This is a genomic window from Sinomonas humi (assembly GCF_000802235.1).
GTDB lineage: Bacteria > Actinomycetota > Actinomycetes > Actinomycetales > Micrococcaceae > Sinomonas > Sinomonas humi.
The window spans coordinates 170,792-219,375 of sequence record NZ_JTDL01000141.1 but is presented as its reverse complement, the minus strand read 5'-3'; the positions used below and the strand labels follow the sequence as shown (position 1 = coordinate 219,375).

The window sequence follows — 48,584 nt, the reverse complement described above, 5'->3', positions numbered from 1 at the left end:
GCAAAGGAGGGGGTGGCCACCCCCTCCTAACCGGCCAACCGGCGTATCTGCGTTCCCAGCCCCGCCCGCCCCGCCCGCCCCGCCAGCCCCGCCCGCCCGTTAGGCTGAGGCCCATGAGCCGCTTCGCTCCGCGCACCGCGCCAGCCCTCGAGCCCGCCGACGCCGCAGCTCTCGCGCGCTCGCTCGACGCCGGCGACGTCACGGTCTTCGCCGACGGCACCGCGTATCGGCTCCCGGACACTGCACGGGACGCGGTCCTAGACCTCCTCGCCAGGCTCGGACGCGGGGAATCCGTAACGGTCAGCAGCGGCGAGGAGGTCCTGACCGTCGCTCAGGCGGCCGAGCTCGCGGGAATCAGCCACAGCTACGTCCGCAAGCTCACGGATCAGGGGGTATGGCCGGTCGAGTACCGCGGGACGCACCGGCGCATCCGGCGCGAGGACGTCCTCGCGTGGGTCGCCGCACAGAAGGGCGCAGCCGACTAGGCAAGGCCGCTAGATCCTGGGCCGGCCAGCCCATCGACGTGCCTTGAGGGCGAGATGCAGCTCCTGCCGGACGCGCCCGCCCAAGGGGTCGGCCCCGAGGAGCTTCCGGACCCGGGCCACGCGGTGGTAGACCGTCGAACGGTGGATGTGGAGCCGGTCCGCCACGATCTGGACGGCACCATCGCTGTCATAGAGCTGCTCGAGAACGGGCAGCAGCTCCCCGTCGCGGTCCTCCTCGGCGAGCAGGTCGGTGAACACGCTAGACGGCTCCGACGCCACCGAGCCCATGAGCTGGTAGACCCCCACGGAGCGGACGTCGACCAGCTCGCCGAGCGCTGGATCGATGGCGGCGGCCTGGGCGGCGACCTTGGCCTGCCCATACGCGTCCGGAAGCCCTCGCAGGCTCGTGAACGGCTCGCTGATCCCTACAAGCACGCGCCCGGCGGGCCTCCCCGAACGCTTCGCCAGCTCGCGTTCGTAGTGGGTCAGGACGGCGGCGTGGTTCGCGCGCCCGGTCGAGTGGGCAAAGAGGACGACGGCGTGCGTCTCGGTCCCAGCGGTGAAGAGGGCTGGGTCGATGCCCGCGGTGGCGAGCATCGCGGCAGTACTCGTGGCGACGACGGCGGCCTGCGGGTCCTCGGGATCCACACCCTCTGGGTCGAGCAGCGTGACGACCTGCCAGGGAGCGTGCCCGTGCACCTCGCGCCAGCCCGCGATCTCGGCTTGCGCGGACTTCTCGCCCGACGCCGCGGCGAGGAATCGCGACTCGCGCTGCCGGCGGTGAGCGGAGGCCGCCGTATTCGAGTCAAGCAGGAGCGCCGCGATGAGCTCGATCTCAAGCCGGACGCTCGGCAGAGCTGCGAGGATCGCCCCCGCGCCCTCCTCCTCCGGCTCCTGCTGGACCCAGAGGTAGCCAACCCGGAATCCACGGACCAAAAGCGGCACGCACACCCGCCCGTACATGCCGAGGCCCGGGTTGGGGGGCACCGTGACTGGCCGGACTGCCGTCGCGATCCCGTGTGAGAGCTGCCACGCACTCACGTCCGCAGGCACGCGCTTGCTGAGGAGGAAGTTCACTCGCACGGGGTCCGCGTGGGCTTGATTGGAGGAGTAGGCAACGAGCAGCCCGTCGAGGTCCTCCACGGAGAGCCCCCGCCCAAGTGTCTTGGCGGCCTTTTCGACGAGTTCCTCGACCCCTTCACGCATGCCTTCCAGCATACGTGGAACACCACACATGCGGCGACAATTGCCGCCCTGCTGTGCGACAAGTGTTGAACGAACGACGGCGGGATCGCCGGAATTCCGCGGAAGTCACCTTCCCGCATGCCTTCCATTCCATGTTGCCCAGCTCACACTGGACCTACGCTGGAAACACCGCGGAAGAAACTCGCACACGGCCACCGCAAGGCCCCGAAGTATGGAGACGAAAGTGATCATCGGAGTCCCGAAGGAGATCAAGAATAACGAGTTCCGGGTGGCCATCACGGCCGCCGGGGTCCACGAGTTCGCAGCACACGGGCACACCGTCCTCGTCGAAGCCGGTGCAGGGCTCGGTTCCGGCATCGCCGACGACGAGTACCGCGTAGCCGGGGCCGAGATCGTCGCGGATGCAGCCGACGTCTGGGCGCGGGCAAACATGGTCATGAAGGTCAAGGAGCCGATCGCCTCCGAGTACCGCTTCTTCCGCCAGGGCCTCATCCTCTTCACCTACCTCCACCTCGCTGCGGAACCCGCTCTCACGCGCGCGCTCATCGACTCCGGCGTCACGGCCATCGCCTACGAGACCGTCCAAGAAGGCCGGGCCCTCCCGCTCCTCGCGCCCATGTCCGAGGTGGCCGGGCGCCTTTCGGTTCAGGTCGGTGCCCAGTCGCTCCTTGCCCCGAATGGCGGCAAGGGAGTGCTCCTCGGGGGAGTCCCCGGCGTGCGCCCGGCGAAGGTCGTGGTGCTCGGCGCCGGAGTCGCCGGGACGAACGCGGCCGTGGTCGCAATGGGCTTGGGCGCGGACGTCACGATCCTCGACATCAACATCGCACGGCTCCAGGAGATCGACGCGCTCTACGCCGGGCGGATCAAGACCGTGGCCTCGAACAAATACGAGATCGAGAAGTCGCTCGTCGAGGCGGACCTCGTGATCGGCTCGGTGCTCATCCCGGGCGCGAAGGCCCCCAAGCTCGTCTCGAACGAGCTCGTCTCCCGCATGAAGCCGGGTTCGGTACTGGTCGACATCGCGATCGACCAGGGCGGCTGCTTCGAGGACTCGCGTCCGACGACGCATCAGGACCCGACCTTCAAGGTCCACCACTCGATCTTCTACTGCGTCGCGAACATGCCGGGCGCGGTTCCCAACACGTCGACGTACGCTCTCACGAACGTCACCCTGCGGTACGCCGTCCTGTTGGCCGATCTCGGCGTCGAGAAGGCCTTCGAGAAGAACGCCGCACTTGCTGCAGGCCTCAACGTCGCGGGCGGCTGCGTGACGAACCGCTCCGTCTCGGAGGCGCACGGCCTTCCGCTCGCCGCGGACTGGCACGGCCTCGTCTCGGCCTGACCAGATAACGGCAGACGGGCGTCTAACGGCCGCCGCGCGTGTCGCGGCCAGCCGCGCGATGGGCCCCGGTACATCCGGGGCCCATCGCCCTAGGCCTCGAACTTCGTCGCCACGTCCCCGCCTCCGACCTTTCGGGCGAGTTCACGTGCGATGTCCTGGAGCTTCTCGTTCCTCGCGTTCGACGCGCGGCGCAGCACCTCGAACGCCTCGTCCGCCGTGCAGCGGTTCTGCCCCATGATGATGCCGATGGCGATATCGATCACCGTTCGGCTCTCCATGGCCTTTGCCCGATTTTCCGCAAGCTCCCGCTGCTCCTGATACCTCGCGGCGAGGTGGAGCGACCAATTGAGCTGATTGCGCGCACCGCCCGCGAGGCCGATGAGGCGCCTGCTCGGCCCCCGCGGAAGGCGCCCCATAAGCGCCATGGCGCCGCGGCCGGCGTCGTCCGCGTTGACATTCATGACGATGAGCGACATCGGGCGCACGAAGCCCGGCCAAGGGATCCGCCCGCTCTCGGCGCGTTCGACGACGGTCCGCCCGTCCACGAGGGCACTGTAGAGAGCCTCGTTGCGCGACTCAACCCAATAGGTCAGCAGGCGCCTGGCCTCGTCGGTGCTCCCCGAGACGACGGTCTTGTGCTTCGGGCGTTCGACGACGATCCCGCACTGGAGGTCCGGTGCGTGCTTCGAGAGCCAGCGGGCCGTCAAAGGCGCTAGCTCGTCCAGGACTTCTTGGAGATCGTCATGCTCCACGAGGACGTTCTTGAGCTCATTTCCCAGCGGGCCGCTTGAGGGCGACTCCTCGATCGTCATGCGGGGGCCTCCTCACCACCTGTCCTGCTCCTCAGGCTGTACTTCAAAGGGCTGGCCGTCAAGACGGGGTTCCTTGCCGAGACGTTCCCGGAGGCGCTGCAGGACCTTCCGGAGCAGCCGCGAGACCTGCATCTGGCTCACGCCAAGCTCGCCTGCGATCTCCTTCTGGCTCATCTCGCGGACGAATCGCAGGTGGAGCAGTTGCCGTTCCCGGGCAGAGACGTCCTCAAGCATGCCCTCGACCATGACGCGAAGCTCGGCCTCGCGGAAGCCGGGGTCCAGGACGCCCATCTCGGATCCGCCGTCGTCCTCGTCGCCGCCCATGAGAGGGTGCGGCACGAGCGCCGCGTCCGCGACCACCGCCTCGGCGACCTCGGCGAGTGTGAGCCCAAGCTGCTCGGCGATTTCAGTCATCGTGGGCTCGCGGCCCAGGGACTGCTCAAGGTCCACCCGCGCCCCATTGACCCGCAGTCGAAGCTCTTGAATGCTGCGAGGCGGCCTGACCACCCACGAATAGTCCCGAACGTAATGCCGGATCTCGCCGAGGATCGTCGGCACCGCGAAGCTCACGAACTCACCCTCCCCGGCGTCATAGCGGCTAGCCGCGCTGAGGAGCCCAAGCCGCGCCACCTGGATGAGATCGGCCAAGTCGTGGCCCCGGACGGCATGCCGGCGGGCCAGGGAATCGGCTAGGCCGAGGTACCGGAGGACGAGCTCGGCTCGGTCGGCATCTGTCAGATCGGGCGCACATTCGGGCCCCGGGCCGTCCCCGGCTCGGGTTGAGGGCATAGCGGCATTACTCCGTTAGAAGAGAGGGGTGCCGCTGCTCGACTCTGCTCAGAGTAGGCAGAGCGAGTTGGCTGTTCAACTCGGGGGCATTCCTGGCGCCATGTTTGGACCAATCCAGGGTTGGGGAACAGAGAGGCACATCCGCGAAGGCGGAAGCTGTCAGACCGACAACTCCCGACGGAAGGAGCAGTAATGGGTGCCGATGACAAGATCGAGAACAAGGCCGAAGAGCTCAAGGGCAAGGCCAAGGAAGCGACCGGCAAGGTGACCGGCAACGACAGCCTCGAGGCCGAGGGCCACGGCGATCAGGCCAAGGCGGGCCTCAAGCAGGCTGGCGAACACGTGAAGGACTCCTTCAAGGGCAAGGACGACTGAGCCCTGAAGCAAGGACCGCCGCCGGCACCCCAAAGGTGCTGGCGGCGGTTTTTTCGTGCCCTGGATTCCTGTGAAGGCTGGCCGGATTCCTGTGGCAACAGCCCCCGCCGCACCATGGCCCCGGCCGCTGGACGCGCCTACGCTGGATGAGGTGGGGGAACAGCGATAGAGACAGAATCGAGGCAACGCGAGATGTCACGCATCGAAGGCGACGAAGACCGCATCCACACCGAGGCTCCGGCAGAGGGCGACGACGAGTTGGACGCTACGGAAATCCGCGCCCATTCGGAGGATCCGGCAGAGGGCGCAGACGACGAGTAGGCGCACCAGAGCCGCGACCGGCCCGGGCGGGGCCGTGGCCAGCTAGCGCGGCGCGGCGACCTGCGAGAGGCGCGCGAGGCCTTTCTCGAAGTCCTTCCCGACCATCTTGTCCATGTTCATGAACGGGGCGAACAGCTTCGCCGCGCCCCTGACTTCCCCCGCGAGGGACCAGGTCACACGCGTCCCGCCTGATTGGGGCTCGAAGGTGAAGCCCGTGGGGCTGAGCGACCGGAACGGCTTGAGGAACTCGAGCCGGATCCGGATGCTCCGGGGCTCCACCGACTCCACAATCTCCATCCGGCCCGATCCGGCCTTGCGATTTCCCATCCACGCGTACTGCGCCCCGCGCCCTTCCTCGGGCCCCGTATAGACGCGCTCCATCTGCGGGTCGAGGTCCTCCCAAGGGGACCACGTGGTCCACCTGCGGAAGCTGTCCACGTGCTGGAAGACCTGATCGGGCGGGGCGGGGATGAAGGCGCCGCGCGTGACGGTGTAGGCAGACATACCAGCATGGTAGGCACGGGAGTGTGACCTGCGCCGCATCTGGGGCACTTCAGACGTTCGGAGGGCCTAATGCGACGAACAGCCCCAAAACAACAAAGGGTGCATATTCGGAAACCTCGCGTTACCCTATGTGGGTGACATCACAGGACACCACCGTGGAACTGACCGCCGAAACGCAGACCGCACTCGAGCGTGCCGAGGCGAGCCATCGCCATGAAGCGCTCTTCTCCGAGCGCGCGCACAACATCAAGCAGTCGGCCGTCCGCGACGTCTTCGATATCTCCATACGCCCGGGCCTCGTCTCCCTCGCGGGCGGCTCACCGAGCCTTGCCAAACTGCCCCTGGACCTCGTCGCCGAGACGGCGTCCCGCGTCATCCGCGAGCACGGGATGACGGCGCTGCACTACGGGGGCGGCAAGGGCACCGAAGAGCTCCGCGAGCTGATCTGCGAAATCATGGCCGAGGAGGGGATCCTCGGCGCCTCGCCTGAGGACGTCGTGGTCACCACCGGCTCGCAGTCCGCTCAGGACATCGCCGCGAAGGTCTTCTGCAACCCCGGGGACGTCGTCCTCGTCGAAGATCCCACATACGTGGGAGCGCTCAACACCTTCGAGGCGTATCAGGTGCAGGTCGAGCCGGTCTTCATGGACGAGAACGGCCTGATCCCAGAGCATCTCGAGAGCCGGATCGCCGCCCTCGAGGCCGAGGGCAAACGGATCAAGCTCCTCTACACGATCCCGAGCTTCAACAACCCCTCGGGCATCACCCTTGCCGCCGAACGTCGCCAGCGCGTCGTGGACATCTGCCGCGATCACAACATCCTCGTCCTCGAGGACAACCCCTACGGCATGCTCCGCTTCGACGGCCAGCCCCTCACCCCCCTGCGCGCCGGCAACCCGGACGACGTCATCTACTGCGGATCGTTCTCCAAGATCTTCTCCCCCGGCGTACGCCTCGGCTGGGCCCTCGTTCCCAAGCACCTCTACCGCCGCTTCTACCTCGCTGCGGAGGCGGTCGTCCTCTGCCCCTCGACTCTCTCGCAGCTCATCGTCACCGAATTCTTCCGGGTCTTCGACTGGCGCTCCTACCTCGCCGAATCCCGTGGGGACTACGCGGAACGCTGCGACGCAATGCTCGAGGCCCTCGCCGAGCACTTCCCGGCAGAGGCCACGTGGACGACGCCGGAGGGCGGCTTCTTCGTCTGGGTCACCCTTCCGGAGGGGATCGACACGTATCCCCTCCTCTATCAGGCGATCGACGCAGGCGTCGTCTTCATCCCGGGAGCCGCTTTCACGCCGTCGGACGAGCCGAGCAGCAAGCTTCGGCTCGCCTTCAGCGGGGTTGCGCCCGAGCAGATCCACGAGGGCGTTCGTCGCCTCGCTCCCGTGATCCGGGCCGCGGTGGAAGCCAACACGGCCCCGCCCGTCTGATGGTCACCTCCCGACGGTACGGGCCAACGCCAACCGTCGCTACGTGACCATTGGACGGTTAGACGCGGCGCTCGTAGGCCCACGGAAGCGCGCCTATCTGCAGCCGATGGCGAGCGGGGCCAAGGGCAGCCTCGTTGCCGTATTGTGCATCGCCAGCCCAGAGGACGGCCTCGATCCGGCCGTCCTCGGCATAGAGCTGCAGGCTTTCGAAGAGCTCGGGCGCGCGTGACGCGGCGTCTGCGATCGCGAGGGCCGACGCCTCGGCCCCGAGGAGACCATGGAGCGTCACCCACGTGGGCGGGAACAGGGTCATCTCCCCGGCCGCGTGCCGGGCGAGGGCGACGGCCGGCGAGATCCACACGTACGCCACGTGCTCGCCGACGTTGAGCACCACGTCGCCTCCTGGATCCGCCGCGAGGAAGAACCACGTCCGCAGCCGCTTCTTCGCCTCCTGGGGCGGAACCCAGCAAGAGAGGTCGACGACGGCGTCCTCCTGAAGTTCGAGGCCCGTCTCCTCAAACGTCTCGCGGACTGCCGCCCGGCGGGCGGCGAGGGGCGCGAGCTGCGGCGAGCCGCCGCCGTCGTCCGCGCCGCCGCCGTCGTCCGCTGCGCCAGCGCCGTCCGCTGCGCCAGCGCCGCCCTCCGAGAACGGCTTGGGGTCGTCGGGGAGCGTGTCTTCGGGATCAACCCGACCTCCCGGAAACGCCCACGCGCCAGCGAACGAGCCGCGTCCTGGACGCTCAAGCAGCAGGACCTCCACGCTCGTTTCCCCACCGGGTCCTGAGGCGTCGCGGAGAATGACAACGGTCGCGGCATCGCCCACGATGTTCTGAGGCATGCCTCCCAGTATCCCGCGCTTATAGGATCGATTCATGGAGTTCGTTGTCCTGTATGACATCCGACCGGGCGCCGACGTCTCACGTCTGCCCGAGGTCTTCCCGCGGCACAAGGCGTATTACGAGGCGTTCCACGCGGCCGGCGGAGGTGTGAAGGCGCTAGGGACATTCGAGAACCCAGTGGTCAACGGCTCGATGGGCCTGTTCACCTCGCGCGAGGACGCCGAGCGTTTTGTCACGAGCGATCCGTTTGTCACCGAGGGCCTCGCGTCGCCGCGCATCCTCGCGTGGGACCCGGTCCGATTCGACTGACTCGTCCACTTTCCCCAAACCCGCTACAACACGTACCCGATAAGGAGCAACATGCCCGTCGTCGTCACCGCCATCTTCCACCCGGTCGAAGGCAAGAAGGATCAGCTCATCGAAGCACTCCAGGAGACCATGCCTGCCGTCCATGAGGAGGAGGGCTGCCTTCTCTACGCCATCCACGATGCCCAGGACGGCACCGTCACGATGATCGAGAAGTGGAGCTCCGCTGAGGCCCTCGACGCCCACTCGAAGGGCTCCGCCGTCGAGGCGCTCGGGAAGGCTGTCGGCCCCTTCATCTCGCAGCCCACCACAGTCACAACGATGACGCCGATCGCTGCCGGGCACGCCGAGCGCGGCCTGCTCTAGCCCGAGTCCGGGGAGCAGGAGGCCCGGGGGCTACGACTTCTCGGGGGTGGTCGCGGCGGAGTTGGCACCGTTAGGGGCGAGGACCCTGTCCATGCTGGTCCTCGTCAGGACGGCGCCGACTCCTTCGCTGATCTGACCGAGGCGCAGATCGCCGCCGGCCTCACGAGCCGCCTTGAGGCAGCCGACGATTGCGCCGAGCCCTGAGGAATCCATGAACTCCGTCTCGCGCATGTTGAGGACGAGGAGACGGTGCCCTTGGGCGATCGCATCCGCGACTGCGCTCTTGAGATGCCCCACGCCGGTCATGGTCAGACGACCCTTGACCACGATCTCGGAGTAACCCTCATGTTCTTCGACCGAGACCGCAATCATTTCGGTTCCTCCCAGCTAGCCCCCATCGGCATCGCTTTCCAGTATGCACCGCACCCCGCGCCGCTGCGCCGGCCTCCTCAAAGGGCGTAGATCCTCCACCTTTCCGTGTGCTCGGCGCCGGGTTCGAGGCGGATGACGTCGGTGCCCGAGTTGAACGCGTCCGGCGGGCACGTCATCGGCTCGACCGCGAGGCCGAGGCGATTCGGCGCGGGCGGCTTCTTGTCTGCGGTATGGATCTGGAGCCAAGCACAGCTGCGGTCCCATGCCATCCCAACACCGGTGGCCCGCGCGGGGTCCCGCACTGCCACCCGTGCGGTCCCGTCCGGCCCGAAATCGATCGCAGTGAATGCATGATCGATCTCGGTGGCGCCGATCGGTCGCGGCTTCCGGAAGTCGAACTCATGCCCCTCCACGCCCCGCTCTCCAACCGGCAGGAGGCGGTCCGGGGTGACTTCGAGGAACCGCTCGGCGGGGACCTCGAGCTCCCAGGTGTCGAGAGGCGACTCCCCTGCAACGAGATAGGGGTGAGGGCAAACGCCGTAGGGGGCCGCGGCGTCGCCGGTATTCACCGCCCTCACCGCCCAGGTGAGCCCGTTTTCGCCATCCAATGAATACGTCGCCTCGATCCGAAGGGACGAGGGGTAACCGTCCCCGCCCGGGATTTCAGCGGCGAGCGCCACGGAGTGAGCGTCCTCCGCGACGAGATCCCAGTCGAGAGGGAACGCAAGTCCGTGCAGTGCGCAGGCCCGCTCCGTCTCGTTTGCCTCCGTGCGGTAGGCCACGCCGTCGAACGTGTAACGGCCGTCCGCGATGCGGTTGGGCCACGGTGCCGCGACGATCCCGCGATAGTCCGGGATGGGACCAGCCTCGGGGAAAGGAACCACGAGGTCTCGCCCCTTGAATGTCAGCTTTCGCAGGGCGGCGGCGCGAGCGCTGACGATGGCGGTGTAGCCGCCCGAGCGGATGGTGTACTCCGTCATCAGTAACCCGCCGCCGAGTCCACGATTCCCTCGAGCGGAAGCCCCATCGCGAGATGCCGCACGTTGATCTCTACCCGCTCGCCAAGGAGAGGACGGATCATCTCGATGGTGTCGGCCGTGTGCGGGGTGATGATCGCGCGAGGCTCGTCCCATAGCGGGTGGCCGTCAGGCAACGGTTCGGGATCCGTCACGTCAAGCCCCGCGCCGAGGAGTCGCCCCTCAGCAAGCTCGGCGACGAGGGCATCCGTGTCGATGAGGCCGCCGCGCGCGATGTTGACGAGCACGGAGCCCGGCTTCATCGCGGCGAGCTCCGCCGCTCCGATGAGCTTCGACGTCCCCGGCGTGAGTGCTGCGGCCACGACCACGACGTCCGCCTCCGGGAGCAGCTCGGCGAGGTGGTCCGCCGTCGTCGTCCGCCGCGCGCCGGGCACGGGCGCCTCGGTGCGCCGCACGATGTCGACCTCCATGTCGAACGCGGTGAAGAGCCGCAGGAGCTCAAGCCCGATCCCGCCCGCACCGATGACTACGGCGGTGAGGCCGTGCAACGACGTGCCGGCTGCCTTGCCCCAGCTCCTCGCGCTGATGCGCTCGGGCAGGTGCCGGAACAGCGCGAGCGTGAGGGCGAGAGCGTGCTCGGCGACAGGCTTCGCGTAGGCACCCTTCGCGCTCGTCCAGATCTTGTCCGGATGCGTGGCGAGCGAATGCGCGTACGATTCGATGCCCGCCGAGGGCAGCTGAACCCAACGGATCGACGGGGTCGAGTCGAGGATGCCTTGGAGGGCACGCTTGTCATTGCCGTGATCGAGGACCAGCCCCTCCGGCTGCTCGTGGAGCCCGACGACGGCGCCCCCTCCCCCCGCGATGGCGTCGGTCAGGAAAGGCAGTTGCTCGCCGTGGATCGCGATGCGGGGTGTCGTGGTCATATTGCTCAGCCTACCGACCACCTCCGACGTTCGAACCGTAGGATCGGGAGGTGCACCGCTTCGCCGTCGTCCTTCCCCTGGCCCCGATGCAGGTCGGCGAGCGGTACGCGGTGCGCAACTGGCCGTTGCATATAACGGTGGCCCCCGTCTTCTCGACGGACGCGACGGCGGCGATGCTCGCCGCCCGGATGGCCGAGGTCGCTTCGGCACACGGGGCGATCCACGTCGTCGTCGGCGAGAGCGAGCTGTTCGGACCTCGGCATGACACTCCGGCATCCGTCGTCGACTCACCCGCGGTCCGCGTCCTGCACGACGCCCTCCTCGATGCGCTCGCCCCGCTCGGTGCCTCTTTCGATTCGCCGCACTACGCCGGGGAGGGCTTCCGCCCCCACATCACGACGACGACGCGCGGCGCCGCCGAGGAGGGCGCACGGCTGCGCCTCACCCAGCTCGCGCTCGTCGACATGGAACCTGGCCCCGGCCCGGGGCGGCCGCAGGTTGTCGCGGTGGCGCCACTGCTCTAGGCGCTCCTCTACGCGCCTGCGGCCCTCCGAACCTCGTCGCTCGAGCGGTATGGCTCGGACGGTGCGACCTACAATCGCGCCATGACGGTCTCGGTCAGCCTACAGACTGTTCATTGCCGCAAGCTTGCCGCCGTCCGGCGAGAGATTGCGCCCGATGAGATCGGCGCGGCATGGGGCCCCGCTTTGGACAAGGTCTGGGACTTCATTCGCAGCGAGCCGGGCCTGTGGGCGGACGGACACAACATCTTCGTCTACCGCTCAAATGAACCGGGCGGAACGGTTCTGTGCGAGTTCGGCGTCGAAGTAACGCGGTCGTTCGAAGGGGCAGGCGAGGTGTACCCGAGCGAAACGCCTGAGGGCGAGGCAGCTGTTGCAGTCCACCGTGGGCCCTACGAGCGGCTGAATGAGGCGTACGACGCGATCGACGCTTGGATCGCGGCGAATCGACGGGAGCCCACCGGGCACTCCTGGGAAATCTATGGAGATCCGGCGCCTGATTCTGCCCTCACCGAAACGACCGTTGTGCGCCTCCTTAGGCCAGCGCTTCCTTAGCTATCCGCCTTCTTATTTTGTCGGACCCCCTCCGTAGGCTCGGATCAGAGCTTCAGAGGACGATTCCTTCAAGGGACGGGGTGATGGGATGGGCGCCGAGCCGCACGCCACGGGCCAGAGCGCGCCGGTCGAGGACAGCGGGGATTCGTCCCCCTTGGACTACCCGCCGGACGATGGCTGGCGGGAGACCGGAGGCTGGACCGACACCGCCGAGCCCGACGCCGCCGCGGCCGGGGCCTGCGCCGAGGTGTGGGATCCCGTGGTGGTCTTCGGCGACCGGCCCGACTCGCCCCTGTTCGGCTCCCTGGCCCTGCCCGCGACCGAGGCGCTCTCCGCCGAGGCCGCCCTGGCCGTCGCTGAGTGCGCCGAGCGAGTGGTCGGCTGGGCCACCGCGATCAGGCTCCGGGCCCTGGCTCGCCTCGAGCACGCGCTCGCGCAGGAGCCCGTCCCGCGCAGGGACTGCCAGCCCGTGCGCCTGGGCGGGGACGAGGCCCATGTCCTGGCCGTGGCCGAGGCCGCCGCCTCCGCCGCGGTCTCCGAGGCCGCCGCAGCCCGGCTCCTGCACGACGCCGCCGACCTCACCGGCCACGGCGCGCAAGTCCTGGAGGCGCTCCAGGACGGGCAGATCTCCTTCCAGCACGCCAGGGTGATCCTCGATCAGGCCCGCACCCTCCCACCGGAACAGGCTGCCGGATTCGCCCGCGAGGCCCTCGACCGGGCCGTGACCCGCACCGGGCGGCGGCGGACACCGGCGGAGCTGCGCTCGAATCTGCGCGCGTTCAGGGAGCGCTCGCACCCGGAGAGCGTCCAGGCCCGGAAGAAGGCCGCCTCCCGAGAACGCGGGGTCTGGTTCGCCCCCGAGCCCGACGGAATGTGCACCCTCTCCGCCGTCCTGCCCGCCGAGGCCGGCCTCGCCCTCTACAACGGCCTCGACGCTGACGCCCGCGCAGCCCGCAACGCAGCCGCCGCGGGGGCGGAAGCTGAGCTGTACGGAGCGGCCGGTCTGCCCGCGGAGGAGCGGACCCTGTCCCAGCTGCGCGCCGACGCGCTCCTGCACCGGCTTTTGGGCGTCCCGGACGAGGCCTTCCCCGGACCCTTCCGCCCCCACATCACCCTCACCGTCCCCGTCCGCGCAGTCATGCCCGTCCAGAGCCCCACCACTCGGAACCCCGCGGGCGAGAACCGTGCGGCGGAGGGCCATTCTCCTGACGATCCCCCTGCAGGGTCGGGGTTCGCCGAGCTCGAGGGCTACGGGCCGATCGACCCCGCGACGGCCCGACGCCTTGCCTCCCTCGCCCCGAACTGGGACCGGCTCTACACCGACTGGGACACCGGGGCCGCCCTGGGGGTCGGGCGCACGGCCTACCGCCCGCCCAAGGCCCTGCGCCGCTACCTCGCCCACCGCGACGGCGGCTGCACCTTCCCCGGCTGCACCCGCCGGCCCGGGGCCTGCGAGCCTGACCACACCATCGAATGGCAGGACGGCGGACGAACAGATCCCGAGAACCTCGCCCTCCTGTGCCCAAGACACCACGCCATCAAATCCATCGGCGCCTGGACCTACCACCACACCAAAGCCAAGGAACCGAGGGGAACGCTGCAGCCCAGGCTGCTCGAATGGACATCACCCCTCGGCCGCACCTACGTGACGGAAGCGTCTGCTCACCTCATGGACGCCGCCGAACAAGCTGGGGTGCGGCGCGAGCACTTAGCTGTACCTGATCCTCCTGAACCGTTACCACCCCAAGGAGAACCGAACGGGCCGCAGCCGGATCCACCGCCGTTCTGAGGCTCCAACCGAGCTTGGAGCTGCTGCAGGAAGGGCGTGATCGGTGGATTGCGCCCTCGTCACGCGCCCCGCAGTCGTCCGCCGGATTTTCAGCTCGTGCATCCACGTACTGGCAGGGCCTCCCTCAAACGGCGCTGTGGCCATAGCGTGGGGAAGAAAGCCTCGACAGGCTCAAATCGACCAGGCCTGCCAACAAAGGCCCGACCAGCAGCAAGCCAATCAACAGAAGGAAGCGCATGCCCTCGCACAACTCAACCACTTGGCTCATCACCGGCTGCTCGACGGGACTCGGCCGATTCCTCGCGGACGCCGTCCTCGCGAAGGGGCACCGCGCCGTCGTAACAGCCCGTGACGTCAACGCGGTCAAGGACTTCACCGGCGCCTACCCCGAAACGGCGCTCGCTCTGGCCCTCGACGTCACCGACCCCTCGCAGGTCACCGAGGCGGTGCGCGCCGCGGAGGAGCGCTTCGGCGCGGTGGACGTCCTCGTGAACAACGCGGGGTACGGCTACCGAGCGGCGCTCGAGGAGGGCGACGACGACGACGTGCAGCGCTTGTTTGCGACCAACGTCTTCGGTCCGGTCGCCATGATGAAGGCCGTGCTTCCGGGCATGCGTGCGCGCCGAAGTGGTGCGATCGTCAACATCTCTTCAATCGGCGCCCGCGGCTGCGCGCCCGGCTCGGGCTACTACTCTGCGAGCAAGGCCGCCCTCGAGGGTCTCTCCGGATCAGCTCAGAAGGAGCTTGAGCCGCTCGGCATCACCGTCACGATTGTCGAGCCCGGAGGGTTCCGGACGGACTTCGCGGGCCGCTCGCTGACCCAGTCGGCCGAGCCAATCGACGATTACGCCGAGACCGCCGGCAAGCGTCGCAAGGAGCATGACACCGCGCACGGCAACCAGCCTGGCGACCCGGCGAAGGCCGCCGAGGCGATCATCGCCGCGGTGGAGGCGGAGAACACTCCGCGATTCCTGCTGCTCGGGAAGGACGCCCTTGCGGGCTACCGCGCCGTTGCCGAGGCGCAGGCAGCCGAGATCGAAGAATGGGAGGCCGTCAGCGCTGGAACGGGCTTCGACGAGGCCGCGCCGAAGCAGTGAGGGTTATCCCCTCGCCCGCAGCTCGCGCCTCAGGATCTTGCCGGACGAGGACTTGGGGATGGCGTCAACGAACTCGACGAACCGCACACGCTTGAACGGGGCGGCGTGTTCGGCGACGAAGCCCATGATGTCCTCTGTGCCCAACTCGGCCCCCGCCTGCCGCACGATGAACGCCTTCGGTACCTCTTCGCCGTCGTCCGCCGCCACTCCGATGACCGCCGCGTCGGCGACCTGCGGGTGGGTGAGGAGCAGCGCCTCGAGCTCCGCGGGAGCGATTTGGTAGCCCTTGTGCTTGATGAGCTCCTTGAGACGGTCGACGATCGTGACCGCTCCCTCCGCGGTTACGGTCGCAATATCGCCGGTTCGAAGGAAGCCGTCGGGATCGATCGTGGCTGCTGTGGCGTCGGGCCGGTTCAGGTAGCCGAGCATGACCTGCGGCCCGCGCACCAAGAGCTGGCCACGTTCGCTCTCACCCTCGGCGGGCACCGGGATTTCCTGGTCCGTGGCGGGGTCTAAGAGTTTGCATTCCGTGTTCGGTGCCGTGATGCCGACGGAATCGAGCGGATAGCGATCCGCGCTCGCGAGGGGTATGGCATGCGACATTGGGCTCAGTTCGGTCATTCCGTAGCCCTGGAGCATGATGCAGCCGAGGCGACGGGCGACGGCGTGTCCCAACTCCCCGTCGAGGGGTGCCGCCCCTGAGAGCGCGGCGCGGACGGACGATAGGTCGTACTGATCGACCATGGGATGCTTCGCGAGGGCGACGGCGATGGGTGGTGCGATGAACAGGTAAGTGCAGCGGAAGTCCTGAACCATGCGGAGGAACTCGGCAAGGTCGAACTTCGGCATAGTTACGAGCCGGGCGCCCTCGCGGAGGGCGAGATTGAGCAGGACCGTCATGCCGTAGATGTGGAAGAAGGGCAGCACCGCGAGCAGGACGTCGTCCCGGGTGACCCCCACGAGGGCATGTGCCTGGGCGACGTTGGCCACGAGGTTGTACTGGCTCAGCATGACGCCCTTCGGCGAGCCGCTTGTGCCCGAGGAGTAGGGGATGACGGCCACCGCATGGGGGTCGATGCGGACGTCGGGCGCGGCGAACCCAGCCTCGAGCGCGTCCGCGAGCGAGGGGTTGCCGCCCGCTGTCGCCGCTTCCCCGCCGTCGAGCACTACGAGACGTTCTGCCGGAATGCCCGCCTCCTGGGCTGCCGCCCGGGCCCGTTCGAAGAAAGGCGAGATAGTGAAAAGCCATTCGGCGCCGGCGTCGGCAAGCTGCCTGGCTGTTTCCTCGGCCGTGTACAGCGCGTTCACGGTCGTGACGGCTGCGCCGCAGCGGAGAATCCCGTGGAAGACGACGGCGAACGCCGGGATGTTGGGGCTGAACAGCGCCGCTGCGGTTCCTGGGCCAACGCCTTGGCTCGCGAGCCATCCGGCGAGCGCATCGATGCGCTGCATGAGGTCTCGATAGCTCAGCTCGGCTCCGCTCGTCCCGTCGATGATCGCGACGCGGTCCAGGTCCTCACCGCTCAGGCTGCCGAACAGGTAGTCGTAGAGCGTGGACCCGGGGATCTCGACGTCCGGCAACGGGCTAGTGAACATAGCGGCTCCTTCGAAGGGCAACGGCGTTCTCGGGCCGTCGAGGTCAATTGCACCCGTCGGGGAGGGGATGTTCAAGGGACAGAAGCGGCAGAATTCTGCCGAAGACCCGGAGAACCTTCACGAGAGGCGCCCGGCCGTCAGCTGCTCGCCGCCGTCAGCCGCTCGCCCAGACGCCTCATGGCGTCTCGGAGCTCGGGCGGCTCGATGACGGTGACCGGCCAGCCGAGCCGCACCACGTGGTACGCGACATAATCGAGGTCGTCGGCCCCCGTGGTGAGGATGGCCCCGCCGTCCCCGTCGGGTTCGAGGACGGCCATCGTCGAGGGCACGAACTGCGCGACCTCGTGGGCGGACGCCTCGATCCGAACCTTGGCCACGAAGCGGTAGGGGGCCTGCGTGATCGAGGCGCGAATGAACTCGACGGCGTCTGGCGCGTCCCGCGGCTTGAATCGCCACCCCGTCCCCCGGGCGGCCGTCATGCGGTCAAGTCGAAAAGTCCGCCAGTCGTCGCGGTCGAGATCCCAGGCCATGAGGTACCAGCGGCGCGCCGCCGCCACGAGCCGGTAGGGTTCGACGCGCCGCTCGCCGTGGTCGCCGCTGGCCTTCGTGTAGTCGAATGTCGCGCGCTCGGGTGTGCGGATTGCTCGGGCGAGGGCGACGAGGACATCGGCGTCGACGACGGTCACCGGGCTGTCGAGGCTCACGGTTGCATCGATGACGCCCTTGACCTCCGCCCGAAGGCGCGCCGGAAGCACTTGGTCGAGCTTCGCGAGCGACCGCACAGCGGCCTCCCCGAGGCCAGCGACCGTCCCGCCTGCCGCGAGGCGCAGGCTTACGGCGACGGCGACGGCCTCCTCGTCGTCGAGCAGAAGCGGCGGGAGAGCCTTGCCCGCCCCGAGCTGATACCCGCCGCCCGTCCCGTGCTCGGCTCGGACAGGGTAGCCCAGGGCGCGGAGGCGTTCGACGTCGCGGCGGACGCTGCGCGTCGTGACCCCCAGACGTTCGGCGAGCTCGGTCCCGGTCCAGACGGGCCGCTGCTGGAGCAGATTGAGCAGGCTCAGCACGCGTTGAGTCGTGTCTCCCATGGGTCCATCATGCCTCGGGAAGAGGACAGAACCTGTCCGGATTTATGCGGCCCTTGCCTTTCTCCTAATCGAGATATATCGTGAAATCCACAACGCGTTATATCTCGATACCTAGCGGACCGGAGCTGTCCTGCTTGCCGAGGAGACTGGATTCGACGGCAAGCACCAAGAGAAGCAAAGCCAAGGAGAGGAGACCGCCATGTCAACCATCACCCGGCAGCACTCAGCAACCACCCCGGTTCGGAAGCGGGTTCGGAAGCACATAGGAGCGCAGCCACTACTGTCCGCTCCGGCCGCGATACATCGCGTTAGCGCACTCTCGCGCATTTTCGGCGAACTGCGGACTGCGTGGCACCGCGGCGGCGAGATGTCGCAGAGCGTCGAGGGCTTGCGGGATTCAGCGTGGAGCGCCTCAGGGAACGCCAGTCACCGTCTCTGGTGACCGACGCCCAGCCCTTGCAGGGGAGTCAGCCCATCCAGCCGAGAAGCCCCCGCCAGAGCCCGACGATCACCGCGCCCCCGAACACAGCCCCCGCAGCCAATTGCGCGGGGGTGTGTGCGCGGAGCACGAGCCGGGACCAGATGACCGCGGGCACGAGCAGCAGCACGGGCCACCAAGCCGCCCCGAATAGGAACATGACCGAAACGGCGGCGGAAGTGATCGCCGCGGCGTGACCGCTGACCTTCCAGACGAGGCTTACCAGGGCCAGGAGTGCGAGGCCGCCGATGAGCGCGAGCACCATGGCGATGACGCTCGCCGGTGCCCGCAGCAGAAGGAGCACGGCGAGGCCCAGCAGGACGCACAGGATCGCGGCGGCGAGCACAGGGCCTCGCTGCCGCCGGTCGCTCACGTGATGGTCTGTCACCTTGCCCACCCGAACGAGCAGGAGCAGGATGCCGAACGGCAGCAGGCACGTGAATGCCGCCGCGACGAACCCATACCAGAGCGTCCCGGGAAACCCAGGACTTCCGGCCGGGCTCAGGAGCATGAGGACGGCAGTGACGATCGGCGGTTGGAGCACCTCGGTGATCGCGCGCGCGATCGCAAACCGTCGAGCGGGGGCCGGTGCCTCCACGCGTCCTACCCTGCGTCCGCGAGGATGAGCTCCACGAGCGCACCGAAGAGGTCCGCGTCGAGGTCCATGCCCGCGAGCGCGGCGACGACAGCCGCCGGCGGCTCGCCCGAAGCCACCCTCGCGAAAATGTCCCCCTTCAGCGTGAACTTCGCGTGCACGTCCTCGAGCAGGCGTTCGACGGCGTCGACCGTCGAGTTGGGTGCCAAGGCCAGCCCACCGTCGGTGGCGAGGGTGAAGCCCTCGGCCGCGGCGACGTCGTCCACCTTTATTTGAAGCGTCCTCGCCGCCCCGTCGTAGGAGACGGAAGCCGATACCTCTCGCCCACCCGAGAGCACACGCACCCCGGACGGATCCTCGACCCCCACAAAGGCGACGTCGTAGGAGCGGACCGCGGGGACGCCGTCGGCCGCCCCCTCGCACGGCTTGACCTTTAGCTCACCGGTGCCCCAGTCGAACTCAATCGGGGTGCGGACCTGGTGCCCGCGCTCCCCCGCCGAGGCGCCGCCGTCGTCTTCGATAAGCGTGAACGCGCCCGAGGCACCCCCGAAGACTCGCAGCTCAAGGCGCTCGGGAGCGGCGACGCCGTTCCCCAACACTTCTCCGTGGACCAAGGGCAGGATCGCGCCTGCCTTCGCAAGCACCGGGATGGAGTCGAGGGTGCGGAACAGTCGCGCCCGCCGGCCACCTTGGTACCGGGTTCCGGTGAAGAAGTCGAACCACTGGCCAGGGGGAAGCCAGGCCTCGGCGCTCGCGCGGTTGAGCGACCGCGTGCGCGGAGAGACGATGGGCGCGACCATGAGCTCACTGCCGAACAGATACTGGTTCGGCACCTCGTAGGCCTCGTCGACCTCCGGATACTCGTAATACATCGGCTCGACCATCGGACGGCCTTCCGCGGCCGCGCGGTGGTTCATGGTGTGCAGGTAGGGGACGAGGCGGTGGCGCAGGCGGAGGAACTCGCCCATGGCCGCCTCTGCGTCAGCACGGAAGCGCCATGGCTCCTTGCCAGTAAACGGCATGGACGAGCTGTGCAGGCGATTGATCGGCGAGAAGACGCCGAGCTGGACCCAGCGCGTGGCGAGGTCGTCATCCTTGTAGCCCCACATGTGGCCGCCGATGTCGTGGCTCCACCAGCCGTAGCCGATGTTCGACGCCGTCGCTGTGAAGTACGGCTGGAACGCGAGCGATTCCCACGTGACGATGGTGTCGCCTGAGAAGCCGATCGGGTAACGGTGGCTGCCCGGACCGGCGTAGCGCGAGAACGTGAGCGGGAGCCTGCCGTTCCGCGCCGAATCGAGGAAGTGAATGTGGTTGAGAACCCACAGCGGGTCGAGGCCCTCGATCCGGGAGTAGGGGCCGGACTGCCAGTCGAGCCACCAGAAGTCGACGCCCGCGTCCTCTAGGGGGTGGTGGACCTCCTCGAGGTAGGCGCGGAGGAACTCGGGGTCGGTGGGGTCGAAGGCGATCGCGTCCCCGGCCTCGGCGTCGAGGCCGAGGGCCTCGGCCGTGCGGGCGTAGACCTCCTCGTGCGCCGCGATGCCGTCGGCCGGGTGGACGTTGAGCGTGAGGGCGAGCCCCGAATCGTGGAGCCAGCGCGCGAAGCCCTCGGGGTCGGGGAAGAGCTCCCGGTTCCAGGTGTAGCCCGTCCATCCGCTGCCGTGCGCGGGATCGATGTCGGTGAGGTGCCAGTCCATGTCCAGCACGGCGACCGAGAGCGGGATCCGCTCGGCTGCGAACCGCTCGATGACCCCGCGATACTCATCCTCGGTGTACCGGTGGTAGCGGCTCCACCAATTGCCGAGCGTGAAGCGGGGCACGAGAGGGGTCGGACCCGAGATGCGATAGAAGTCGCGGAGGCACTTGCGGTAGTCGCGGCCGTAGCCGAAGAAGTAGAGGTCCGTTCGTCCTTCGGTACGCGTATCGAGCCAGCCGGCCTCATCGAAGACGAGGGTCTCGCTGTCATCGAGGACCGCGAATCCGTAGCGGGACATGAGGCCGGGCTCGAGCTCGCAAGGGCCGTCAATGCCGTCGAGCGTGCGAGCGGTGCCGCCCAGGTTCTTCTCGCCGACCTCACCGTAGTGCCACACGCTGTGGTAGTTGCTCACCTTTCCGAGGACCTTGATCGAGAGGCCATGCGGGGTGAAGGGGCGCTTGTCGTAGACGAGATGCACGTGTTCCGTGATGATCTCGAGCGCCTCCGGCTTGTCGAAGACGCGGAACTCAGGGACCTCGGGGTCCCGGTGGAGGACCACTTGCGACGGCCGGTCCTCGAACTCCCCGTCGGGGCTGTATTCGAGGCGCAGGAGCTGGGACGTCAGGACCGTGAACCGGTAGTTGGGGCCTTGGACGACGGCGGCCGGCTGGGCTTGCGGGGACGCCACGAGGCGGAGGTGGGCAGGGAGCGGAGCCGTGTGAGTGGTCTCTGTCACGCCCTCCACCCTACGCCCGAGCACGCGCCGCTACTCTTGCCCCATGGACGCCCCCGATCTCATCTCGTTCGACTCCCTCCTCAGTGACGATGAACTGGACCTCCGTGAACGCGTACGCGCGTTCGTCCGGGTGGAGATCAAGCCGAACATCGCCCGGTGGTATGAGGAGGCGCGGTTCCCGCTCGAGCTCGTGCCCGAGCTCGGCCGCCTGGGGGTGCTGGGCATGCACCTCACGGGGTATGGGTGCGCGGGACGCTCTGCCGTGGAGTACGGGCTCGCTGCCGCCGAGCTCGAGGCCGGGGATTCCGGGCTGCGCACGTTCGTCTCCGTCCAGGGCTCGCTGGCGATGACCGCGATCTCCAAGCACGGCTCGGAGGCACAGAAGCAGGAGTGGCTCCCGCCGATGGCCGCTGGCGAGGCGATCGGCTGCTTCGGCCTGACCGAGCCCACCGCCGGCTCGGACCCCGGCTCCATGCGCACCTTCGCCCGTCGCGACGGCTCCGACTGGGTGCTGAATGGGACAAAGCGCTGGATCGGGCTCGCCTCGGTGGCGGACGTCGCCGTCGTCTGGGCACAGACGGACGACGGCGTGCGTGGCTTCCTCGTCCCCACCTCCACTCCCGGCTACACGGCGACCCCGATCGAGCCCAAGCTCTCGATGCGCGCCTCGATCCAGTGCGACGTCGGGCTCGACGACGTCCGCCTCCCTGCGGACGCCGTCCTGCCCGAGGTCGTCGGGCTGCGGGGCCCGTTCTCGTGCCTGAACGAGGCCAGGTACGGGATCGTGTGGGGCGCGATGGGGGCGGCCCGGGACGCATTCGAGGACGCCCTGGCCTACTCGAATGAACGGCTCCAGTTCGGCAGGCCCCTCGCCGGGTACCAGCTGACCCAGCAGAAGCTCGTGGACATGGCCCTCGAGATCGACAAGGGCTTCCTCCTCGCCCTGCACCTCGGGCGGCTCAAGGACGCAGGGACGCTCGAGCCGCACCAGATCAGTGTCGGCAAGCTCAACAACTGCCGCGAGGCGATCGAGATCTGCCGCGAGGCCCGCACGATCCTTGGCGGCAACGGCATCACCCTCGACTACTCACCCCTCCGGCACGCGAACAACCTCGAATCCGTACGAACCTACGAGGGAACCGACGAGGTCCACACCCTCATCCTCGGCCAGAAGCTCACCGGGATCGGCGCGTTCCGGTAGCCAGGGCTCCCCCGACGTCCCATTCGTGAACGAGCTCTGGGCGCATTAGGCCCCCCGGGAATTCCGCGGCGTTTCCCTTGCGCCGTGGGGTGGAGCGTCAGTTTGAGCATCCGGGCTTGACGCTCGGAACTGGGCGATTGCTAGTGTGCGGATTGCCATTAGCCAATCAATAGGGGACATCGCTATGGAAAACACGCGTACCAACCGCAGCGCTGTACATCACGGGCGCTCTTATCGCGACAGCCCGCTCGGTCACCCTGGGGTGGGGCCGGGCTCGAGCCGTGGCATGAGCGATGGCACGGGATCAGGAGACTAAGGCAAGGTCTCAGTGACTTCGCTGCACCGCGACCTCTCCGCCTCGCTCGGCACCCTTTCCCTCGCTTTGGCCCTTATCACGGTCGCCGCGGGGATCGAGGCCATCCTCATCTCCCTTCGAAATGCATAGGAAAAATGAGCATCTCAGCCCCAGAACCTCCCCGTCCTGAAGACCCGCTCATCAGCGTCGCACGCGTCGGCTACATGAAGCCCGAGGCCTCCACAGATGACGGCAAACAGAAGACACCACGATCCTTCTGGATCATCGCCTACATCCTCATCATGGGACTCGTGGTGGCCAGACTTCCCCTAGTGCTTCGCGACGTGGCGTCGCAGATACCGGCCGACGCCAAGGCTGAACTCGGGGACGAAAGGCTTGTGGCTTTCTCCACCACAGTCGGCGGGATCATGTTCGTGCTCGTGTACGCGGTCATCATGGTCCTCTATCTACTCCTGGCAGCATTCCTCGATCGGCGCATTATCCCTACAAAGCCGCTGTTCCGGGGCCGCTGGAGAGTCGGAATGTATTTTATGATCGCCGCGCTAACCACCATTCCCGTGCATCTCGCGAGCGTGGTGGCCCAGGTCCCGGATCTGCACGGAGTGCCGGGCTATTACGCATACTTCCCCTTGGTCGCCGTCGCCGCGCTTGTGGGGTACCGGCGGCATTGGTGGAACTTCGCGCCCGGGAAGAGAGTTCTCGTCGCCGCGACCGCGGTAGCCCTGCCAATGCTCATCAGCTTCGGTTAGGAGCCACACTCGTGTTCGAACGCTTATACGTTCGCTACTTTCCTTTCCTTCACCGAATTCAGCTCAGCGCTCTGATTCTCTGCTCGATCATTGCTGTCATCGGCTTGTGGCTGGCTCCGCTGGCAGTGGGGCTAAAGAACCTGGATCCGCAAGTCACAAAGTACGTAGCGTTGGGAGGAGTGAGCTTTTTCGGAGTGCTCATCCCTTTCATATTCCTCTTCACCAAGCCAGGCTCGTTGTCTCCACTCAAGCTCATCATCTACACCCTCGCAGGGGTATTCCACGGCTTCAGCTTGAGCCCCTACTTAGCGACTCCCATGCAGGCGGCGGCCTCGTTTGTGGCCACTGTCATCTGCACCTTATTGGCATCAGCTCAGATCCTTGAGTTGCAGGGCTCGATCCTCGCGACTGATCCCAAGAGCAAATTCTGACCATGGCCACTTCCGTCTGGGTCAGCGATTTCCGTCTCGTGCGAGATTTCCGAGCTTTCGAAATCATTAACTCCCTTCGGCTCCCACTGAGTCTCGGTGCTTTCAAGCTGCTCATGAGCTCCGTGATCCTCGCAGGCGCAATCGTTGCCCTCACGCTGTGGTTCGTGCTCCTGAGGATTCTCCGAGACACGGTCTTCGCGGAAGATCGTGAGCTCGCGTGGCAATTGTGCTCCCTCTCGGTGCTCTATGCCCTCGCCGCGGTGGTCGGCTCCGGACTGCTCACGAGCCGGCGGCTCGCGGTGGCCGCGAACCCGCATCTCAAGCTGTTCCGCGACCTCGACGTCCCGCTCAGCCACGTCGCGCTCAGGTACGGAGTCCTCCCCGCAGCCATTTCAGCGGCACCGGTGCCTGCCGCGACAATCGTGTTCCTCTTTGTCTTCGGCGCCGACGACGCTGCTCGAGTCAGCAGCTACGCATGGCTCCTACCACTCGCCGTCACCGCCTTTGCCGCTGCCTGCTTCCTAGCAGCCTGGGGTGCCGCTCGACCGCGGCAGAGTGGGGCGGTGACCTGGCCCCGCGCGGGAGCTTGCGCCGTCGTCGGCCTTGCCCTCGGCATCGCGACAAGCGCCGTCCTGGACGCTGGCGTCTCTTGGTCCGGTGTCCCACCGCTTGCCGTGCCGCTCCCGACGACGGCGGTCGTCGCCGTCGTCGGCCTCGTCGCCGTCGTCGGGCTCGTCGCCGGGACAATGATGTGCCTACGGCGAGCCCGCTACTCAACCCTTCTGATTCCCCGCGCGCGACAGCACTCCGGCCAGCCCCAGGCGAAGGGCCTTGCGGCAGCATTTCTCTCAGATCTCGCCGCGTCCCCACAGGGAACGCTCGCATCCGTCTACTACTTTGTCGCGATCACCGTATGCGCGGTCCTCGTCGGCGCTTCTCCCCTGCTGCCGCTTCCCGCGCTTGCGGCTGCCACTCCTACGGAGGTGAACCGCGCCGTCGTGGGCACCACCGTCCTGCTCGCTTCATGCGTCCTCGCCCTCGTCTTCGAACGCATAGGTCCCACCGCGAAGATCTACCATGCTCGTTTCGCCATGGAAAACGGGCTCTCAGCGCGTCGAGTAGCCGGCTCACTCCTTGGCCTCTATGCCGGGATGGCGCTCCCCCTCGGGGCCGTCGTCGTGACCGTGGCCTTTCTGGCTACTGGAAAGCTCTACCTCGCGCCACTTGCGGTCGCAATCGTGGTCGCCGCTGCTGAAGTGACGGGAGAGTCTCTCGTCGCCCCGCTGCCCAGCACCGACGGTACGAAACAGTTCGAACTTGCGGGCAGCGTCGCCGCCTACGCGCTCATGACTCCATGCTTCGTCGCCCTGCTCGTCGATCCGGCCCTCGCCGCCCTCCTCATCGCTTTCTACGCCGTCGTCCTGACCCTTGGAGCCTTCATTTGCCTTCGCTGTCGAATCAGCCGCCTCAGCTCGAATTCGCCTCGGTCCTCGCCGGCTACGATCGCGAGCGCCCAGTCTTCGGTGGGTTGAACCTCATCCTCAAGGGCCCAGGTCTTGTCCGCATCGCGGGCGCGAACGGGAGCGGGAAGTCCACGCTCCTCGAACTCGTCTCGGGATTCCTCTCTCCCTTCGAGGGCGAGGTACGCATCTCGGGAACCCTCTCCAATTCAGCAGAGGCGCGGTTCCTGCGCAGCGTCTGCCGGACGGCCCCCGCACTGTATCCGTCGATGACAGCAAGGGACCATCTGGCATTCGCGGCTCGATGCCGGCGCACAGAGGTGGGCCGTGCCCTCGAACGCGCGGAACGCTACGGCCTCGGTGACTGGCTCGAGGTGCCTGCCGCGGAGCTTTCAACCGGAAACCAGCGCAAGCTCTGGCTACTCGCTTGCACGGCGTTGCCGACTCCCGTCGCCATCCTCGATGAACCGTTCAACGGCATGGACGGTCACGGGGTCGAGACTCTGGTGAAGGAGCTCGGCGAGTGGGCCCACAAGAGCCTTGTCCTCCTTATCGCCCATGTGCCGCCCGCCGAACTCGAGCCCCACCAGACAGTCATGCTCGAAGGGTTGTCCGGCTCACGGCGAGATGTGGTCCAGGTGCCGGTTCCGGGTGTGCGGGGTGAACTGGACGAGGATGGCCGCGATGACAAGGAAGACTGAGATCAGGCCGAGCGCCCAAACGACCGACAACTGAGGAAGGATCGGCGCGATGACCATGACGCCGATCCCGCCGCCGATGTGCCCGACCCCGTCCACGAGGGCGAAGCCGGTGGTCCGGGCACGCGTGGGGAAGCACTCTGCCGTGAGGGCGTACGTCGGCGATACCCAGAGGTTGAAGCCCGCGAAGATGAGGATCGCGCCGATGAACGATACCCAGATGTTCGTGCCCGCGGAGGCGACGACGAGCGATCCGATGATCGTCACCGCGGCCGCGATGGGAAGCCAGTAGCGCCGCTCGAGCTTCTCGACAATCGCGCTCATCACCGCCGCCTCCGCGACGAAGCCGAACGTTCCCACGGCGGCTATGACGCCAGCCTCAGGCGGCGGGTAGCGGAGCGCTGAGAGGACGACCGTGAAGCCGGACGCGAACGAGTACACGGTGATGTAGCCGATGAACCAGATCAGGAACAGCAGGATGATGCGCCGCACGTACAGAGCGCGCCCAAAGAGGTCGCGGTACGGCACGGGCGACGGCGGCACGGTCGCACCGTAGGTGTCCGCGAGGAGCGGCTCGGCGAGCGGGCCGTGCCGGGCAGCCCGTTCCTCCATGGCCCGGACGACTGCGTCCGCGTCGGCGAGGCGTCCCTGGCCAATGAGCCACCGAGGCGACTCGGGCAACTCGAATCGGAGCAGGACGGCGATGACGGCCAGAATCGCCCCGATCCCGTACATCCAACGCCAGCCGAAATCGAACCCGGGGCCCGCAGCCGCAAATGGAAGGCCGAGTGGCCAAGGCGTCGGGGCCGTCGTGAGGATGAGGCCGAGCCAGATCCCTACGAGGGCGCCGAGTGCCGACATGATGAAGATGATGGTCGTGAACTTGGCCCTCGCCTTCCGCGGCGCCACCTCGTTCACATACGTGTTGACGATCGCGAGATCCGCGCCGATGCCGATACCCGTGATGATCCGGGCGATGTTGAAGTTCGCGTAATCGCCCACGAAGGCGTTGTAGAGGGATCCGAGACCGGTGATGAGCATCGTCACCATGAGCATGTTGCGGCGGCCGATGCGGTCCGCGATGGGACTCAGCACGAGGGTGCCGACCACATACCCTGCGAGGTTGAGGAGTACGGGAAGCGGCAGGGCACCCAGAGCATTCTCCGGCGTGCAGCCCTTGTTCAGCTCGATGCAGGTCTGGATGAATGAGACGTTGATATCGAAGATGTCGTAGAACGTGAAGAGGAACCCGAGCCCGATGATCCCGATGAAGAGGTAGGAGAGGCTCCAGACCTCAAGGCGTTCGAGCCGGGCGACGATCTGCTGGCCCGACGGGGCGCTGACGGAACCAGCCTCCATGGATGAGCTCACGTGGATCGACCTCCCACACCCGGGTGGCGCGTACCGTGCCAAGATTGCCCGGCTGCTGGCGATATTGTGCGCCCGCACTTCCGGCGATACAAGGCACAGTACGCAACTAGGGCTGAGGCCGCTTCCCTTCTTCTCAGCGCCTCAGTCGAGCAGGAGTGCAGGCTCCTCCATGATCGCCGCGACGTCCGCCATGAAGCGCGCGGAAAGATCGCCGTCGACCACGCGGTGATCGAACGAGCCCCCGAGGGTCGTGATCCAGCGGGGGATCACCTCTCCCGAAACCACCCACGGCTTCTGCTTGATCGTGCCGAAGGCAACGATCGCAACCTCGCCCGGGTTGATGATCGGCGTGCCGATGTCGATGCCGAGAGCACCGATATTGGTGACCGTGAGCGTTCCGCCCTGCATGTCGCCGGCCTTCGTCTTCCCGGCACGGGCGGTTGTCGCAAGGTCGTTGAGCGCCACCGCCAGTTCCTTGAGGGACAGGTCCTGCGCGTTCTTGATGTTCGGCACGAGGAGGCCGCGCGGCGTCGCCGCCGCGATCCCGAGATTCATGAAGTGCTTGATGTGGATCTCGTCGCCATTCGGCGTGCTGACCCATTCCGAGTTAACGCTTGGATTGCGTGCCGCCGCCCAGATGACCGCCTTCGCGAGGATGAGCAGCGGGGAGACCTTGATGTTCTCGAAGTCGCGCGACTTCTTGAGCCGCTGAACGAACTCCATCGTCCGAGACGCATCTACGTCCACAAAGATGCTCACGTGCGGCGCCGTGAAAGCCGAATCCACCATCGCCTTCGCCGTGGCCTTGCGGACACCTCGGACCGGGACAACCTCGATCCGCTGGTCCACCGGCTTCTTAGCGGGTTCCCAGAAAGTCGGCGCGGCAGCGATCTCACGTTCACGCTGCACCTGGTACGACTCCAAGTCCGCGCGGGTCACCTCACCGCGCGGGCCCGTCGCAGGCACGTCGACGAGATTGATCCCGAGCTCCTTGGCAATCCGCCGAACGGGTGGCTTCGCGAGAACGCGGGTCAGCAGGCGGGCGACGGCGGTGCTGGCCTCGTTCTCTTGGCTCGCCTGCGCGCTTGCAGCGGGAGTTGGGGATCCGGCTGCAGCGCTCGAACCGACCGCGCGCGGGGTCGCTGGCTGCTGGCGGGAGGTCGCGGGGGACGGAGCGCCCGGAGTCGCAACCTGCTGTTTGCGGGGGCGGCGCTTTACCGCGTCTGCCTTCGGGCCAGACCCCACAAGCGGCCCGGTCTCGATTCCGGGCTCGTGCATCTGCGGGACCGGAGCGTTCAGTGCCTCCGACGCAGCCGGGAGCCGGGGGGCAGGGCTCGCTGCCGCTGGCGAGGACGACGGCGATGCGGCCGCGACGCCCGGTGCGGCCCCGCCGTCGTTCGCTTCTTTGAGGGCTGAAGCGCCGGGCGCGGGAACCGCGGGGCCCGACGCGGACGGGCCCGGTGCTGCAGCCAGGCCCGTGCCCGCCACGTGGGAGGTCGATCCGATCGCGATGATCGGCGAACCTACCTCGATCGTTTCGTGCTCGGGGGCCAGGAGCTCAAGTACCGTGCCCTCGAACGGACTCGGGAGCTCGACCAGGCTCTTCGCCGTCTCGATCTCGCAGAGGACGTCGTTGATCGCGACCGTGTCGCCGGGCTTGACCTTCCAGGCAACGATGTCTGCCTCAGTCAGCCCCTCGCCGACGTCGGGGAGGTTGAAGATCTGCTTGCTCATGGGGCTCCTAGTACGCGAACGCCCGGTCGAGGGCCTCAAGGATGCGGTCGATGTCCGGTAGGTACTGGCCCTCGACCTTCGAGACGGGATATGGCATGTGGAAGCCGCCTACCCGGATCACGGGCGCTTCGAGGGAGAGGAATGCCCGCTCGGACACCCGCGCAGCAATCTCGCCGCCGAGGCCGCCGAACGTCGGGGCCTCGTGGGCTACGACCAGACGGCCGGTCTTCTGGACGGAGGCCGTCACGGTGTCGAAGTCGATGGGTGAAAGCGACCGGAGATCGACCACTTCGACGCTGCGGCCGTCCTCCGCGGCCGCTTCCGCAGCAGCGAGCGCGACTGGGACAAGCGGGCCGTAGGCAACGATCGTCGCGTCAGCGCCCTCGCGCACAACGTGGGCGCGGAAGGGGTCCGCCGAGGTCCCGGGACTCTCCAGATCCACTTCGCCCTTGAGCCAGTACCGGCGCTTGGGCTCGAAGACGATGACGGGATCTTCGCACTCGATCGCGTGGCGAGTCATCCAGTAGGCGTCATGGGGGTTGGAGGGTGTGAGGATCCGAAGCCCCGCGGTGTGGGCGAAAAGGGCCTCGGGTGACTCCGAGTGGTGCTCGACCGAGCCGATTCCACCGCCGTAGGGGATACGGATTGTCACTGGGACTGTGAGCTGGCCACGGCTGCGGGCATGGAGTTTCGCGAGCTGGGTCGTGATCTGGTTGAAGGCCGGGAACACGAAGCCGTCGAACTGGATCTCCCCAACGGGTCTGTAACCGCGCAGTGAAAGACCGATGCTCGTACCGACGATCCCGGATTCCGCAAGTGGGCTGTCGACGACACGGTCCTCGCCGAACTCAGCCTTGAGGCCCTCGGTCACTCGGTAGACACCACCAAGTGCACCGATGTCCTCGCCCATGAGCATGACCATCTCATCCGCGGCCAAGGCGTCACGGAGACCGGCATTGATGGCCTTCGCAAGAGTCATCGTGGGCATCAGTGACCGCCTTCCACAGAATCCGTGTCGGCATCGGCGAAGCCGGCCTGATATTCGAGGTGCCACGCGAGCTCCTCGTCCACGAGGGGGTGCCGCTCCGCGTAGACGTTCTGCATCTCGGCGGCCAGGCTCGGAGCTTCGAAAGCGAGAACGTCCCTGCGTGACTTTGCCGCGAGGGCTTCCCCTTCAGCCGCAACCTCGGCAAAGAACGCCTCGTCGGCATGGCCTTCGGCCCGGAGGAACTTCTCGAAGCGCGTGATCGGGTCTTTCGCAAGCCACGATTCCTCTTCGGCGGTGAGGCGATACTTCGTCGGGTCGTCCGCGGTCGTGTGGGCGCCCTGACGATACGTGTACGCCTCGATGAGCACGGGCCCCTTGCCGCTGCGCGCGCGTTCGAGGGCCCACTCGGTGACGGCATGCACTGCGAGGACGTCGTTCCCGTCCACCCGAAGGCCCGGGAAGCCGTAGCCCTTGGCGCGGTTGTGCAGGGGAATGCGCGACTGCACCTGCGTCGGGACCGAAATGGCCCACTGATTGTTCTGGCAGAAGAAGACGACCGGCGCCTTGAAGCTCGCGGCGAAGACCATGCTCTCGTGGATGTCGCCTTCCGAGCTCGCACCGTCACCGAAATAGGCGACGACGGCGGCTGGGTCCGGGGCTGCCCGTCCGGCGGCAGCGGCGCGGGAAGCGTCCCGCTGGAGGCCCATGGCGTAGCCGACCGCGTGCGGCACCTGCGCCGCAAGGACGAGCGTGTAGAGGTGGAAGTTGTTCTGCCTCGGATCCCAGCCGCCATTCGAGACACCCCGGAACTGCCGGAGAAGCTCGCCAAGCTCAACTCCGCGCGTGAGCGCGACGCCGTGCTCACGGTAAGTCGGGAAGATGTAGTCCTGCGGGAGCGTCGCGCGACCGGAACCGATCTGGGCTGCCTCTTGGCCTCTCACTGGGACCCAGAGGGAGAGCTGCCCCTGGCGCTGGAGCGCCGTCGCCTCGGCATCGAACCGCCGGATCATCGCCATGTCTCGGTACAGCGCACGCAGCTCGTCGACGCTTAGGGCCGAGGCCCGCTCGGCGAAATGGGAACGATTGAGGAAGCGCCCTTCCTCGTCGAGGAGCTGGACCATGTTGACGTGGCCTTCGGTACGTTCATGGGCGAGGGCCTCGAGCTCGTAGAGCAATTCCTCAGGGATGTCGTCGAACTCGGTGGTGGGCAGGTCTCCTGCCATTCCGCCGCCTCCTGCCGTAATCGTCTTTCCGCTCCGGACGGTGGGTGCCGGACCATATTCCTCAAGAGGAATGCGTACTGCATTTGGAATATATGCTGTCGGCCCAGCTGTAACTCTACCGAGTACAGCCGGGCCGCCGCTCAGCCTAACCGCTAGGAAGCGATCGGGGCTTTTGTAAAGGTCCTACAGAGCTCGAGGAAGCGAGTGTTTGCATCGACTTCCCCGATGCTCACTCTCACTCCTTCCGTCCCGAACGCCCTCACTGAGAGGGCTCGGGCCGCGGCCTCCTTGGCGAAGGCCGGTGTCGCCTCGCCCAGCTTGAGCCAGACGAAATTCCCCTGGGCGTCCGGGACCGACCATCCGAGCTCGCGTAGCCCACGAGTGACCCGATCCCGTTCGTCCACGAGGCTTTGTACCCTTTCTACAACTTCCCCGTAGTGGTCCAACGAGGCGATTGCCGCCCGCTCCGCCACCGACGAGACGGCAAAGGGGACTGCGGCCACCCGGAGGTGCTGTGTGATCTCGGGGCGCGAGATCGAATAGCCCACGCGGAGTCCCGCGAGCCCGTGGGCCTTCGAGAAGGTTCTGAGCACCACGACGTTTGGGTATTTGCGGTACATCTGCAGCCCGTCGACGGCCTCCGGATCGCGCACGAACTCTTGATAGGCCTCGTCGATCACGACCACGACGTCCTCGGGGACCGACTCGATGAACTCCTCGGTTTCCTCTGTTCTCAAGACCGGCCCCGTGGGGTTGTTCGGGGTGCACAACAGCACAACCCGCGTCCGGTCAGTGACCGCCCTCGCCATCGCTTCGAGGTCGTGCCGGCCGTCCTCTGTCACCGGGACCTGGACGCTCTTGGCGCCCGCGAGTCCCACCGAGATCGGGTAGGCCTCGAAGGACCGCCAGGCGTAGAGGACCTCGTCCTGCACGCCGTCGTCCTGCTGGCCCGCGAAGGCGGCGAGAAGCTGATTGAGCGCCCCGAGGCTCCCTCCGCCGGTGACGATGTCCTCCGCCGCGACACCAAGGAAGTCGCCGAGCCTGGCACGAAGCGAGCTTGCAACAGGATCTGGATAGCGGTTGATGGCAGTCTCAGCGGCGATCGCCTCCAGAACCGCTGGCAGCGGCGGAAGCGGGTTCTCATTCGAGGAAAGCTTGAAGCTCTCGAGCCCTTCAACGGGAGCGGGCGGCCTTCCAGCGGCGTACTTCGGGAGGCGGCCAATTACGGGACGGGGACCGACGACCAGAGAGCTCGGGGTGTTGCCCTCCGGGCCGGCGGCGACGACGGCGGCTGCTTCGGCGCTGTCGTGACTGTTAAGTGCAGAAGTCATGGTTTCAAGCGTAACCGGGTGCCGAGACGTCGAGGGCGCTCTGTGGAACGATGGGCGCATGCTGCGATTCCTGATCCGCGTCGTCGTCAACGCCATCGCGCTCTGGGTAGCCAGTTGGATTCTGCCGGGAATCAAGATCAATTCCACCGCCGTCGCGGACCTCGCCGCCAATCATGGCGCCGGACAGCACAGTGACCTGGTGGGCGTCGTCCTCGCGTATCTGTTCATCGGCCTCATCTTCGGCCTCGTCAACGCGCTCGTGCGCCCGATCATCGAAGTCCTGTCTCTCCCCGTCACGTGCCTGACTCTCGGGCTCTTCGCTCTCATCATCAATGCTGCAATGCTCGCTCTCACCGCCTGGCTGAGCGGTTACACGCCGGTCCACTTGACCATCAATTCCTTCTTCTGGACCGCGATCTTCGGCGCGATCATCATTTCCATCGTTTCCGCCGTGATGGGCTGGATCCTTGGAGCCAATCGCAAGCGCTAGGACTCCCTGACGAGGCCCCGGCCCTTCAGCCCCTCGTTCTAGGATCCGCGGCCGTGTAGGCAAAGCGCTCGCGTTGAGCGCCTCCGGGTTGAGAACTGCCTGCCGTTGATCCCGTCCCGCCGTTGGCTCCAGAGCTCCCGACAGTCCCGCTGGCGCCCCCTCCGACGAGGCCAGTCGTTCCGGCAGCGGCAGCGGCAGCTGCGCCGCCGGCAAGCCCCGCTCCCAGTGCCGCGTTCACAGCCGCCCGGTGCGCGAGGACCGCGGTATCCCCGGACTCGTCGAGCAGTTCGGCGTCGTGGGCATAGTTCCCCAGGTCGTGAGCCTTGGCGACGACATCCTGCGGGAAGAGAACGGCAGCGACGGGACCTGCTCGGCTGGGCGAGCGGACGTTGACCACGGATCCGCTGAGCTCCGCCGCCTGTCCAGAGGCAGTGGGCACGATATCGTCCGCGTTGGTCAGGCTCAGGACCGGGATGCCCTCTGGAGTGGCGAAGGCCGAGACCGGGCTCCCCACTGTTGTCACGGCTTTCACCCGATACCGCTCAAGGAACTCGCGATCTTCGAGGAGTCCCAGCACGTGGATCCCGCCTTGGCTGTAGCTGTTGAACAGGACCGCGTCGTCAACACCGAGGTTCTGGTCCTGAAGGGCCCCTTTAATGAGGCTGCGCACTTGGCTGTCGCGGTACGCCATCCCGTCGAGGATCCCCTCGGTATCGAAGACATTCCCGTCTTCTGGGTCCAGGGCCCACGTCTGGGTTCCCGGCACTGTCACGATGACGGCGACGGTCCCGTCGGGACGCGGCACCCTCTCCACGAGGATCGACGAAGGCGGAACGAAGCTTCCGTCGTCGAGCGGTTCCTGCCCCTGAGCCTGTCGCAGGCTTTTTAGGGCATAGGAGAAGTGAGTCGCATCGCCCGTTCCTGAGGGGAGAGAAGCGCGTTTGACCCCCGCAGGATCATCAGGAGATCCAGCAAGCCGGCCTGATTGAAGAGATCGGAGAAGGGTCGCGAGCGTGCTTCCGGGCACCACTCGCGCGCCCGCAGCACCCAGCCCCCCGAGGCCCAGCACATCGAGCAGGCCGGGCATTGGTCCGGCTTGAAACAGGATGTTCTGCAGACCATCCATCGCTCTAGCCCGACCTACCTCCTCATCCCTATACCTTTCCGCGGCTCTCGCCACTGCAGCAGCGCAGCGCTCCGACTCCTCATGTGCCCGCCTTAGCCGTGCATGCGTCCTCCGCGCCTCGTCGTCGAACCGGGGAGCGGTGTAGGACGTCCGGCACGCGCTGACGGCCACTGCCTGTCGGCTCGCGTGCAGGGCGCACTCCGCCCGTTCGAGGTTCGACGACATCGCGCGCAGCACCAAGGCGGAAGCCTCGAGGGACTCGAGGGTCGCGACGAACCGGGAGCCACCCGTCACAACGAAGCCGTCGCCCGCCTTGACCGCCCCCGAGATCATCGGCAGAGCTCCTGCCCGCCAGCCCCGCCCGTCATGGGCGGAGCCGGAAACGACGAGTGGTACGGGAGCAGCGGGGCCCGCGCCACCTGCGGGAGGAGCGGCCCTGAGGGCGCGATCGGCAGGAGTGGACCCTGAACAGAGGTAACCGGCAGGTGGTGAGCCGAAGTTGCCAGCCCATCAGGAGCAGTTGCAGACGAAGACCGGCTGGCCTCGCATGCCCGCAGCTCGCCTTGGACAGAGGCCAAGAGGCAACCGAGTGCGGTGATGCCGAGCGTGACTGCCGTGAGCTCAGCCGCGATGAATGCGGTCCTGGCTCGGAAAGAGTCGCCAGCAGCCCCCTCCCACTCGACGTCGTCCGCCCGACGCTGGGCCGCTTTCGCCTCGCCTACCTCCGCTTCCACCCGCGCCAGGCTCTCCTGGCCTGCCCGCAGAAGAGCCTCATCGTGACGGCACTGCATCTGTCCCCCTCCTCGTTCCGGAGGCCGCTCGCTCGGCCCGCCATCGACGTTAGGCGCGCTGCCGGGCGCTTCGCTGCGCTCCGCCGTCGTATGTGGAAAACCGTCGGAAGTCCGGCCGCTCGGCCCCCTCTTATTCACAGGCAGACCTTCGCTACGGCAGATCTGGAAGAATGGAGGCCATGGCTGAGACCCCCGTACGTATTCCTTCCGGCAGGCTGTCCCTCGCGAGCTCCTCCGAGCAGATCGCGCTCGGCCCCCTCGACGGTCGGTACCGTCCGGCGGTGGCCCCTCTCGTCGACTATCTCTCGGAAGCAGCCCTCAACCGCGATCGCGTCGCCGTCGAGGTCGAATGGTTCATTCACCTCACGAAGAATTCCGTACTTCCCGGCACGCAGCCGCTCTCGGAAGAGCAGGAGTCGGGGCTCCGGGCCATCGTCACGGAGTTCGATGGTGACTCGGTCACGGAGCTCGCCGAGATCGAGGCTGTGACGGTGCATGACGTCAAGGCCGTCGAGTACTACATCGGCCGCCGGCTCGAGGCGCTCGGGCTCTCCCGTCTCACTGCGCTGGTCCACTTCGGCTGCACGTCCGAGGACATCAACAACCTCTCCTACGCCCTGGGCATCAAGGGTGCTGTGGAGGAGGTATGGCTGCCGGCGGCGCGCAAGCTCGTCGAACAGATTGCGGCCATGGCTCGAGAGAATCGGGACGTCCCGATGCTCTCCCGGACCCATGGCCAGCCGGCAACGCCCACGACCCTCGGCAAGGAACTCGCCGTCATGGCGCACCGTCTCGGCCGCCAGCTCGACCGCATTGAGCGGACGGAATTCCTCGGGAAGATCAATGGCGCCACAGGTGATTTCGCGGCCCACGTCGCCTCGGTGCCCAGTGCCGACTGGCAGCAGGTCGCCAAGTCGTTCGTGGAGGGGCTCGGCCTCACATGGAACCCTTTGACGACTCAGATCGAGAGCCACGACTGGCAGGCCGAGCTGTACGCCGACATGGCCCGCTTCAACCGGATCCTGCACAACGTCTGCACGGATGTCTGGAGCTACATCTCAATCGGCTACTTCGCACAGATTCCAGTCGCTGGCGCTACGGGATCCTCGACCATGCCGCACAAGGTCAACCCCATCCGCTTCGAGAACGCAGAGGCGAACCTCGAGATCTCCTCGGCCCTCCTCGACACTCTGGGGGCCACGCTCGTGACGAGCCGTTGGCAGCGGGACCTCACGGACTCCTCGAGCCAGCGGAACATCGGGGTCGCGTTCGGTCACTCGCTGCTCGCGATCAGCAACGTCGCAAGGGGTCTCGGGGGCCTCGACGTGGCCGAGAACGTCCTCGCCTCCGATCTCGACCAGAACTGGGAAGTCCTCGCCGAGGCTATCCAGATGGTCATGCGGGCGGAAGCGATCGCGGGGGTCCCGGGGATGGACAACCCGTATGAGCGGCTCAAGGACCTCACGCGAGGCCACCGCGTGGATGCCGCACGGATGAAGGAGTTCGTCTCTGGCCTGGGGCTCTCCTCCGACGCCGAGGCTCGCCTCCTCGCCCTGACTCCCGCCTCGTACAACGGGATCGCCGGCACGCTTGTAGATCACCTCCGCTGACCGTCCAGCTGCGGTCTCGCATCAGGGCCGAGCCCCGTGCAGCCCTGCAAGCCGTCGATTCGCTTCCCGAGCGCCTAGCGGGTAAAGTAGATCAAGCGCCGCGGGGTGGAGCAGTTCGGTAGCTCGCTGGGCTCATAACCCAGAGGTCGTAGGTTCAAATCCTGCCCCCGCAACCAGGGAAGGCCCCGGATCCAACTGGATCCGGGGCCTTTTTCATGCCTTGAGTTCGCTCGCCGCCGCGCTCCCGCCCGGTTGTGATTTCTCAATCACTCGGGAAGCGGCGTGTCTCGGCCCGCCACGGCTCACGGCGCCGCAGAAGTGGGCTGGAGCGCGCGGCCCACGCGCCCACACGCCCAGGCAGACGCGGCACTCAAGCCGACGTCGCAGTCCGCCCCGCCACCCGGCCCGAGAAGAGGCACCCTCCGAGGAACGTCCCTTCGAGGGCGTTGTAGCCCATCATCCCGCCGCCGCCGAATCCGGCGGCCTCGCCCGCAGCGAACAGCCCGGGGACTGGCTGCCCAGACACGGACAGGCAGCGTCCCGAGAGGTCCGTCTCAAGTCCCCCCAAGGTCTTGCGCGTGAGGATGTTGAGGCGGACCGCGATCAGCGGGCCAGCCGAAGGGTCGAGGATCCGGTGCGGAGCGGCAACCCGAATGAGCCGATCGCCCCGGTAACGCCGGTGCCCGCGCAGGAACATGACCTGGGCGTCCTTCCCGAACGGGTTCTCGATCTCCCGGTCCCGCGCCTCGAGAACGTCTCGCAGCCCCGACTCCGAGATGAGCCCCGGCTCCCCCACCCGGTTCATTCCCTCCACAAGCTGGCCGAGCGATGTCGCCACGACGAAATCCGGCCCATGCCTCATGAAGGCCCCGATCGGCTCGGAGACGCCACCACGGACGCGCCCAAGGAGGAGCCGCAGGTCCTTTCCCGTCAGGTCGGGGTTCTGTTCCGACCCGGAGAGCGCGAATTCCTTCTCGATGATCTTCTGGGTCAGGACGAACCACGAATAGTCGTACCCCGTCTCCCTCAGGTGCCGCAGGGTCCCGAGCGTGTCGAAGCCCGGGAACAACGGCGGAGGGAGGCGCCGCCCGGCCGCGTCGAGCCATACCGAGGAGGGCCCTGGAAGGATCCGGATCCCGTGGTTCTCCCAGACCGGGTTCCAATTCCGCAGGCCCTCGACGTAGTGCCACATGCGATCCCCGTTGATGAGACGTCCCCCGGCGTCCTCGGCGATGCCGAGCATCCGCCCGTCCACGTGCGCGGGCACGCCGGCAACCATGGACGACGGCGGGGTCCCGAGTCGCGCGGGCCACATCCTACGCACGAGGTCATGGTTCCCGCCGATCCCGCCCGAGGCGACGACGACGGCGGAGGCGCGGAGTTCCGCCTCACCCGTCACCGTCCGGGAGCTCGCCATCCCGCGTGGCGTCGACGAAGGCTCGAGCACGGCGCACCGCACTCCGACAACGGCGCCTCCCTCGACGAGCAGCAAGTCCACCCGGTGCCGGAAGAGCAAGCGGATCCTCCCGGCATCGGCAAGCGACCGGACCCGGCGCACAAAGGGTTCGAGAAGGCCTGGACCGGTACCCCACGTGAGGTGGAATCGCGGCACCGAGTTCCCATGCCCCTCGGCACGGCCGTCGCCGCGCTCCGCCCAGCCAACCACCGGGAAGAACCGGACCCCAAGCCCGTGCAGCCACGCGCGTTTCTCCCCCGCGGCGAAGTCGAGATACGCCTCGGCCCACCGTCGGGGCCAGTAGTCCTCGGGGCGGTCGAACTGCGCGCTGCCGAACCAGTCCTGGGCCGCCAGGTCTCGCGAATCTCGGACGCCCATGCGGCGCTGCTCGGGAGAATCGACGAGGAAGAGGCCCCCGAGAGACCAAAAGGCTTGGCCGCCCAGGGACTGCGCGGGTTCCTGTTCGACGATGGTCACGCGGCGCCCCGCGTTGGCCGCCTCGACGGCAGCCACGAGCCCGGCGAGGCCGGCGCCGATGACGATGACATCGCTGTCGAGGGAATTCCGCACTCGTCCGGGCCCTTCCGTCGGGAACAGGCCCAGCCTTGCGTCAGGACGACGCGACGTCAACGAAGGCGGATACTCGTGCCATGAATTCTTGCTGCGGACCAGTGGAGCCCGAACGGTATGACGCCGTCTTCAACTCGCGCTTCTCCGGAGCGATCGCACGCCGTTACGGGCGCAAAGGCCTCGGCAAACCAGAGCAGAACATCGTCGACTTCCTCACCAACGCGGGCATTGAGGGCGCGTCTGTCCTGGAGATCGGCGGAGGCGTCGGCGAGATCCAGCTCGAGTTGCTCAAGCACGGTGCCGCCCGCACAGTGAACCTCGAACTGTCAGCGGGATACGAAGACGATGCACGGCGGCTCGCCCACGCGGTTGGTCTCGAGGAGCGGGTCGAGCGTCGCCTCGGGGTCAACATCGCCGAGGCGCCGGACGACGTCGAGCCGGCCGACGTCGTCGTCCTCCACCGCGTGGTCTGCTGCTACCCGGACTACGCTCGGCTGCTCGGCGCGGCCGCGGACCATGCGCGCCGGGCGCTCGTGTTCAGCTACCCGACGGCCAATCCCTTCTCGCGGCTCTTCATCAGGGGAATGAACGCGATGCTCGACGCTTCGGGGCGGTCCTTCCGCGGGTACGTGCATCGGCCGGCGGCGATGGTCGACGTCGTGCGGAGCCGCGGCCTCATCCCTCAGTACCGGAGGGACCGCCCCGTGTGGCACGTCGTGGGGGCCACACGGGGCTGAGGGGCTCAGACGCGCGCGGCGAGAATCTCTTCGGCGGCGCGGCGGCCCATCCGGAGAGCCCCGTCGACGTGCTGGTAGCCCTCGGAGGCGATGTCCGAGCAGGCGAAGTGGATGGGCCCCACGGGCGTGCGCTGCTCCGCGCCGTAGCGGGAAAGGCCGCCAAGGTCGAAGCTCGCAGCGTAGGCTCCGCGCGTCCACTCCTCAGAGCCCCAGTCGGACTCGTAGTAGACCTCTGCGTTCAGGGCTTCCGGGCCGAGGTAGTGGGCGATCGAACCGAGGATGGCGGCCTTGCGCTCCTCGGCAGTCAGGGCGAACATCGCGTCGGCGTATTCGTCGGAGACGAAGCCGACGAGGGTTCCGCGCTCGTCTCCGTAGTTGGTGTTGTCGTAGACCTCCTGCACGATCTGGCCGACGCCGAAGCACGTGCCCGAAAGATCCTCGTCCCGCCAGAAGGGGCGCTCGTAGACGGCGTGCACCTTGATGACGAGGCCCATCGAGAGGTGCTGGTGCAGCTGGTGCTGGCGGCGCGGCAGCGGCGGCTCGTAGGAGATGCGGCTGTAGAGGGTTGGCGGGACGGCGAGGATCGCACGGTGCGCGGTGACGATCACGCCGTCGGCCTCTGCGCGCACGCCGTCCGCGCCCCACGCGAGGGTGCGCACCGGGGCGTTGAGGACGACGGCGTCCCCCAGCTCCGCGGCCATGGCCTCGCTCACGGACTGCATGCCGCCCACGACGCGGCGGTCGAGGATGAAATCCTCGTCGAGGAGATTGCTGAACGAGCCCGCGGACGCGGCCATGAGGACCGCCTGCAGCGCGGAGAAGGCGTGGGCCGGCTTCGTCAGCATGGCACCGGCGATGAACATGCCGATGAGCTCGCACGCGTCCTCGTCGGCTGATTGGGCGCGGAGCCAGTGGTGGAACGAGATGGTGTCGAGCTCGCGGGCCTTGGGATGCGCCCACGGCTCCTCCGGGCCGAGCTCGGCGGCGAGCCCGTCGAGGATGCCGGTGAGGCGCTCGACCTCGGCAAGGGTTCCCGGCGAGACGGGGAAGTCGGCGCCCTCGTAGACCGTACGCGTCCCGTCGCCTGCGACGAACACGCTCCGGCCCTCGCGGTACCGCTGATACGTCTCCTTGCCGAGGTCCTCGACGAGCCCGAGCAGCTCAGTCTGGTCGGGGCTGATCCACTGGCCACCGATCTCCAGCCAGGCGCCGTCGACCGTATCGCTCCACGTGCGCCCTCCGACCCGGTCCCGGGCCTCGAGCACAACGACCCGCTCGCCCGCCTTGGTCAGTGTGCGCGCGGCCATGAGGCCCGCGGGTCCGGCTCCGACGACGACGACGTCCGCCTGGAGCTGGCGCTTCTGCTCTGCCATGGTGTTCCCTTCGTGAAAAGTGGTGCGGGTCTCTAAATGAATATAGTTCATTTATCTCGGAACGCAACCCCTTTGGTCGCCTAGACTCCGAGACATGGAACCCGCCCTGCCCGATGTGCCCGAGGCCATGGCCTCGCCCGCGCCGCGGCGGCGTGGCCGGCCTTCGAGGCCGGTCCTCTCCCGCGCCAAGATCACGACGGCGGCCCTCGCCATCATCGGGCGATCAGGCTACGAGGGGCTCACCATGGCGGCTCTCGCCCGGGAGCTCAAGACGGCGCCGTCGGCCCTCTACAACCACGTGGCCTCGAAAGACGAGGTCCTCAACTGGGTCCAGGACGACGTCAACGACACCATCGACACCTCCGCGTTCGGGCGCGACCCCTGGGACGTCGCCTTGGTCCGCTGGGCCTATTCGTACCGGGAGGCGTTCGCCCAGCACTCGCCGCTCATCCCCGTCATCGCCGTCCTTCCGATCACGGGCGCCCCGCACACGCTCGAGATGTACGAGCGCGTTGCCGGCGGGCTGCGGGCTGGCGGGTGGCCCGAGGACCTGATCATCGACACCATCGTGGCTGTCGAATCGTTCGTCCTCGGTTCGGCGATGGACGTCGCGGCGCCGGAATGGATCTTCGACGTCGGCGAGCAGCACGACCTCGCTCCAACGTTCGCCGACGCCGTGACCGCACGACGAGGCCGCGGGCGGAAAGCGGCCGACGACGCGTTTGCCCTCGGGCTCAACGCACTCGTCGCCGGCCTCCGCGGCACGCTCGCCGCAACGCTCGCAACCCGCACCTGACCGCGCCCAGCCTTCATGCTCTTGACCGTGGGCTGCGTCACTGTTCTAATTAAACGAACGTCATTCATTTACGGACGCCCTAGACCCTCCCCGAAGAAGGACCCCATGCACGAGATCCTTGCCCTGCAGCCCCCGGTGTCGTGGGCCCGCACGAGCGACGCGACCGAAGGTCGCAGCCAACAACGCCCCAGCCCACGCCGAGAGCCACTCCGCGTTGCGCTCGTCCAGCACCGGTGGCACGAGGACCCTGCCGAAACGGAAGCCGAGCTTGAGGAAGGCATCCGCCGAGCCGCGGTTCGCGGCGCGAAGGTGGTCTTCCTCCCCGAACTCACCCTCTCGCGCTACCCCGCCGACACGCTCCCGGAGTACACGCCCAGCAGTATCGCCGAAGACCTCGAGGCCGGCCGGACTCTGGCCTTCGCCCGCCGCGCAGCCCAGAAGCACGACATCGCGGTGCACGCGAGCCTCTACCGCAAGGGCGAGGCGGGCGACGAGCGCGGCTTCAACACCGCCATCCTCGTCGGCCCGGACGGCACGCTCCTAGCCGCGACGGACAAGCTGCACATCCCGGTGACGGAGGGCTACTACGAGGACAAGTTCTTCCATCAGGGCCCGCAGCCTGGCCAACCTCAGGCAGCCAACGAGGGCTACCCCATCCACGCTCCGGCAGAACTCGGTGGTGCACGCCTCGGCCTCCCCACGTGCTGGGACGAGTGGTTCCCGGAGCTCGCGCGGGTCTACTCGCTCAACGGCGCCGAGATCCTCGCCTACCCCACCGCCATCGGATCCGAGCCCGGGCACCCCGACTTCGACACCGAGCCGCTCTGGCGGCAGGTCATCGTCGGCAACGGGATCGCAAACGGGCTCTTCATGGTCGTCCCGAACCGTTGGGGCAACGAGGGTCTCGTGACGTTCTACGGCTCATCCTTCATCTCTGACCCCTACGGGCGCATCCTCGCCCGCGCCCCGCGCGAGGGCTCCGCCGTCCTCATCGCCGACCTCGACCTCGACCAGCGCCGGGACTGGCTCACCCTCTTCCCCTTCCTCACCACGCGCCGGCCCGAGACGTACGCCGCGCTCACCGCCCCCGTCGACCGCGACGCCCCGTTCGGCGTCGCCCCTGAACTCGAGGGCGCGCGGCCATGAGCTGGCGAATGCCCGCGGAGACCGAGCCGCAGGAGCAGCTCTGGATGGCTTGGCCCTCCGGTGGCTACACCCTCGGAGAGACCGACGCCGAAGCCCACGAAGCGCGCGCGGCCTGGGCCGCCGTCGCCCACGCCGCCCTCCGCTTCGAACCCGTCACCGTGGTGGTCCGCCGCGAGGATCGGGCCATCGCCGCGGCGTACCTCGACGCACGGATCGGCGTCGTCGAGGCACCGCTCGACGACGCCTGGATGCGCGACATCGGCCCGAGCTTCGTGACGGACGACGACGGCCGGCTGGGGGCGGTCGACTGGGTCTTCAACGGCTGGGGCCAGCAGAGTTGGGCCTCGTGGGAGCACGATTCGGCGATCGGCCGGTCGGTCGCCCAGGCTGCCCGCGCCGAAATCGTCACAAGCAGCCTCGTCAACGAGGGCGGCGGGTTCCAGACCGACGGACAGGGCACCGTGCTCCTCACCGAATCGGTGCAGCTCGACCCCTTCCGCAACCCCGGGCTGACGAAGGCCGATGTCGAGGCCGAGTTCCAGCGTACGATCGGCGCGCGCCACGCCGTCTGGCTCCCGCGCGGACTCACGCGGGACGCGAAGGAGTTCGGCACGCGCGGCCATGTGGATCTCGTCGCCGCGATGCCGGCGCCGGGGGCGTTGCTCGTACACGTGCAGACCAACCCGGAGCACCCCGACCACGAGGTGAGCCAAGAACTGCTCGAGGTCCTCCACGCTTCGCGGACCGCGGACGGCAAGCCCTGGCAGATCACCGAGGTTCCGGCGCCCGAGCAACTGCACGACGGCGAGGACTGGGTGGACTGGAGCTACATCAACCACGTCGCCGTCAACGGGGGCGTCATCGCCTGCTCGTTCGGCGACCCTCAGGACGAGAAGGCACTGCGCCTCCTCGCGGACGCCTACCGCGGGCGCCAAGTCTCTGCCGTCGACGCCCGCGTCATCTTTGCCCGCGGGGGCGGCATCCATTGCATCACCCAGCAGCAGCCTCGCGTCGGCATCCGCTGACCGCCTAGGTGCAGCCGACGTCGGCCCACACCCAGGCCGGCGCCTTCCCCGCAACGCCCTTCGACAGATGCACTCGCACCCAAGGAGTGATATTCCCCAGGGCCCGAGGCCGGTCCCCCGGCCGTCCTCGGGCCCCCGCCCATCCGCTGGCATTGCCGCCACGGATCGCACGAAAGAAAATGGCCTCTGATGTCTCAGAATTCAACAGCGCTCAAACGGTCGCTCGGCCTGTGGGCGATCGTCGGCCTCGGTCTCGGCTACATGACCCCGACCACCGTCTTCGACACGTTCGGCATCGTCTCGGGTGAAACGAATGGCGTAGTCCCCCTTGCCTACCTCGTTGCCCTCGTCGCCATGGTCTTCACGGCCGTCAGCTACGGCCGCATGACCCGCATCTATCCCTCAGCCGGCTCCGCCTACACCTACACCTCCGAGACGATCCATCCGAATCTCGGCTTCCTCGTCGGCTGGGCCTCGCTCCTGGACTACCTCCTCCTCCCGCTCGTCAACGCGCTGCTCATCCGGATCTACATGCAGTCGTTCTTCCCGGACGTCCCTGCCTGGATCTGGGTCGTGGCCTACGTCGTGCTGATCACGGTGATGAACCTCTGGAGCATGAACTCGACGTCGAAGGTCAACGGCATCCTCGTTGTCTTCGAAGTGGTGCTCATCGGCGTCTTCGTGGTTCTTGCCTGGAACGCCCTCACCCACGGCGCCGGCGACGCTTCCCTCTTCTCCTCGACCCCCCTCTTCCACAGCGGCGTGGACATGTCGGCGGTCATCAGCGGCGCTACGGTCGTCTGCTTCTCCTTCATCGGCTTCGACGCGATCACCATGTACACGGAGGAGGCGAAGGACACGAACACGGTGCCGAAGGCGATCGTCCTCGCCCTCCTCATCGGTGGCGCGATCTTCTTCGTCGCGGCGTGGTTCGGCCAGTCGGTCTTCCCGACCCTGGACGGCTTCCAGAACACGGACGACACCCTCCCCGAGATGGCCCTCAAAGTCGGCGGCGAGTTCTTCAAGATCCTCTTCACCTCCGCCGCGTTCGCCGCGACGGTCGCCTCGAGCCTCTCCTCGCACGCCTCGGTCTCCCGCATGATCTACGTCATGGGCCGCAACGGCAGGGGCCCGATCTCGCGCTTCTTCTCCTTCGTCCACCCGAAGTACCGGACCCCGACCTACGCCGTCCTCTTCGTCGGCGCCGTCTCCCTCCTCGCGATCCCGTTCACGCTCGAGTTCATCTCCTCGATGATCAACTTCGGCGCGCTCATCGCGTTCACGTTCGTGAACCTCACGGTGATCATCCTGTTCGTCTTCCGCCGAAAGCAGTACCGCACGGGGCGGGACGTCTTCAGGAACATCGTGCTGCCGCTGATCGGCATGGGACTCACGGGCGTCCTCTGGGCAAACCTCCAGTCCGACGCCCTCACGTACGGTGCCATCTGGCTCAGCATCGGCATCGTGTGCCTCCTGGTCATGACGCGTGGCTTCCGGCAGAAGATCAACGTGAGCATGCGGGAGGAGGACGCGGTCGAGCTCGACGGCGAGTCCGTCACCGCCTAGCTGCCCGCACACCTCTCCGGAACGAACGACGGCGGCGCTCCCCTTCCGCGCGAAGGGGAGCGCCGTCGTCGTCTGTCCGCGCCGTCGCCCAGTGCGGCCCTGTGTGAGACAGTGAAGCGTGCCCGAAATCCTGCCATTCCGCTATCTGTTCGGCCCCGGCCCAGGGAATGCCTACCCGGAAGTCATGGGGGCCCTGTCCCACCCGGTGATCGGGCATCTCGACCCGGCTTTCATCGACCGGTTGGACCGGGTTGCGGAGGGTCTTCGCAAGGTGTGGGGCACACGCAATGCCAGAACTTGGCCCGTGAGCGCAACGGGTTCGGGCGGCATGGAGGCCGCCCTCGTGAACATGGTGTCCGACGGCGACGTTGCAGTCATAGCGGTCAACGGCCTGTTCGGCGAGCGCATGTGCGAGATCGCGCGGCGGTGCGGCGCCGACGTCGTCCGGGTGGACCACGTGTGGGGCCAGCCGGTCGACGTCGACCGCGTGCTGAGCGCGCACCCGCACCCGAAGCTCATCGCGGCCGTCCATGCTGAGACCTCCACCGGAGTCCGTTCGGATATCGCCGCGCTCGGAGCGGGAAAGGGTGATGCCCTCCTGCTGGTGGACGCTGTGACCTCGATCGGCGGTCTCGAGCTCCGCGCCGACGACTGGGGCATCGACATCGGTTACGCCGGGACGCAGAAGTGCCTGGGGGTGCCGCCGGGGCTCTCGCCCTTCACGGTCTCCGAGCGTGCCTTCGAGCGGCGTGTGAAGGAACCTCGCTCGTGGTATTTCGACATCGGCCTGCTCGGCGGATATGTCGGGGCCGCCGAGGGGCATACGCGCACGTACCACCACACGGCGCCGGTGACGATGGTCGCGGGGCTCGAGGCAGGCCTCGACCGAATCCTGGCCGAGGGACTGGAGAACGTGTGGGCGCGGCACGAGGCCGCCGGCGCGGCGCTCCGCGAGGGGCTCGAGGCGCTCGGACTCGAACTCTTCGCCGCGGAGGGCCACCGGCTCCCAAGCCTCACCACCGTCCGAGTGCCCGACGGCGTCAACTCGGCACGCGTACGCTCCCACCTTCTCGAGCGGTACAGCATCGAGATCGGAGCCGGCGTGGGGCGATACGCGGAGTCGGTCTGGCGGATCGGTCTCATGGGGCCGAACGCCACGCCCGCGGCTGTGACCCTTGTGTTGGGCGCGCTCGAGGAAGCGATCGCGGCGGTTCGCGCCGACTCAGCCGGGAAGGAGACCGCCGCACCGTGAGCACCGCGTTCACCCCCGCCGACATAACCCACCACCTCCCGCCGGACTTCCTCGCGAAGAGCCTGCGCCGCGACGTCCTGGCAGGACTCGGCTCGACCCCCAAGACCCTCCCGCCGAAGTGGTTCTATGACCAGCGCGGGAGCGAACTGTTCGAGCGGATCACACTGCTCGAGGAGTACTACCCGACGCGGGCGGAACGCGAGGCGCTCGAGCTCCACGCCGCCGATATCGCGGCGGCCGCCCCGGCCGACACCCTCATGGAGCTCGGCTCCGGCTCGTCCCGCAAGACCCCGCTCCTCCTGGACGCACTCGCCGCGGCTGGCCCGCTGCGCCGCTATGTCGCGGTCGACGTGAGCGACAGCGCTCTCATCGCCGCGCGCGAGTCACTCGCGGAACTGTACCCGGCGCTCGAGCTTCAGGCTGTCGCCGCCGACTTCGAACATCAGATGCACCTCCTGCCTCACGAGGGCCGTCGGATGGTCGCGTTCCTCGGCGGCACGATCGGCAACTTCGAACCCGACGCCCGGCACGAGTTCCTCCGATCGATCCGCGGCTACCTCGGGCCGGGAGAGGGAACGCTGCTGATCGGTGCCGACCTCGTGAAGCCGCCCTCGGTGCTGATCCCGGCGTACGACGACGCCGAGGGCGTCACCGCGGAATTCAACCGGAACGTCCTGCGCGTGCTCAACGCGGAACTCGGCGCTGACTTCGACGTGGACGCGTTCGAGCACGTTGCGGTCTGGAACGAACGCGAGGAGTGGATCGAGATGCGCCTTCGGGCGACGCATCCCCTGCACGTGACTCTGCCCGCCGTGGACCTCGAGGTGGACTTCGCCGCGGGCGAGGACCTGCGCACGGAGATCTCAGCCAAGTTCCGCCCCGAAGGATTCGCTGCGGAACTCGCGGAGGCGGGCTTCGGCGTCGTCGGCCAGTGGACCGATGGCGCTGGAAGGTTCGCACTCACGCTCGCCGAGCCGCGTTAGTCATTGGACGCGCGCCCCACCACTCTCGTCTCGGGTACGCGAACTCCCCTCCCACGTCGTCTCGGGTACAGCTACGCGGATGTTGGCGTACCCGAAACGACCTTCAGGAATGGAGGGCCGCGGAGCGCAGCCTGCCGTAGACAAGCGGGGCGAGCACCACGAGCACACCCACCACGGAGCCGATCGCGGTATCGATGAACCGGTCGTGGAGCAGGGTCACCGGGTTCGTGTGCGCGACGAGCAGGGTTGAGAGCAGAGCGAGCGGTGCCACGAACACCTGCGCGAGGAAGTACTGCCTCGCGATGAGCATCTCGACCACGAACTGGCACAGGCCGATGAGCACGACCATGACCCAAGGTTCCGGCCGGAGCGCCGCGATTCCGGCGAGCAGCGCGAGGCCGACGACGGTCCCGAGCACACGCTGGAGGCCTCGGCTCACGCGGTGGCGGGTCGAGTGGCCGACGAGCGGCACGACGGCGGCGACGATCGCCCAGTAGTTGTGCCCGAAGCCGAGCGCCTCACCGACCGCGGTCGCGGCCGAACCCGCCGCGGCGGACGCTACGAGGTAGCCGATCGACTCGAGCCAGAGCACTCGCCGTTCCGTCACTCCGAGACGCACTCGCCAAGCCGCGCGGAGCCCCTGCCAGGTAAGCGGTGCGCGGTGGCCGGGGTGCACTCGGGAGGCGAGGCCGATCGCGAGGCACAGAAGGAACGTCGCGACGACTGTGAGCGTCGCATCGCCAAGCGGTGGTTGGTGCGGGAGCGAAGCAATCGCGGCGAACGCGAAGATGTGGAACAGCGAGCCCGCGGGTCGAAGCCGCCAGTATGCGACGACGACGCTGCACCCCCACGCTACGAGCGTCGTCCCCGCGACAATCGCCCAGGGCCCCAGCGCACCGCCCGGGCTGAACCGGGCGGACAGCGTCGCGGCAAGGATGACGCAGATCATGAGCAGCCCGGCAC

Annotated in this window: 47 protein-coding genes and 1 tRNA gene (1 of these 48 cut by a window edge); 26 read left to right on the top strand and 22 right to left on the bottom strand. The window is 67.5% G+C overall.

Features of this window, described 5'->3' with window-relative positions:
- Positions 1–113: 113 nt before the first annotated feature.
- Positions 114–485 carry a helix-turn-helix domain-containing protein gene (locus LK10_RS16690; protein WP_043125987.1) on the top strand — a complete coding sequence of 124 codons (372 nt, stop codon included), beginning with the start codon at positions 114–116 and terminating at the stop codon, positions 483–485.
- Between the two features lie 9 nt (positions 486–494).
- Here LK10_RS16690 and LK10_RS16685 read toward each other — a convergent pair whose 3' ends face one another.
- On the bottom strand, positions 495–1,691 hold the full coding sequence (locus tag LK10_RS16685) for a PucR family transcriptional regulator (protein WP_043125985.1): 1,197 nt from the start codon (positions 1,689–1,691) through the stop codon (positions 495–497).
- Positions 1,692–1,914: 223 nt separating this feature from the next.
- Between LK10_RS16685 and ald the strand changes: the two genes are divergently transcribed.
- Positions 1,915–3,033 carry an alanine dehydrogenase gene (ald, locus tag LK10_RS16680; RefSeq protein ID WP_043126142.1) on the top strand — a complete coding sequence of 373 codons (1,119 nt, stop codon included), beginning with the start codon at positions 1,915–1,917 and terminating at the stop codon, positions 3,031–3,033.
- Positions 3,034–3,122: 89 nt separating this feature from the next.
- On the opposite strand, the gene LK10_RS21030 is transcribed toward ald, so the two are convergent.
- Both LK10_RS21030 and LK10_RS16670 read right to left on the bottom strand, forming a co-directional pair.
- Positions 3,123–3,845, bottom strand: a complete 723-nt coding sequence (locus LK10_RS21030) for an ANTAR domain-containing protein (RefSeq protein WP_052207487.1) — start codon at positions 3,843–3,845, stop codon at positions 3,123–3,125.
- Between the two features lie 12 nt (positions 3,846–3,857).
- Entirely contained in the window at positions 3,858–4,634 is a 777-nt protein-coding gene (locus tag LK10_RS16670; protein WP_052207486.1) for a sigma-70 family RNA polymerase sigma factor, read from the bottom strand.
- A 192-nt stretch (positions 4,635–4,826) separates the two neighbouring features.
- Here LK10_RS16670 and LK10_RS16665 point away from each other — a divergent pair, with 192 nt between their 5' ends.
- Positions 4,827–5,009 carry a CsbD family protein gene (locus LK10_RS16665; RefSeq protein WP_043125983.1) on the top strand — a complete coding sequence of 61 codons (183 nt, stop codon included), beginning with the start codon at positions 4,827–4,829 and terminating at the stop codon, positions 5,007–5,009.
- 192 nt (positions 5,010–5,201) lie between these two features.
- Positions 5,202–5,330: a hypothetical protein gene (locus tag LK10_RS22895; protein ID WP_255731702.1), complete on the top strand. Its 129-nt coding sequence runs from the start codon at positions 5,202–5,204 to the stop codon at positions 5,328–5,330.
- Between the two features lie 42 nt (positions 5,331–5,372).
- Here LK10_RS22895 and LK10_RS16660 read toward each other — a convergent pair whose 3' ends face one another.
- A complete protein-coding gene (locus tag LK10_RS16660) occupies positions 5,373–5,834 on the bottom strand; it encodes an SRPBCC family protein (protein ID WP_043126135.1) in 462 nt (153 codons plus the stop codon).
- Positions 5,835–5,962: 128 nt separating this feature from the next.
- Here LK10_RS16660 and LK10_RS16655 point away from each other — a divergent pair, with 128 nt between their 5' ends.
- Positions 5,963–7,264, top strand: coding sequence for an aminotransferase-like domain-containing protein (locus tag LK10_RS16655; RefSeq protein WP_043125982.1), 1,302 nt, complete (start codon positions 5,963–5,965; stop codon positions 7,262–7,264).
- Positions 7,265–7,322: 58 nt separating this feature from the next.
- Here the strand turns inward: LK10_RS16655 and LK10_RS16650 are convergent, their stop codons facing one another.
- A complete protein-coding gene (locus LK10_RS16650; RefSeq protein WP_052207485.1) occupies positions 7,323–8,102 on the bottom strand; it encodes an NUDIX hydrolase in 780 nt (259 codons plus the stop codon).
- 34 nt (positions 8,103–8,136) lie between these two features.
- Between LK10_RS16650 and LK10_RS16645 the strand changes: the two genes are divergently transcribed.
- Both LK10_RS16645 and LK10_RS16640 read left to right on the top strand, forming a co-directional pair.
- Positions 8,137–8,412 (top strand): YciI family protein, encoded by a 276-nt coding sequence (locus LK10_RS16645; RefSeq protein WP_043125980.1) that lies wholly within the window; start codon positions 8,137–8,139, stop codon positions 8,410–8,412.
- Between the two features lie 51 nt (positions 8,413–8,463).
- Positions 8,464–8,775: a putative quinol monooxygenase gene (locus LK10_RS16640; RefSeq protein WP_043125978.1), complete on the top strand. Its 312-nt coding sequence runs from the start codon at positions 8,464–8,466 to the stop codon at positions 8,773–8,775.
- Between the two features lie 30 nt (positions 8,776–8,805).
- Here the strand turns inward: LK10_RS16640 and LK10_RS16635 are convergent, their stop codons facing one another.
- The 3 genes from LK10_RS16635 to LK10_RS16625 form a co-directional block, all read right to left on the bottom strand.
- Positions 8,806–9,147 (bottom strand): STAS domain-containing protein, encoded by a 342-nt coding sequence (locus LK10_RS16635; protein ID WP_043125976.1) that lies wholly within the window; start codon positions 9,145–9,147, stop codon positions 8,806–8,808.
- 77 nt (positions 9,148–9,224) lie between these two features.
- Positions 9,225–10,130 carry an aldose 1-epimerase family protein gene (locus LK10_RS16630; RefSeq protein WP_043126130.1) on the bottom strand — a complete coding sequence of 302 codons (906 nt, stop codon included), beginning with the start codon at positions 10,128–10,130 and terminating at the stop codon, positions 9,225–9,227.
- Positions 10,127–11,050 (bottom strand): D-isomer specific 2-hydroxyacid dehydrogenase family protein, encoded by a 924-nt coding sequence (locus tag LK10_RS16625; protein ID WP_043125973.1) that lies wholly within the window; start codon positions 11,048–11,050, stop codon positions 10,127–10,129. The genes LK10_RS16630 and LK10_RS16625 overlap by 4 nt, the downstream gene beginning before the upstream one ends.
- Positions 11,051–11,100: 50 nt before the next feature.
- On the opposite strand from LK10_RS16625, the gene LK10_RS16620 reads away from it, so the two are divergent.
- From LK10_RS16620 to LK10_RS16605, 4 genes are all read left to right on the top strand, one after another.
- Positions 11,101–11,574 carry a 2'-5' RNA ligase family protein gene (locus tag LK10_RS16620; RefSeq protein WP_043125972.1) on the top strand — a complete coding sequence of 158 codons (474 nt, stop codon included), beginning with the start codon at positions 11,101–11,103 and terminating at the stop codon, positions 11,572–11,574.
- Positions 11,575–11,655: 81 nt separating this feature from the next.
- Positions 11,656–12,126 carry a GyrI-like domain-containing protein gene (locus LK10_RS21025; RefSeq protein WP_052207484.1) on the top strand — a complete coding sequence of 157 codons (471 nt, stop codon included), beginning with the start codon at positions 11,656–11,658 and terminating at the stop codon, positions 12,124–12,126.
- 88 nt (positions 12,127–12,214) lie between these two features.
- Entirely contained in the window at positions 12,215–13,915 is a 1,701-nt protein-coding gene (locus LK10_RS16610) for an HNH endonuclease signature motif containing protein (RefSeq protein WP_043125970.1), read from the top strand.
- A gap of 236 nt (positions 13,916–14,151) precedes the next feature.
- Positions 14,152–15,012, top strand: a complete 861-nt coding sequence (locus LK10_RS16605; RefSeq protein ID WP_043125967.1) for an oxidoreductase — start codon at positions 14,152–14,154, stop codon at positions 15,010–15,012.
- Positions 15,013–15,015: 3 nt separating this feature from the next.
- Here LK10_RS16605 and LK10_RS16600 read toward each other — a convergent pair whose 3' ends face one another.
- From LK10_RS16600 to LK10_RS16585, 4 genes are all read right to left on the bottom strand, one after another.
- Positions 15,016–16,608 (bottom strand): AMP-binding protein, encoded by a 1,593-nt coding sequence (locus LK10_RS16600; protein ID WP_043125963.1) that lies wholly within the window; start codon positions 16,606–16,608, stop codon positions 15,016–15,018.
- A gap of 137 nt (positions 16,609–16,745) precedes the next feature.
- Positions 16,746–17,693, bottom strand: coding sequence for a helix-turn-helix transcriptional regulator (locus tag LK10_RS16595; protein WP_043125960.1), 948 nt, complete (start codon positions 17,691–17,693; stop codon positions 16,746–16,748).
- Between the two features lie 467 nt (positions 17,694–18,160).
- Positions 18,161–18,769: a phosphatase PAP2 family protein gene (locus LK10_RS16590; RefSeq protein WP_043125957.1), complete on the bottom strand. Its 609-nt coding sequence runs from the start codon at positions 18,767–18,769 to the stop codon at positions 18,161–18,163.
- A gap of 5 nt (positions 18,770–18,774) precedes the next feature.
- Complete coding sequence (locus tag LK10_RS16585) at positions 18,775–21,198, bottom strand: glycoside hydrolase family 31 protein (protein ID WP_052207483.1); 2,424 nt, start codon at positions 21,196–21,198, stop codon at positions 18,775–18,777.
- A 43-nt stretch (positions 21,199–21,241) separates the two neighbouring features.
- On the opposite strand from LK10_RS16585, the gene LK10_RS16580 reads away from it, so the two are divergent.
- The 5 genes from LK10_RS16580 to LK10_RS21555 all read left to right on the top strand — a co-directional run bounded on the left by LK10_RS16580 (position 21,242) and on the right by LK10_RS21555 (position 26,056).
- Positions 21,242–22,399 (top strand): acyl-CoA dehydrogenase family protein, encoded by a 1,158-nt coding sequence (locus LK10_RS16580; RefSeq protein WP_043125955.1) that lies wholly within the window; start codon positions 21,242–21,244, stop codon positions 22,397–22,399.
- A gap of 450 nt (positions 22,400–22,849) precedes the next feature.
- The gene (locus LK10_RS16575) at positions 22,850–23,464 is read left to right on the top strand and encodes a hypothetical protein (protein ID WP_043125952.1); all 615 of its coding nucleotides are present in this window, start codon (positions 22,850–22,852) and stop codon (positions 23,462–23,464) included.
- Between the two features lie 11 nt (positions 23,465–23,475).
- Entirely contained in the window at positions 23,476–23,895 is a 420-nt protein-coding gene (locus tag LK10_RS16570) for a hypothetical protein (RefSeq protein ID WP_043125949.1), read from the top strand.
- Between the two features lie 2 nt (positions 23,896–23,897).
- A complete protein-coding gene (locus LK10_RS22390) occupies positions 23,898–25,427 on the top strand; it encodes a hypothetical protein (protein WP_043125946.1) in 1,530 nt (509 codons plus the stop codon).
- Complete coding sequence (locus LK10_RS21555) at positions 25,424–26,056, top strand: ABC transporter ATP-binding protein (RefSeq protein ID WP_197061968.1); 633 nt, start codon at positions 25,424–25,426, stop codon at positions 26,054–26,056. Before LK10_RS22390 ends, LK10_RS21555 begins: the two co-directional genes overlap by 4 nt.
- Here the strand turns inward: LK10_RS21555 and LK10_RS16560 are convergent.
- From LK10_RS16560 to hisC, 5 genes are all read right to left on the bottom strand, one after another.
- Positions 25,973–27,424, bottom strand: coding sequence for an MFS transporter (locus tag LK10_RS16560; protein WP_197061967.1), 1,452 nt, complete (start codon positions 27,422–27,424; stop codon positions 25,973–25,975). The genes LK10_RS21555 and LK10_RS16560 overlap by 84 nt on opposite strands.
- Positions 27,425–27,565: 141 nt before the next feature.
- Complete coding sequence (locus LK10_RS16555; protein ID WP_043125941.1) at positions 27,566–29,158, bottom strand: dihydrolipoamide acetyltransferase family protein; 1,593 nt, start codon at positions 29,156–29,158, stop codon at positions 27,566–27,568.
- 7 nt (positions 29,159–29,165) lie between these two features.
- Complete coding sequence (locus LK10_RS16550; protein WP_043125938.1) at positions 29,166–30,146, bottom strand: alpha-ketoacid dehydrogenase subunit beta; 981 nt, start codon at positions 30,144–30,146, stop codon at positions 29,166–29,168.
- A complete protein-coding gene (pdhA, locus tag LK10_RS16545) occupies positions 30,146–31,369 on the bottom strand; it encodes a pyruvate dehydrogenase (acetyl-transferring) E1 component subunit alpha (protein ID WP_043125937.1) in 1,224 nt (407 codons plus the stop codon). The genes LK10_RS16550 and pdhA overlap by 1 nt, the downstream gene beginning before the upstream one ends.
- A gap of 152 nt (positions 31,370–31,521) precedes the next feature.
- Positions 31,522–32,700 (bottom strand): histidinol-phosphate transaminase, encoded by a 1,179-nt coding sequence (gene hisC / locus LK10_RS16540; protein WP_081998619.1) that lies wholly within the window; start codon positions 32,698–32,700, stop codon positions 31,522–31,524.
- A gap of 58 nt (positions 32,701–32,758) precedes the next feature.
- Between hisC and LK10_RS16535 the strand changes: the two genes are divergently transcribed.
- Positions 32,759–33,190: a phage holin family protein gene (locus LK10_RS16535; protein ID WP_043126118.1), complete on the top strand. Its 432-nt coding sequence runs from the start codon at positions 32,759–32,761 to the stop codon at positions 33,188–33,190.
- Positions 33,191–33,215: 25 nt separating this feature from the next.
- Here the strand turns inward: LK10_RS16535 and LK10_RS16530 are convergent, their stop codons facing one another.
- Complete coding sequence (locus LK10_RS16530) at positions 33,216–34,649, bottom strand: hypothetical protein (RefSeq protein ID WP_043125934.1); 1,434 nt, start codon at positions 34,647–34,649, stop codon at positions 33,216–33,218.
- Positions 34,646–35,107 carry a hypothetical protein gene (locus tag LK10_RS16525; protein WP_043125931.1) on the bottom strand — a complete coding sequence of 154 codons (462 nt, stop codon included), beginning with the start codon at positions 35,105–35,107 and terminating at the stop codon, positions 34,646–34,648. Before LK10_RS16525 ends, LK10_RS16530 begins: the two co-directional genes overlap by 4 nt.
- Before the next feature lie 179 nt (positions 35,108–35,286).
- On the opposite strand from LK10_RS16525, the gene purB reads away from it, so the two are divergent.
- The gene (gene purB, locus LK10_RS16520) at positions 35,287–36,717 is read left to right on the top strand and encodes an adenylosuccinate lyase (RefSeq protein ID WP_043126115.1); all 1,431 of its coding nucleotides are present in this window, start codon (positions 35,287–35,289) and stop codon (positions 36,715–36,717) included.
- 99 nt (positions 36,718–36,816) lie between these two features.
- A tRNA-Met gene (locus LK10_RS16515) sits at positions 36,817–36,893 on the top strand.
- Between the two features lie 194 nt (positions 36,894–37,087).
- On the opposite strand, the gene LK10_RS16510 is transcribed toward LK10_RS16515, so the two are convergent.
- On the bottom strand, positions 37,088–38,743 hold the full coding sequence (locus LK10_RS16510) for an FAD-binding dehydrogenase (RefSeq protein ID WP_043125928.1): 1,656 nt from the start codon (positions 38,741–38,743) through the stop codon (positions 37,088–37,090).
- Between the two features lie 80 nt (positions 38,744–38,823).
- Between LK10_RS16510 and LK10_RS16505 the strand changes: the two genes are divergently transcribed.
- Positions 38,824–39,480, top strand: a complete 657-nt coding sequence (locus tag LK10_RS16505; protein ID WP_043125926.1) for a class I SAM-dependent methyltransferase — start codon at positions 38,824–38,826, stop codon at positions 39,478–39,480.
- Positions 39,481–39,485: 5 nt separating this feature from the next.
- Here the strand turns inward: LK10_RS16505 and LK10_RS16500 are convergent, their stop codons facing one another.
- A complete protein-coding gene (locus LK10_RS16500; protein WP_043125924.1) occupies positions 39,486–40,853 on the bottom strand; it encodes a flavin monoamine oxidase family protein in 1,368 nt (455 codons plus the stop codon).
- A gap of 94 nt (positions 40,854–40,947) precedes the next feature.
- On the opposite strand from LK10_RS16500, the gene LK10_RS16495 reads away from it, so the two are divergent.
- The 6 genes from LK10_RS16495 to egtD all read left to right on the top strand — a co-directional run bounded on the left by LK10_RS16495 (position 40,948) and on the right by egtD (position 47,621).
- Entirely contained in the window at positions 40,948–41,649 is a 702-nt protein-coding gene (locus LK10_RS16495; RefSeq protein ID WP_043125921.1) for a TetR/AcrR family transcriptional regulator, read from the top strand.
- Between the two features lie 105 nt (positions 41,650–41,754).
- On the top strand, positions 41,755–42,795 hold the full coding sequence (locus LK10_RS16490; protein ID WP_043125918.1) for a nitrilase-related carbon-nitrogen hydrolase: 1,041 nt from the start codon (positions 41,755–41,757) through the stop codon (positions 42,793–42,795).
- Complete coding sequence (locus LK10_RS16485; protein ID WP_043125916.1) at positions 42,792–43,820, top strand: agmatine deiminase family protein; 1,029 nt, start codon at positions 42,792–42,794, stop codon at positions 43,818–43,820. The genes LK10_RS16490 and LK10_RS16485 overlap by 4 nt, the downstream gene beginning before the upstream one ends.
- A gap of 189 nt (positions 43,821–44,009) precedes the next feature.
- On the top strand, positions 44,010–45,386 hold the full coding sequence (locus LK10_RS16480; RefSeq protein ID WP_043125913.1) for an APC family permease: 1,377 nt from the start codon (positions 44,010–44,012) through the stop codon (positions 45,384–45,386).
- Between the two features lie 118 nt (positions 45,387–45,504).
- Complete coding sequence (locus LK10_RS16475; RefSeq protein ID WP_052207482.1) at positions 45,505–46,638, top strand: pyridoxal-phosphate-dependent aminotransferase family protein; 1,134 nt, start codon at positions 45,505–45,507, stop codon at positions 46,636–46,638.
- Positions 46,635–47,621 carry an L-histidine N(alpha)-methyltransferase gene (gene egtD / locus LK10_RS16470; RefSeq protein ID WP_052207481.1) on the top strand — a complete coding sequence of 329 codons (987 nt, stop codon included), beginning with the start codon at positions 46,635–46,637 and terminating at the stop codon, positions 47,619–47,621. The genes LK10_RS16475 and egtD overlap by 4 nt, the downstream gene beginning before the upstream one ends.
- Before the next feature lie 103 nt (positions 47,622–47,724).
- Here egtD and LK10_RS16465 read toward each other — a convergent pair whose 3' ends face one another.
- Positions 47,725–48,584 carry the 3' portion of an FUSC family protein gene (locus tag LK10_RS16465; protein ID WP_081998618.1) on the bottom strand. It continues 316 nt past the right edge of the window, so only the last 860 of its 1,176 coding nucleotides appear in the window; its start codon lies beyond the right edge, outside the window; the stop codon is at positions 47,725–47,727.

Bases quoted from the DNA above. Each gene is read 5' to 3' on its own strand.
- LK10_RS16480 (WP_043125913.1), top strand. From the start codon at position 44,010: ATGTCTCAGAATTCAACAGCGCTCAAACGGTCGCTCGGCCTGTGGGCG.
- LK10_RS21030 (WP_052207487.1), bottom strand. From the start codon at position 3,845: ATGACGATCGAGGAGTCGCCCTCAAGCGGCCCGCTGGGAAATGAGCTC.
- LK10_RS16605 (WP_043125967.1), top strand. From the start codon at position 14,152: ATGCCCTCGCACAACTCAACCACTTGGCTCATCACCGGCTGCTCGACG.
- LK10_RS16690 (WP_043125987.1), top strand. From the start codon at position 114: ATGAGCCGCTTCGCTCCGCGCACCGCGCCAGCCCTCGAGCCCGCCGAC.
- LK10_RS16535 (WP_043126118.1), top strand. From the start codon at position 32,759: ATGCTGCGATTCCTGATCCGCGTCGTCGTCAACGCCATCGCGCTCTGG.
- LK10_RS16670 (WP_052207486.1), bottom strand. From the start codon at position 4,634: ATGCCCTCAACCCGAGCCGGGGACGGCCCGGGGCCCGAATGTGCGCCC.
- pdhA (WP_043125937.1), bottom strand. From the start codon at position 31,369: ATGGCAGGAGACCTGCCCACCACCGAGTTCGACGACATCCCTGAGGAA.
- LK10_RS16635 (WP_043125976.1), bottom strand. From the start codon at position 9,147: ATGATTGCGGTCTCGGTCGAAGAACATGAGGGTTACTCCGAGATCGTG.
- LK10_RS16580 (WP_043125955.1), top strand. From the start codon at position 21,242: ATGGACGCCCCCGATCTCATCTCGTTCGACTCCCTCCTCAGTGACGAT.
- LK10_RS16495 (WP_043125921.1), top strand. From the start codon at position 40,948: ATGGAACCCGCCCTGCCCGATGTGCCCGAGGCCATGGCCTCGCCCGCG.
- LK10_RS16600 (WP_043125963.1), bottom strand. From the start codon at position 16,608: ATGTTCACTAGCCCGTTGCCGGACGTCGAGATCCCCGGGTCCACGCTC.
- LK10_RS16660 (WP_043126135.1), bottom strand. From the start codon at position 5,834: ATGTCTGCCTACACCGTCACGCGCGGCGCCTTCATCCCCGCCCCGCCC.
- LK10_RS16655 (WP_043125982.1), top strand. From the start codon at position 5,963: ATGTGGGTGACATCACAGGACACCACCGTGGAACTGACCGCCGAAACG.
- LK10_RS16665 (WP_043125983.1), top strand. From the start codon at position 4,827: ATGGGTGCCGATGACAAGATCGAGAACAAGGCCGAAGAGCTCAAGGGC.
- LK10_RS16640 (WP_043125978.1), top strand. From the start codon at position 8,464: ATGCCCGTCGTCGTCACCGCCATCTTCCACCCGGTCGAAGGCAAGAAG.
- LK10_RS16650 (WP_052207485.1), bottom strand. From the start codon at position 8,102: ATGCCTCAGAACATCGTGGGCGATGCCGCGACCGTTGTCATTCTCCGC.
- LK10_RS16685 (WP_043125985.1), bottom strand. From the start codon at position 1,691: ATGCGTGAAGGGGTCGAGGAACTCGTCGAAAAGGCCGCCAAGACACTT.
- LK10_RS22895 (WP_255731702.1), top strand. From the start codon at position 5,202: ATGTCACGCATCGAAGGCGACGAAGACCGCATCCACACCGAGGCTCCG.
- LK10_RS16530 (WP_043125934.1), bottom strand. From the start codon at position 34,649: ATGATCTCGGGGGCGGTCAAGGCGGGCGACGGCTTCGTTGTGACGGGT.
- LK10_RS16645 (WP_043125980.1), top strand. From the start codon at position 8,137: ATGGAGTTCGTTGTCCTGTATGACATCCGACCGGGCGCCGACGTCTCA.
- purB (WP_043126115.1), top strand. From the start codon at position 35,287: ATGGCTGAGACCCCCGTACGTATTCCTTCCGGCAGGCTGTCCCTCGCG.
- LK10_RS21025 (WP_052207484.1), top strand. From the start codon at position 11,656: ATGACGGTCTCGGTCAGCCTACAGACTGTTCATTGCCGCAAGCTTGCC.
- LK10_RS16525 (WP_043125931.1), bottom strand. From the start codon at position 35,107: ATGCAGTGCCGTCACGATGAGGCTCTTCTGCGGGCAGGCCAGGAGAGC.
- LK10_RS16625 (WP_043125973.1), bottom strand. From the start codon at position 11,050: ATGACCACGACACCCCGCATCGCGATCCACGGCGAGCAACTGCCTTTC.
- LK10_RS16610 (WP_043125970.1), top strand. From the start codon at position 12,215: ATGGGCGCCGAGCCGCACGCCACGGGCCAGAGCGCGCCGGTCGAGGAC.
- LK10_RS16555 (WP_043125941.1), bottom strand. From the start codon at position 29,158: ATGAGCAAGCAGATCTTCAACCTCCCCGACGTCGGCGAGGGGCTGACT.
- hisC (WP_081998619.1), bottom strand. From the start codon at position 32,700: ATGACTTCTGCACTTAACAGTCACGACAGCGCCGAAGCAGCCGCCGTC.
- LK10_RS16550 (WP_043125938.1), bottom strand. From the start codon at position 30,146: ATGCCCACGATGACTCTTGCGAAGGCCATCAATGCCGGTCTCCGTGAC.
- LK10_RS16485 (WP_043125916.1), top strand. From the start codon at position 42,792: ATGAGCTGGCGAATGCCCGCGGAGACCGAGCCGCAGGAGCAGCTCTGG.
- LK10_RS16490 (WP_043125918.1), top strand. From the start codon at position 41,755: ATGCACGAGATCCTTGCCCTGCAGCCCCCGGTGTCGTGGGCCCGCACG.
- LK10_RS16575 (WP_043125952.1), top strand. From the start codon at position 22,850: ATGAGCATCTCAGCCCCAGAACCTCCCCGTCCTGAAGACCCGCTCATC.
- LK10_RS16595 (WP_043125960.1), bottom strand. From the start codon at position 17,693: ATGGGAGACACGACTCAACGCGTGCTGAGCCTGCTCAATCTGCTCCAG.
- LK10_RS16505 (WP_043125926.1), top strand. From the start codon at position 38,824: ATGAATTCTTGCTGCGGACCAGTGGAGCCCGAACGGTATGACGCCGTC.
- LK10_RS22390 (WP_043125946.1), top strand. From the start codon at position 23,898: ATGGCCACTTCCGTCTGGGTCAGCGATTTCCGTCTCGTGCGAGATTTC.
- LK10_RS16500 (WP_043125924.1), bottom strand. From the start codon at position 40,853: ATGGCAGAGCAGAAGCGCCAGCTCCAGGCGGACGTCGTCGTCGTCGGA.